The sequence below is a fragment of the Kocuria soli genome (assembly GCF_003797835.1).
GTDB lineage: Bacteria > Actinomycetota > Actinomycetes > Actinomycetales > Micrococcaceae > Kocuria > Kocuria soli.
This window is the reverse complement of the sequence record NZ_RKMF01000002.1, coordinates 1-57671: the sequence shown is the minus strand read 5'-3', so window position 1 is coordinate 57671 and position 57671 is coordinate 1. Positions and strand designations below refer to the sequence as shown.

Sequence of the window (57671 nt, the reverse complement as noted above, 5' to 3'; positions counted from 1 at the left end):
AACGCGGCCTCCATGGACGGCAGCACGTTCTGGACCTTGCCCAGGTAGACGTTGCCGATCAGGGAGTCCTGCTGCGTGTGGGACACGAAGTGCTCGGCCAGCACGCCGTCTTCGAGCACGCCGATCTGGATGCGGTCGTCCTTCTCCCGGACCACCATCTTCCGTTCCACGGACTCACGGCGAGCCAGGAACTCGGCTTCCGTGATGACCTGACGGCGCCGGCCGGACTGGCGGGACTCGCGACGTCGCTGCTTCTTGGCCTCCAGTCGGGTGGAGCCCTTCACGGACTGGACGGTCGTCGGCGCGGACCCGTCGACCACTCGGCCCGTACGGATCCGGGTCACGGTTCCGGGCGGGTCCTCGTCGTTGCCGCCTTCCAGTTCCATGTCCACGGTGCCACGACGACGACGTCGCCGACGCTTGCTGGTCACGCCCGCCCCGGGAGCGGGATCCTCGAACTCAGCTTCCTCGGCGGCGTCGGCCTCGTCCAGGGCCGCCTGGCGGGCCTCCTCACGAGCCGCCGCTGCTCGCTCGGCCGCTGCCTTGATCGCCTCCGTGTCCGGGGCGTGGAACATCAGCGACGTCGCGGATGCGGCGCTGAACACGGCGAAGGGGTCCTCCGCCGCGGAGGGTTCGACGTCGTCGGTGGGCTCGGTGGCGTCCTCGTCGGCCGCGCTGGATTCCTCTGTCGCGTCCTCGTCGGCCTTGTCAGCCTTCGCCACATTCTCGCCGTCGTCGTCGTTGGCGTCGTCCGGAGAGTCAGCTGACTCAGGCGAGTCCGCTGATTCAGGTGAGTCCCCGGAATCGGGCGAGTCTGCGGACCCCTCGGATTCAGAAGCGGTGGAGTCCTCAGAATCCTCGGGGGCCTCGGCCGCGTCCTCAGCTTCCTTCGCAGGCTGGTCGTCACCGTCAGCCGACTCGCGTTCGGGGGCGTCGACGGGTTCGTTCAGCGGCAACTCGGTCTGCGCTGCATCCTGCCCGTCCCGCGCCTCGGCGTTCCGCATGGCTTGGAAGGCCATCTCGGCGGGCGTTTCGGAAGGGGTCTCCGCGGCCACAGTGCTCGGGAGCTCTGCAGTGGGCTCGGCGGGCGCCATGTTCGCGGCGGCGTTGGGCGTGTCGGAGGTGTGCTCGTCGGCGGAGACTTCTGAGCCTTCGCTCGCCGGATTCACCTGGTCGTTGGTCATGTATTCGCCATATTCCTGCGGGTAGCACCGTCTACACCCGGTGGCCCGCCGGTCGGTGGCGCCGTGCGGGGCCCTTGCGGGTCGCGCGGCTGCCAAAAGTCGTCGTGTGCTCCGTGCGGGGCGCGGTGGTAACCGGCTCGCCGCACGGGCCGTCCGGTTGGCCGAGCCACCGGGCCACCTGGAAGCAGTGGCACTCGGGCGGTCTTGACCCCGACGGACGCGCTCGATCTTCCTGAGAGCTGCGGTCCACCGGGCGTGCGATCGGAACCGGTACGGATCACGCATCAGGTGCAGCCAATGCGCGACCGGATTCATTCTGGCACACGCAACCGCGGCAACGTGTTCAGCGCGTACCCAACGTCCGCGCCTATGATCACGATGTGATGACGAAAGCCACCGAAAACCACAACCAGGCCGCCCTGGACGAGTCGGATCCCATATCGCGCCTACCACGTGGGGACGCCAGCTGGGCCCTGCTCGCGGTGATCACCGCAGGACTGGCTCTCTACGCATCGATCTCCCTGGTGATCGAGAAGTGGGCGATCCTGCAGGACCCCCTGCACGTGACGGCGTGTGACATCAACGCGGCGTTCTCCTGCGGAACGGTGATCCGTTCCTCACAAGCTAACCTATTCGGCTTCCCGAACCCCTTCATCGGTCTGGTCGCCTACACCCTGGTGATCGTGATGGCCGTCGGCGTGTTGGCGGGAGCCCGCTACAAGGCCTGGATGTGGATGGGGCTGTTGGTTGGCCTGGTCCTGGGTGAAGTGTTCTTGCTGTGGCTCTGGACCCAGGCGACGTTCTCGATCAACGCCCTGTGCCTGTACTGCATGCTCGTGTGGTTCGTGCACCCGGTCCTCCTCATGGCCACTGTGGCTCGTTGTGTACGAACGCGGGCGCTCCCGGCTCCCGAAGCGCTGCGAGACACCACCAAGATCTGGGCGCCCGCCGGTGTGATCCTGATTTGGCTGGTGGTCTTCGGCACCGTGCTGGTCCGCTTCTCCGGGACCATGTTCGGCTGACCCACCTCCCCACCTACCGCCGAACCCTCGCGAAACTCGCCGATCAGGTGTTGATCTGGCAGTTTCGCGAGGGTTCGGCGCTATGAGGGGTGCTGCTCAGGCGAACCAGATAGCGATTTCGCGTTCCGCCGACTCGGGGGAATCGGAGCCGTGAACGATGTTCTTCTGCACCTTCTCGCCCCAGTCACGGCCCAGGTCGCCGCGGATGGTGCCGGCGGCGGCCTTGACCGGGTCGGAGACGCCGGCCATGGCTCGGAAGGACTCGATCACGGAGTCGCCCTCGAACACCGCAGCGACCACGGGCCCGGACATCATGAACTCGACCAGGGGTTCGAAGAACGGCTTGCCCTCGTGCTCGGCGTAGTGCGCGGTCAGGATCTCCCGAGTGGCATCCAACTTCTTGAGCTCGACCAGCTTGAAACCGCGGGCCTCGATGCGGGCCAGGACCTGGCCGGTGAGGTTGCGCTCGACGCCGTCGGGCTTGACCAGGACAAGGGTGCGTTCGGTCATGGGTGACTCTCCTTTGGGGATCACGCCCGGGTCCCTGCCCGGGCCATTGTTCGCGGTGAGCGCGGTAGCGCCCCTCGGGTCCAGGGGTCAGCCTAGTGGGGCGCACGCTCGTGACGGTTACTGGACCTGCACCCCGATTCGGGGACGACGACGAACACGCACCTGAGCGGAACAGGCCCGGAAATGGTCGGCGTGTGTCGGCCTCGAGCGCCGACCAGCCCGTCCTCGTCCGGCGCGCCTTACCGGCCTCATCCCTCCGAGCGCGGCATCAGGCGGTCGTGCAGAGGAGTTCGGAAGATTCCTTGTGGGTCCATGGCGTCCAGACCGGTCAATGCCTCCTGCCAGGCAGGGAACTGGCCCGGGATCCAGTCCTTCAGTTCCCGGTCGTCCGTCCAAGGGCCGGCAGCCGTGTGCGCGAAGCGCTTGGACCATTCCGGCCGCGCGACGCCGAGTTCGGAGGACAGGTTCCTGAACCACGCGTCAATTTCGGCATAGAACTCGCCGGTTCCCGGTGTACCCGGGAGGCTCAGGACGTCCAGCCACACGGCAGTATCCAGCTCTGGCCGCCCAGGAACTGGCGTGACCGAAGAGAGCGACGGCACGACGGCACCGTCGACAGTGACGTCTTCCGAACGGTCAACGCCTGTCACCCGGATCTCGCACACGTTGTTTGCCGGATACTGCCCTCGCGAGCGGTAGGTGCTGATGAGCTCCTGGTAGTGGGTGGTGAAGTCCGCGACCACGCGCTGGACCTGATCGCGGCGGGTGATCACGACGTGGCTTCCGGCGGACACCAACAACGTGGTGGGCCGTACGAAGTGGATGAAGTTCTTGGCTTCGCCCCACATGTCCAAGGCTCCGTTGGCAACCAAGCCCGCCCGGGTGGCGTACATCATGGCTGCAGTGGCCTTGGGAGTCAGGGAGTGCGCGCCTTGGGTGACCTGGGTGATCAGAGAGGCCACCTCGTCCGAGAGCCGGTCGGCGAACGGGTAGTTGAACGGCGCGTAGCGGGCGCTGGAAAGCAGGGGCTCGGTGGGCGTGACCTGCCAGGTCTGGACCCACGGGTATTGCGTCATCGCGTACCAGATGATCCCTACCCGGCCTCTGCGGTCCAGCAGCGCACTGAGCGATCTGGGCCCCGCCGATTCCGGTGCTGCGAACAGCTCGCTGGCGGGAATCAGTGTGGTGTTGCGGCAGCGCAGGTTGTAATTGGCCACGGTCTGCAGCACGACTTCCGTGACGAAAGCCCGCCCCACGTGGGCCAGCAACGGCGCGATCTCCGGCTGGTTCCGTTGGAAGGTCCGGAGCGTGTACTTCCCGGCACTTTCATCCCAGACCACTGCGGTCAGTTCGACGACGGCGTTCGAGAGGGTCCCGTAGGTCCCTCCGGCAGCAAGACCCTCCCCTGATGCGGCCACGTTGGTGCCGTGCCCGTTGACCGCCAGGACACCGGCCACCGTGACGTCCCCCGGGGCAGGCGCACCGATCAGGCTGCGCCCGTGGGTGGACAGGAAACTCAGAACCTGGGTCATTTCCGCGCCGGCCTGCAGGCGGACACGTTCGCCGTCGACCATGCTCATGGCGGCCATGCCGGTGGTGTCCACCACGACCACGGCTGCGTCGGCACAAGTCCCGGACTCCACGACCAGCGGCGACCAGGTGTGTCCGAAGCCTCGCGGGCGGACACGGTAGTCGGCGCCGGCCGCCCAGTTGACGATGGTCTCGGCCTGTTCCGGAGTGGTGATCTCGCAGGTCCACAGTTCGTCCGTGACGATCGTGCCGTCCCAGTTCTGGAAGACGTTGCGTTGGAGGGCGATGTCGGTGGGGAATCCGGGCGGAGTCTCGGCGGCTTCGGCACTGGTAGGTGTCACGACCCCGATCAAGGTCCACGTTCCGGCCACCGCCAAACCGCCTTTGACCAGTTTCCGCCTGGTCACGCCGGTGTCATGTGCGCATGGTTGATCCACGTTCAGCTCCCCTTTTTGGTGTCCACGTCTGGTGTCCGCGACGCCGCTGGTCGCCCTCGCCGGTCGTCGTCGCTGGTCCGCGCCCGTGGCGAGACTCCTCAGCGGATGCTCCCGACCCAGGTGCCCAATGCCTCCCCGGCCGCCACCAGGTTCTGCGCGAATTCCTCCACTCGCTCGGCGTGATCGGCGCGGTAGTTGATCACGTACTCAAAGCCGTCGTCGTACTTGATGTAGCCGATGCCCAGGCCGTGCGCGAGGCTCGGGGCGAAGGCGTACCGGTTGATCGGCTGCGACTCCCCCAAGGACGTGGTGGACAGGAAGTCGCTGCTCAGCGCCTGGAGCCCGAGATTGTCGAAGAACTCGAGGCCGGTGCCCGCCCGCTCGGCCATCATGCGCAGGCCGAAGAGGTGCCGGTCGATTCCCGCCCCGCGCTTGCACGCCTTGACCCAGTCCCGGTGTGCGTCCAGAACGGCGCCGAACTGCTCGAGCGTCGCGTCGCCCGCGATCAGTGCTCGGGCGAACTCCACGGCTTGCGGCGTCAGGGGGCGCAGGCACTCCGTCCGCCCGGCCTGGAACTCACGCATGTCCACGGATTCGTACACGCTCCGGACACTGCCGTACGTTGCCACTTGCGCGTAAGTCATGAGCAGCTGGGCCACGGCGTCGTCGCTGACCCGCAGGCCCAGTCCATCCATCGCGGCCCTGGGCGCAAACACCGACGTGACCCGATATTGGGCGCTGCGCCGTGCGTACTCTTCAAGGTGCCCCGCCACTCGACCCCTGAACTCGGGCGTTGTGGTCCAGGTCAGTTCCCGGGGCGCGGACTTGGCTTTTCCTGACTCCTGGGAGATCGACGACGACGGCTCCGGAAGCTGAAGTTCCTGCATCCTGGCCACCGCCGCGCGAACGGTCGCGCCATCTGCTGCGCTGTGTTCGAAGTGGATGGCCTGCCAGTCCGTGGTCAGTGAGAGCTCGTAGGTGATCGGTTTGTAGGTCCAGGCGTGTCCCGCCTCGAAGGCGAGATTCCGCAGGCGCTCGGTGTCCTCCTGCGGTGGGCGTTCGCCGTCGTCCTCCGAATGTGTGAGGAGGTGGACCACGAAGACCATCTCCGTGAGCTCTCCGTAGGTCTCCGCGTTGTGCGGCTCGGTCAGGAGCTCGGCCAGCAAGGGGGCAGCGGTCTCGCTGCCAAGGTAGGACAGGTCAGTGAAGTCGGTCGGCTCGTGTCCGGTTTCGCGCCGTGCCTGCCCGCCAGACGTCGCGATGACCTGCTCCAACAGGTTCTGGATGGCACCAACCGGCAGCGGCAGCCCGTCGCCGCCGGCAATTGGCATGCTGAAGAGCCGTCCTCCCACCAGCATGCCAATGGTGGCCCCCGACGCGGAGACAGCTGGACATCGGATCTCGTCACGGTTCGGCAGGGGGTGCCGGATTCCGCCCGCCAGGATCTGCCACTGGTCCATGTCCAGCGTGGTCCCACGGGGATCGACCTCAACGGGCGTCTCGCCACGGACTTCCTGCAGATGGATCGTGGCGGCGCGATGGATGAAGTCTGCGCACCGAAGCACGCCGGTGTTTCCGTCGAATCCGGAGAGTTGGAACGAGACGCTGGTTGTGAGCGGCAGTGGTTCCCGGGTGTCCAAGTAGGTGTCGAGCCAGGCTGCGGAGAGGTAGCTACGCCCGTGACCGCTCTCTGCGTCGGCGAAAGTCGTCAACTCTTCCTGCAAGCCTGGCGCCGCGTTCTCAGAGAAGTCCGTGACGGAGCCAACCGTCCTGTCCCTGTCCTCAGCGCCGGTCAAGGGCTCGGTGGCGTTCATGAACCGCTCCAGTGTGTCCCCGAGGGCGGGAACGGGCAGTGTCTTGGCCATGGAACACCCTTCGTCGCAGTACCCACCACACGTGACGACTGCCGTGCTCCCCTAGGCGAGATTCCGGGGAAAACACCCTGCGGCTCAACGATCATGCGGCTGGTTCCGGTTGAGCATACCCACAGGCGAGCATCGCAGGAGACCATCAAGAACACGGTCGAACGGAATGTCCCTGAGCTACCGCGATTTGCTCCTCCGGCATGAAGACTCTCGCGTGGCCACAGGACCTTGGCGGGCTTATCTTGTTGACATGGTGGCGTCTATCGATCCGGCGTACCCCTTTATCGGGCACTGGCTGGTCCAAAACAGCCCCGCAAACCGAATTCCCAGCCACGGCACGCACGCATTTGCCACGACCTACGCCATTGACTTTGTGCCGGTTACGGAGTCCGGGCGCAGTGCCCCGGTTACATTGAGTTCCGTGGTGCAGCCCGAACCCGCAAATAGGTTCCCAGGTTTCAGTTGCCCGGTCTTAGCCCCGGTCGCCGGTGTGGTCACTGCCATCCACGATGGTCAGCCCGATCATCCCGCATACCGTGGGCTGCCCTCGCTCCGCTACGCACTGACTCAGCACCGACGTGCGGCGGAGGGGTGGGCCGCTCTTGCAGGGAACCACGTGGTGATTAATACCGGCGGCATCATCGTCACCCTCTGCCACCTGCAGCATGGAAGCATCCAGGTCGTGGGAGGCCAGCAGGTCACCGTTGGAGACGTACTCGGTCCCTGCGGTAACTCCGGGAACAGCACTGAACCCCATGTATACGTTCCGGACAAGCTGAACCACACGTCACAGGTCACAACATCCTCGAGGGGTCCCCTGTCATGACAACTGATCACCACCAGGTCTACGCGATCGCCACGCGCAATCGGCTTCTGGCCGCCGAGATGTTTCCGCGCTGTCCGACGAGCAGTGGCAAACTCCCAGTCTCTGCGCCGGATGGACAGTCCGGGAGGTCTGTGCCCACCTCGTGCCACCGTCCACCGGACACTCGATCCTGCGGTTGGTCTGGGACGTGGCCCGTTTTCGTGGCGACCTGGCCCGCATGGTGGACGTGACCACCCGGAAGCAAGCGCGCCGACCGACAGCGGAGCTTGTAACGGACCTGCGGGACAACGCCGCTGTGGAGTTGAGGGCCCCAGTGGTGGGGCCGTACGGTCCGCTCACTGACACCGCGATCCATCTGCGCGACGCTGCCCGCCCACTGGGTCTTGATGTTTCCCCAGCCCCGGTGGACTGGCTACCGGTCCTCGGCTTCCTGGTCGCACGATCCGCGGAACGTGGCTTCGTCGGAACGGGGAGGACCGCTGGTCTTCGCCTCGTGTCGACCGACTCCGCCTGGTCATGGGGAACAGGAGAGCTCGTACGCGGTACCTCGGAAGCACTTGCCATGGGCATTGCCGGACGCTGTGTGGTGTACCCGGAATTGGAGGGAGACGGCGTCTCGCTCCTGCGAGGACGCGACCGGTGACATCGATCCCCGTGGGACGCCCCTCCAGTTCGTCCGTGCTTGCGCATCGTCGTGTTCTATGGTTCATTAGTTGAGTAACTAACCAATAAACTAGTGAATCGAGGTGGTCGTGACTCCCCCCGCGCCACGCTCCGATCGCCCGATCTTTCTGGATCTCGCGGATCAGATCGCCGACGACATCCTGTCGGGTGCGTACGCTCCGGGCACTCAGGTGCCCTCCACCACGGAATTGTCCGTGCACTACCGGATCAACCCGGCCACAGCCGGCAAGGCCTTGAATCGCCTGGTTGATCAAGGGGTGCTGGAAAAACGGCGAGGACTCGGCATGTTCGTCACCGCAGACGGAACGGAAATCCTGCGCACCCAGCGGCAGGGCGACCTGCTCGAGACCTACCTCGCACCCCTGATGGCCGAGGCTGCACGGCTCGGAATGACACCCGACGACGTCGTCGCCCTGATTCGCAGCCACGTCGAGTTCTCGGCATCCCGCTCATCCACCACTCACCCCACGGAGGCACCCCGATGACCGTGACCACCAGTCATGCACACCGGCACCAGCCGGAACCACAGGACACCGCCCGGACGGATCCGCACAGTGGCATCGTGCTGCGCGACGTCACGAAGTCTTATGGAAAGACCGAAGTCCTCAAAGGCATTGACCTGCACCTGGACCCCGGCAAGGTCTACGGCTTGTTGGGCGCCAATGGCGTAGGCAAGACCACCATGATGTCCCTGATCTGCAATCACATCTTCCGCACCTCAGGTTCCGTGACCATCGACGGCGAGGACCCCGCGGAAAACGCCAAGATCCTGGAACGCACGGTCTTCATTCACGAAGATCAGCGGTGGCATGACGATTATCTGGTCAAGCACATCCTCAGCGCATTGCCCTCTTTCTACCGTGGATGGCAACCGGAACTTGCGGAGCGCCTCCTTGAGCGCTTCTCCATTCCCCGCAAGACCCAACTGAAGAAACTCTCCCGCGGTCAGCGTTCGGCCTTCGCGGTCAGCATCTCCTTGGCCAGCCGTGCCGAATACACCTTCCTGGATGAGCCATATCTTGGCCTGGATCCGTCCTCCCGGAACATCTTCTACGAAGAACTCATGCGGGAGGTCTCCGAACATCCCCGAACCGTCTTGATGTCCACCCACCTGATCGACGAGGCAGCCAATCTCATGGAGGAGGTGATCCTCATGCGACAGGGCCGCATCGAACTCCATGCCGATTCCGATGCCGTCACCTCCAGCATGACCGCCGTGCGCGGCATTGAGGACGCCGTGGACGAGTTCACGGCGTCCTACGACATCGTGAACTCGCAATCCTTGGGGCGCATCCGGTCCGTCCTGGTCCGAGGCTCACTGAGTCCCCGGGAACGCGAGCGGGCGGACAGATTGCACCTGTCCGTGGAGACCCCCGGGCTCCAGGAGATCGTGGCCGCCCTGGGAATCCTGGACCACGATGCCCGTCAGGCCGACGTGCACGATACTCAGAATGAAGGAGCCATGTCATGACCTACCCCATGCGCAGTTTCCGTCTCTACATGGCCCAACGCACCTACTCGGTGTACGTGGCTCCCATGATTTTCGTTGCCGTGATTGCTTTGACCGTCATTGCGGGACTCATCGTGGGCATGGTGACCGGGCTGCCACTTCCCGGAGAGACTCGGACGATCTTCAGCGGATTGGGCATGCTCATCAGCGTGCTCATCGGGTTCTTCATCTCGTCCTCGGCCCTGGCAGTCAACCGCACTTTTGCCACATTCCTGGCATTTGGCGGGACACGCCGGGACTTCTGGACCGGCACGTCCTTGGGGTTTCTGGTCACTGCGATGATCACTGCGGTCGGCGCCACGATCCTGCTGACGGTGGAGCGCCTGACCGACGGATGGTTCATCGGACTACCCGTGTTCGACAGTCACCTGTTGGGAGACGGCAAGTACCTCATCACGTTCCTGGCCGTGCTGGCATACTCATTGGCCGCACTGTTCACGGGTGCAGCCTTCGGCACGATCTTCAGAGCCTTCGGAGCGACGGCAGTAACTTTCTCGATCATCGCTGCGGTGCTGGTCATCGCGGGTGTCACAGCTGGGCTCGTGTGGCAACGGGAATTCGTCCTGGAGGCCGCAGCAAACCTCGGACAATGGGTTCCCACGATCCTCGCCGCCACATTCGCCCTGGCCTGTCTCGTCATCAGCTACATCGCCAACAAGAAGGCGACCATCTGAACCAGTCGGGTGGCTGCACCGAGGTCACTGGCGACGCCAAACCTTGGCGTTGGCCTCTACGGCCAGTTCAGTGCAATTCTACGTACCACCCCCGACGCCGCCCGCACCGCCTGACTACGCCCCCATCGACGCCGTTGATACTCCCGCAGTGCCACGTCCAGCGGGAAATCGCTCAGACACTGCGCCAAAGTGGCTCCATCCACCAGAGCTTCACACGCTCCACGCCCCATGTTGGGTGACATGGCGTGGGCGGCGTCGCCCACGAGCACGAACCGCCTCCGCACGTACCGCGTGAGCGTCGGCGTTTCCATGATCGAATTGAGCAGCACACGCTCCGGATCTACACGCTCCAGGACTGCTTGAACGGGGGCCGGGAATTGTGCGAAGTGGTGTTGCGCCCACGCCAGCACCTCGGACTTTGTGGCTCGAAACTCAGGCATTGACGCAAACCAGTTCGTCACACCCCGAGTGTTCGCGGAGATGCCAAACAGGCTGCCCCGCCCCCAGAACTCCTGCAGCCATGGGTCACCGGGGGCAAATTCATCGATGTCGCCGTTGACCACTCCACGCAGCGCCATGGCCCCCGTTCGACGCCCCGGACATCCCCATGCAGCAGCCCGCGTCACGGAATGCACACCGTCGGCTCCAACCACCAGGTCCCCCGTCAGCGTGGTCGGATCCTCAACAGCGCCATCGAAGCTCTGCACCGCAGCCGGCTTGGCCCTGCCGAGTACAGCCAGCAGGTCCGGACGCTGAATCAACCAGGAGTCCGCCGGAGCGGTGCCTCCTCCGAGGCGACGCCCCGTGGACGTGGACACACGCACCCCGGTGGCTGGTCGAGCACACTCTCGAACCGGGTCAGCAAGGCCGAGGTCATGCAGCGACCGGAGCGCGTGGGGCCAGAGCCCGTACACGGTTCCGAGGTCATGACGTTCGGGGGCACGCTCGTGGATGCGCACCTCGAAACGATGCGGGTCGAGGCCCGCGGCCAGTGCGAGCCCGGCTACTCCGCCTCCGATGATGTCGATGGTGACCATCACCAAATACTACATTTGTAGTGATAGTAGATTCAAGGCATGCCCACACACCGTGACAACCTGATCGAGGCGGCCATTCGTGTCCTCGCCGAGGGCGGGTCACGTGCACTCACGCACCGCGCGGTGGACCAGACCGCTGGCGTCCCACCGGGGACGTGCTCCAATCACTTCCGTACCCGATCGGCTTTGACCACGGCCGTGGCCGATGAGTTGGAACGCCGCGACATTCGGATGTCCGATGATTTCGACCTGGCCTCCGTACGGACGGGCGATGCTGTTGCGCAGCTCGCCGATGCGTTCGTCATGGCTCAACTTGCACACCCGAATCCTCAGCGAGCACGACTTGCCTTGGCCACGGACTCCGGCGTGGATCTCAGCGCGCACCACGACCGACTTCGCGAAATCATGGTGACCGTCATTAGGTCGGCCGGTGTGGCCGCACCCGAGAGCGCCGCTCGTATGGTCGCCGACCACGTCGACGGGGTTCTGCTCCACGGTCTGACTCTGGGCACCCGCTCCATCCATCAGGGCGAGGTAGCCGAGGCGGTACGACGGCTCCTGGGCGCTGACCAGCATTAACCCCCGTGCGCCGCCCGCCAATCCAGCTCGGCCTGATACCGCTCCGCGTTCTCCCGGTCCAGCTGCGCTCCCTTGCGCACGGCGTACCACCAGAGCACGACGAACAGCGCACCCAGCACGAACATGGCGGGCAGGAAGAATCCGGTCAGCACCATCCATGCCTGCAGAGCCCACCCGGCGGCAACGCCCCAGGGCTTCCGCAGGACCGCGCAGCACAGGATGAACAGCACCGCGAACACGGCACCGCCGATCAGCACCCACAACCGATGCGGATGCTCCGGACCCCAGAGCCCGAACACCGTGAGCGCCCCGAAGAACACCACGAAGGCCTCCATGGTCAGCACGGTGGAGGCGAACATCATCTTGATCGACCGGGGCTTCTTGATCTGATTGGGCCGCCATTCCCGCTGGGCCTTGGTCATACGTGCCATCCGGTCAGCCTTTCAGGATGCGGCGAGCTTCACCGGCAACGGTCACGGATCCGGTGATCAGAACGGTGGATTCGCCCTTCTCCGCCTTCTCCGTACGGGCGGCCTCCAGAGCCTGAGACACGGCCTCCCCCACGGAATCGGTCGAGTGAACGGCACCTTCCGGGAACCCGAGGTCCACGGCGGCCTGGGCCAGGGCCTCCGGCTGCACGGCCCGCGGTGAATCGGAGGCGGTGAACCACCACTGGGCGTCCACGTGGGAGTACCCGTCCAACAGCGACTTCAGGATCCCGTCCACGTCCTTGTCTCCCAGCACACCCACCACGGCGTAGAGCCGTTCGGGATGGAAACTTTCCACCAGGGCAGCGGTGGAAGCCGCAATCCCGTGCGGGTTGTGCGCGGCGTCGATCACCACGGGCGGGGACGGTTGCATGAGCTCCAACCGGCCCGGCGAGCTCACGGCCCCCAGACCGTCGGCCACGATGTCCCGTGCCAGCGGCTTCTCTCCCCCACCGACGAAGGCTTCGACGGCGGCCACAGCCAGTGCCGCATTCGATGCCTGGTGGGCACCCAGGACCGGCAACAGCAGGTCCTCGTAGGTTCCGGCGAGACCGCGTACGGTGATCTGCTGCCCACCGACCCCGGGGAGGCGGTCTTCGACGCCGAACTCCACACCCTCGAACCGGAAGGGCACGCCCACGTCCTGAGCCTTCTCCAGGAGCACCTGTGCCGCATCGGGGTCCTGGGCTGCGGAGACCAGGAAGCCGTCCGGCTTGATGATGCCCGACTTCTCGTGGGCGATGTCCTCAACGTTGTCGCCCAGTAGGTCGGTGTGGTCCAGGTCGATGGGCGTCACCACGGACACGGCCGCGTCGGCCACGTTCGTCGCGTCCCAGACTCCGCCCAGTCCGACTTCCAGCACCATGACGTCCACCGGGGCGTCCGCGAACACCGCAAACGCCAACACGGTCATGAGCTCGAAGTACGTCAACGACGGGGCCCCCGCCTCGGCCAGACGGGCATCCACGACAGCGACGTACGGCGCGATCTCGTTGAACACCCGGACGAACGTCTCGTCGTCCACGGGTTCACCGTCCACGCAGATGCGCTCGGTGACCCGTTCCAGGTGCGGGGAGGTGTAACGCCCCACGCGCAGGTCCTGCGCGAGCAGCAGCGCTTCAATCATGCGCGCCGTCGAGGTCTTGCCGTTGGTGCCCGTGATGTGGATGACCGGAGCCGAACGGTGCGGGTCGCCCAGCACCTCCACGATCTGCTGCATGGCGTCCAGCCGCGGAGCCATCTTGTTCTCGGGCGCGCGATCCAGGAGGAGCTGGTACACGTCCTCCACGGTCTGCGCGTCGGGCAGGTCCCAGGCATCGGTCATCGCTGCACCTCCACGCTCACTGCGGGTTCGCCGTCGACGGCGGGCTCGAGGACCAGCTCCACGGTCAAGGTCTCGGAGGACACCAGATCCCGGTTGGCTTCGACGGCGGAGAGCACCTCGGCGGTGTCCGTCACCACGGTACGGATCCGGTCCGACACGTGGAGCCCCGCTTCCTTCCGCGCCTGCTGGATGGTGCGGATCAGGTCGCGGGCAATGCCTTCGGCTTCGAGTTCCGGAGTCAGCTCAGTGTCCAGCACCAGGAACCCACCGCCGGGCAGCACGGAGACCGCACCGGATGCCGCGTCGTCGGACACGACCGTTTCCAGTTCGTATTCGTCCTCGACCAGTTCCACACCGCCGGCGGTGACCACGCCGTCGTCGGAAATCTCCCAGTCCCCGGTCTTGGTGGCCTTGATGACCGCCTGGACCCCCTTGCCCAGGCGCGGGCCGGCGGCGCGGGCGTTGACCTTGAGCTGCTGGGAGATGCCGAAGTCCGCGGGGCTGGTGTCCGCGGCGTCCAGGAGGGTCACGGATTTGAGGTTCAGCTCGTCGGCGATGATCTGCTCGAACGTCCCCGCCAGGTCCTTGCCACCGGGCACGGCAACGGTCAGTCCGGCCAGGGGCTGGCGGACGCGCAGCTTGTGGGCCTTGCGCAGTGCCGAGCCGGCCGAGGCCACGGTGCGGGTGGTTTCCATGCGGTCCACCAGCGCCAGGTCCTGCTCCCCGTGCGGGAACAGGTCGGCATCCGGCCAGTCGGTCATGTGTACCGAACGCCCGCCCGTCAGCCCACGCCAGACCTCCTCGGAGATCAGCGGCAGCAGGGAGGCCGACAGGCGCGTGGTGGTTTCCAGGACGGTGTAGAGCACGTCGAAGGCCACGGGATCTTCGTCGAAGAACCGGTCACGCGAGCGGCGCACGTACCAGTTGGTCACCAGTTCCATGTGGTTGCGCAGCGCTTCGGCGGCACCCCAGATGTCGTACTCGTCGAACTTCTCCCCGACCTCGCGGACTGCTGCTCCGGTGCGGGTCAGGACGTAGCGGTCCATCACGTTCTCGGAGTCGTAGCGCTTGGAGGCCTGGTACCCCGAACCGTTGTTCGCGGCATTGGCGTAGAGGCTGAAGAAGTACCACGTGCTCCACAAGGGCAGGAGCATCTGGCGGGTTGCCTCGCGGATCCCCTCCTCCGTGACGATCAGGTTGCCGCCGCGCAGGATCGCGCTGGACATGAGGAACCACCGCATGGCGTCGGCGCCGTCGCGGTCCAGGACCTCGTTGACGTCCGGGTAGTTCCGCAGCGACTTGGACATCTTCTGCCCGTCGGAGCCCAGCACGATGCCGTGGGAGATCACGTTGCGGAAGGCCGGGCGGTCGAACAGCGCGGTGGCCAGGATGTGCAGGGTGTAGAACCACCCGCGGGTCTGGCCGATGTACTCCACGATGAAGTCACCCGGGTTGTGGGTGCTGAACCACTGTTCGTTCTCCATCGGGTAGTGGACCTGGGCGTAGGGCATGGAGCCCGAGTCGAACCACACGTCCAGGACCTCCGGAACACGCCGCATCACGGCACCGGCGGCAGCGGCCTCCGGGTCCGGGTGAGGCCGGGTGAGGTCGTCAATCCACGGGCGGTGCAGGTCCACCTCACCGTGGGCGTTGAGCGGCAGCCGCCCGAAGTCGCGCTCCATCTCCGCCAGGGAGCCGTAGACGTCCCGGCGGGGGAAGCGCGGGTCGTCGGACTCCCACACGGGGATGGGTGAACCCCAGTAGCGGTTACGGGAGATGGACCAGTCGCGCGCGTTCTCCAGCCACCGCCCGAACTGCCCGTGCTTGACGTTGCCGGGGATCCAGGTGATCTCCTCGTTGAGTTCGAGCATGCGGTCCTTGAACCGCGTGACCTCCACGAACCACGAATCCACCGCGCGGTAGATCAGGGGGTTCCGGCAGCGCCAGCAGTGCGGGTAGGAGTGCTGGTAGGAGTCCTGCTTGACCAGCAGGTTCCGTTCCCGCAGGTTGCGGATGATCGTGCGCGAAACGTCCGGGTCGAACACGTTCAGTCCCGCGATGGACGCCAGCGGAGCCTCCGCGGAGACGCCCGTGTCCGCGAGCCACGGCAGGAACTCGCCGGATTCGTTGAGCGAGAGCACCACGGGGATGCCGTACTCGCCCGTGGCCTTCTGGTCGTCCTCACCGTAGGCGGGCGCCTGGTGGACCAGGCCCGTGCCGTCCGTGACGGTCACGTAGTCCGCCACGATGATCTGCCACGAACTCGCGACGTCCTGCCCCGGCGCCAGTTCCACCAGGGTGGACGGCAGCTGGCCCACGTAGTCCCACAGGGGCTCGTACTTCAGGCCCTCGAGCTCAGCGCCCTTGACCCGCTTCACGACGGCGGCACCCGCCGCCTCCGAGTCCTCGTGGCCCAACGCCTTGGTGTGCGCCGGGAGCAGCGCCTCGGCCAGCAGGAACGTGCGCCCCTGGAAGTCACCGGCGCCCGGAACCAGCACGTAGTCGATCTCCGGTCCGACGGCGAGCGCCTGGTTGGTCGGCAGCGTCCAGGGCGTGGTGGTCCAGGCCAGGGCCTCGGCGCCGGAGAGCTCGGCAGCCAGTTCGGCGGTAGCGGCTGCAACGGCGTCGTCGTCGATCTTGCCCGCCGTGGCCAACTCGCCGGTCAAGCGGAAGGCGACGGTGACGGTCTGGTCCGTGCGGTCCTGGTAGACGTCGTCGTCCATGCGCAGCTCGTGGTTGGACAGAGGGGTCTCGTCCTTCCAGCAGTACGGCAGCACGCGGTAGCCCTTGTAGACCAGGCCCTTCTTGTCCAGTTCGGCGAAGGCGTGGATGACCGATTCCATGTACTCGACGTTGAGCGTTTTGTAGTCGTTCTCGAAATCCACCCAGCGGGCCTGGCGGGTGACGTAGTCCTGCCACTCGCCGGCGTACTTCATCACGGATTCGCGGCAGGCGTCGTTGAAGCGGTCGATGCCCATGGCCTCGATCTGCTTCTTGTCGTTCATGCCCAGCTGCTTCATGGCCTCCAGCTCGGCCGGCAGACCGTGGGTGTCCCAGCCGAAGCGCCGCTCCACACGGTGGCCCTTCTGGGTCTGGTACCGCGCCACCAGGTCCTTGACGTAGCCCGTCAGCAGGTGGCCGTAGTGGGGCAGGCCGTTGGCAAAGGGAGGGCCGTCGTAGAACACGAACTCGTTGGAGCCGTTCTCCCCGGCCGGGCGCTGGTCGATGCTGGCCTGGAAGGTGTTGTCGTTCTTCCAGTACTCCAGGACGCGCTCCTCGATCTCCGGGAAGCGCGGGGAGGTCGGCACCCCCTGGGCGTCGGGGTTGGTGCTCGCCTTGGGATACAGCGGCTGGTTCACGGGCTGGCCGTCCTTGCTCATGCTTCTGCTGGGGCTGCAAGGACGCCGTCCGCCCGGGTGGGCGGGTGGCGCGGTACCACCTCGCTTGCACTGGCCGTGGGATTTATGACGACGGTCGCCGTCGTCGCTCATCCCTAAGCCGATGCCGCTTGATTGCAGGCTGTCACGGGCCTGACCCGTTCGGTTCTACTGAGGGCCCGCTGGTGCGGACGTCCCTTTCTTCCGAAGGCTCCCCGGTGATGGCCGGATCAACGCCAAGTCGGGTCAAGTGTACGTGGTGAACGGGTGCGATTCACGCTGCGTGGCGATTGACCTGTGGGACCATGGTCGGCAGTCATCATCCGCACGTCCCGTATTTGGAGGCCGCAGCTTCATGGCCCAGCGCATCGTCCGCGTCACCTGTCCCGATCGCCCCGGCCTGGTGGGCACCATCACCACCGCGTTCGCGGACCGAGGTATGAACATCCTCCAGCTGGACCAGTTCACGGACGCGGACGCGCTCCCCCAAACGGGCGCCCCGGTTCACGGCACCTCCGGGGGTTCGTTCTTCTTCCGCGCGGTGGTGGATTCCCCCGCCGACCGGACTCCCGACGACGACGCCGCGGACGCCGAGTTCCACCGCCTCCGTGAGCGTCTGACGAATTCCGTGGATGACTCCATCGTGGAGGTCCAGCCGTATCCGTCCAAGCTGCGCGTGGTGGTCCTGGCGTCCAAGACCGATCACTGCGTGGTCGAGATGATTCGCCGCGCCCAGACCGATCAGCTCTCGGGTGAGGTGGTCAAGGTCGTGGCCAACCATGACGTCCACGGCCCTTTGTGCGACTTCTACGGCATCGAGCACGTGGTGGTGCCCAACGCCGATCTGACCAAGGAAGAGCATGAGGCCGCCGTGCTGGAGGCCATCGGCACGGACGTCGACGTCGTCGTCCTGGCGCGGTACATGCGGATCCTGAGCGATGACTTTCTGCAGAAGGCTCCGTGCCCGATCATCAACATCCACCACTCGTTCCTGCCGTCGTTCATCGGTGCCAATCCGTACCAGCGAGCGCATGACCGCGGCGTGAAGATGATCGGCGCCACCGCCCATTACGTCACGGCGGATCTGGACGAGGGGCCGATCATCGAACAGGACGTGGTCCGAGTGGATCACCGCCACACCAAGGACGAACTGGTCAAGTCCGGCGCCGACGTCGAACGCAACGTGCTCTACCGGGCGGTCAAGGCCCACTGCGAGGGACGGATCTTCCTGGACGGCGACCGCACGGTCGTCTTCGGCTGACCTGCGCCCTCTTTACCCACCGCTGAACCCTCGCGAAACTGCCGCATCAGGTGCTGATGCGGCAGCTTCGCGAGGGTTCAGCGGGATGAGGGGGTCTACTTTCGGATCATCTTGTGGACCGCAGCCTGGGCCACGGGCTTGACCGTGATGGTGTCCAGGTCGATGTGATGCGGCAGGTTCACGGCGAAGGCGCAAACCTCCGCGACGTCCTCTGAGGTCAGTGGCTTCTCCACGCCGGCGTACACCTTGTCCGCGGCCGCCTGATCGCCCAGCCGCATGAGCGAGAACTCCGGGGTGTGGACCAGTCCCGGGGCAACCTCGATCACGCGGATGTTGTTCTCGGCCTCCTCCAGCCGCAGTGCCTGCGTCAGGGCCCGCTGGCCGAACTTGGCGGCGTTGTAGCCGGAACCACCTTCGTAGGCGAACTCCGCAGCCACGGAGGTCAGGTTGAGGACCGTGCCTTCCCCGTTCTCGCGCAGAGCCGGCAGGAACGCCCGGATCAGGCGCATCGTGCCCATGACATTGACGTCATACATGAAGTTCCAGTCGTCGTCCTTGGCATCGCCGACCTTGTCGACGCCGCGGGCTCCGCCTGAAATGTTGATCAACGCGTCGATCGTGCCCTGTTCGTCCAGCACCCGATCACGCAATGCGTTCACCTGATCCTGGTCGGTGATGTCCGTGGCGGCTGGAATCACGCCGGTCTCTCCAGCGAGGTCCTCCAACCGCTCCGCTCGCCGCGCGACCGCGTAGACGGTCCACCCGTCCTGTCGCAGCTTCTTCGCCGTCGCTTCGCCGATTCCTGTGGACGCGCCCGTCACGACGGCGACCATCTGGCGTCCGGACTCCGTGGTCTTCTGCTGTGCGGCAGTGTTCTCAGTCATGCCCCCACGCTACCGAGCGCATCCCGCAGCATCCAGGGTGCGTGGCGGTCCGCGGCTACCCATGGCGGTAGGCGCACGATCTCAGAGGTGTTCTTCCAACCACTGCTTGAGCACCTCAGCATGGTTCTGCTGGGTGTCCTTTGCCCCGTAGAGCAGCGTCACCTTGGGGAGCTGCTTGATCTCCTGGACAAAGTCCGCCGCCGCCTGGCTGTCGTCCAGTTCCGCGCGGTATTTGTCGGCGAACTCTTCAAAGGAGCCCCCACCGTGAAACCACTTCCGCAGTTCGTTCGACGGCGCCACGTCCTTCGGGTGCCCGTCCAACGCGGCCTGCTCCTTGGTCACACCGCGAGGCCACAACCGATCGACAAGAAGGCGTTGGCCGTCGTCGTCGGAGGGTTCCTCACGGACTCGCTTGGTCACGATCTCAGTCATCTGCCCACCGTACGCACCCGCACCGGCCCACGTCTTGACTCAGGTCACCCCCCGACGCATGGTCACCGCACCCGGAGTAGCGGGCCAAACATGAAAGACTGGCCCGCATGGCTGAAAACACGCAGGGCACAGACACGCCCACCACCGTGACCGTCCCCGACAAGCCCGCATTGGAGGGCCTCGAAGAGAAGTACTCCCAGCAGTGGCGCGAACAGGGCACCTTCGCCTTCGACGCGAACACCACGCGCGAGCAGGTGTACTCGATCGACACTCCCCCGCCCACGGCCTCCGGCTCGCTGCACGTGGGGCACATGTTCTCCTACACCCAGACGGACGTCATCGCGCGCTATCAGCGCATGACCGGCAAGAACGTCTTCTACCCCCTTGGCTGGGACGACAACGGCCTGCCGACCGAACGGCGCGTCCAGAACTACTACGGTGTCCGCTGTGATCCCGCCCTGCACTACGTGGAGGGCTACCGCCCGCCGGAAAAGCCGGCCAAGAACCAGCGTGACTGGGACGTTGTCTCCCGCCGCAACTTCATCGAGCTGTGCGAGGAACTCGCGGTCGAGGACGAGAAGGTCTTCGAGCACCTGTTCGCCACGCTGGGCCTCTCCGTCGACTGGACCCGAACGTACCGCACCATCGACGACCACTCCCGAAAGGTCTCCCAGCTCGCCTTCCTCAAGGACCTGGAAGCCGGCAACGCGTACATGGCCGAGGCCCCCACCATGTGGGACGTAACCTTCCGCACCGCCGTCGCGCAGGCCGAGATCGAGGACAAGGAGCGGGAGGGCGCCTACCACCGCGTGTCCTTCCATGCTCCGGACGGACAGAAGGTCTTCATCGAGACCACCCGCCCCGAGCTGCTCCCCGCGTGCGTCGCGCTGGTGGCCCACCCCGATGACGAGCGCTACCAGCCGCTGTTCGGCACGACCGTGCGCTCCCCGCTCTTCGACGTCGAGGTCGAGGTCAAGGCGCACCCGCTGGCCCAGCCGGACAAGGGATCGGGCATCGCCATGATCTGTACGTTCGGCGACCTGACCGACGTCACCTGGTGGCGCGAGCTGGAGCTGCCCACCCGCGCGTTGATCGGCCGCGACGGCCGGTTCGCCTCGGAGACCCCGGAGTGGATTTCCGACGGCGCCCCCTCCGAGCGCTACACGAACGTGGCGGGCAAGACCGTGTTCTCCGCCCAGCAGGCCGTGGTCGAGATGCTGCGGGAATCCGGCGATCTGGAGGGCGAGCCCAAGAAGATCACCCACCCCGTGAACTTCTACGAGAAGGGCGACAAGCCCCTGGAGGTCGTGACCTCCCGCCAGTGGTACATCCGCAACGGTGGGCGCGACGCCGCGCGCCGTGAAGCACTGATCAACCGCGGCCGGGAGATGCAGTGGCACCCGGGGTTCATGCGGTCCCGCTACGAGAACTGGATCGAAGGCCTCAACGGCGACTGGCTCATCTCCCGTCAGCGCTACTTCGGCGTGCCGATCCCCGTGTGGTACCCGGTCAACAACGACGGCGACCCGGACTACGAGAACCCCGTCCTCCCGTCGGCCGAGCAGTTGCCGGTCGACCCCGCCGCCGAGCCCGCCCCGGGGTACACCGAGGACCAGCGCGATCAGCCCGGCGGGTTCACCGGAGACCCGGACGTTTTGGACACGTGGGCGACGTCGTCGTTGACCCCGCAGATCGCGACCGGTTGGGCCGTGGACGACGCCCTGCACCAGGTCACGTTCCCCATGGACCTGCGCCCGCAGGGGCACGACATCATCCGGACCTGGCTGTTCTCCACCGCCGTGCGGTCGAACTCCTTGGAGGACTCGGTGCCGTGGACCAACACGGCACTGTCGGGCTGGATCTTGGATCCGGACCGCAAGAAGATGTCCAAGTCCAAGGGCAACGTGGTGGTCCCCAACGAGGTCCTGGAGAAGTACGGCTCGGACGCCGTGCGCTACTGGGCCGCCTCGGCTCGCCTGGGAGCGGACACCGCCTATGACGAAGGTCAGATGAAGATCGGCCGTCGCCTGGCGATCAAGCTGCTCAACGCTGCAAAATTCGTGCTCGGTCAGGGGGTGACGGAGGCCTCGGTGATTGGCGGGGACGTTTCATCAACGGTGGATGCGTCCGTGCTGACCAACGACTTGGACCGCGCGCTTTTGCAACGATTGGCAGAGGTGGTTGCAGCCGCAGACTCGTTCATGCAGATGTACATGTACTCCGTGGCCCTGCAGAGGGTCGAAACCTTCTTCTGGACCTTCACGGACGACTACGTCGAACTGGTCAAGGACCGGGCCTACGGTGCTCGTGGAGATGCTGAGCAGGCCTCCGTCCACGCCGCACTGGCCACCACCCTGGACACCGTGCTGCGCCTGTTCGCACCGTTCATCCCGTTCGCGACGGAAGAGGTCTGGTCCTGGTGGCGTTCGGGTTCCGTGCACAATCAGACATGGCCAAGGTCGACCCAATGGCCGTGGCCAACCGTGGATTCTGAAGCTCTGGACACCGTGAGCCAGGCCCTGTCGGGGCTGCGGAAGTCCAAGTCGGAGGCCAAGGTCAAGCAGCGCACCGAGGTTCTGTCGGGCACCGTCACCGGCTCCGCCGCGCAGGTGGCCCAGTTGCAGGTGGGCCTGGAAGACCTCAAGGCGGCCGGCAACGCCCGCGAGATCACGTTGACCGAAGGCGTGATCGACGACGGCGGCCTCCTGGTCACCGACGTCGTTCTGGCTGACCCGGAGGAAACCCCGGCCGGCTGAGGCCCTCCCCCATACGCCGAGTTCGGGGTTGTTCCGCCTATTCGACCAAATAGGCGGAACAACCCCGAACTCGGCGTTTTTCATGCCGCATCTCGATCGTCGGGACTTAGGTCGAGCCTTGGGAATATACCCCTGGGGGTATTAAGTTGGGACGAGTGAGGCGCACCAGCGCCGTACCTACGACTCCCCGAGGAGGCCCCCATGCTCTTGGAGCGCATCTACGACGAGGACCTGGCTCAGGCCAGCTACTTCATTGGCTGCCAGCGCGAGAACACAGCCGTGGTGGTTGATCCCCGCCGCGACATCGAAGTGTTCCAGCGCCTGGCCGACGAGCACGGCATGAAGATCGTGGCAGTGACCGAAACCCACATCCATGCAGACTTCCTGTCCGGAACCCGCGAGCTCGCCGCCGCCACCGGCGCAACCATGTACGTCTCCGCCGAGGGTGGCGATGACTGGCAGTACCGATTCGACGCGGAACGACTCGAGGATGGATCCAAGATCCAGATCGGCAACATCACGATCGAGGCCGTACACACGCCCGGACACACTCCCGAGCACCTCTCCTTCCTGGTCACTGACGGCGCGTTCGCCGATACCCCCGGGTACATGTTGACCGGCGATTTCGTGTTCGTCGGAGACCTCGGCCGCCCCGATCTGTTGGACGAGGCCGCAGGGGGCGTCGACACCCGCTTCGAAGGGGCTCAGCGGATGTTCCGCAGCCTCAAGGAGAAGTTCCTGACCCTTCCGGACCACGTCCAGGTCTACCCGGCGCATGGCGCAGGGTCCGCATGTGGAAAGGCGCTGGGCGCCATCCCGTCCACCACCGTGGGCTACGAGCGCACTTACGCCTGGTGGAGCAAGTACATCGAGAACGACGACGAGGCGGGCTTCGTCGACGAACTCCTGTTCGGGCAGCCCGATGCACCCTTCTACTTCGGGCGCATGAAGAACCAGAACCGCCAGGGCGCGGCTGTCATCGGCGAGCGCGGCGACCTGCCTGAGTACTCCGCGAGCCAACTGTTACCGCAGATCGAATCCGGTGCGCTGTCCTTCGTTGACACCCGTTCCGTTGACGAAGTTCACCAAGGCACTGTGAAGCATGCGTTGCACATTCCCTCTGGCGGCAAGATCGCCAGCTTCGGGTCCTGGGCCGTGGATCCGGACCGTAATCCTGCCCCGCTGGTCCTACTGGCCCCTGACGCCGTAGCAGCACGTGAGATCTGGGACCACCTGGTGCGCGTGGGCATTGACGACGTCAAGGGCTACACCGCTTCCATGGAGGGTCTCCCGCAGGAGACTCCCGAGGTGATCGACCCCGCCGAGCTCGAGGGCTTTGACCGCGACCTCCTCCTGGATGTCCGCGCCGTGAGCGAGTTCCAGGGAGGCCACATCGCCGGCGCCGACCAGCTCCACGGCGGCCGTGTCCTGTGGAACCTGGAAAGGCTCCCCCAGGACGGCACCATCGTGACCTACTGCCAGAGCGGTCTGCGCAGCTCGATTGTGGCGAACATGCTCCGCAACAACGGCTTCCACGTCGCGGAGTTGGACGGCTCCATCAACAACTGGATGGCGCAAGGGCGGGACGTGGTCAGCGACTGATCCCCACATGCGGAGGGCTCCTCACCGGATACCGGTGAGGAGCCCTCCGTTCTTCATGGGTCTTCCTGGGCCAGCCTTTCCACCACGGCTGCGGTCCGGACATCGGCTTGTCACAAAGTCACGATGGCGCTGGCCGAGAACCCAGGGGGCAGGCCGGAACCAACCGACAGACCAGGGCAGCCACACCCGTTACAGCGGCAATTCCAGCCAGTACCAGCCCGGCCGGATCGGGCAGTTCCTGCACCAGAACCACAATGCCCACGACCAGGACGAACCATCCGAATCCCTTGCGCAGCACCTGGGCAGGCACCTTGGCGGCCACCCTGGAACCGACCAGTGAGCCGAGGACCGCCGTCGTCGTCACAGCGGCAACCAGCGACCACTGGACCTGTACCGATGAGAGATGCCCGGCGAGCCCCGCAAAGGAATTCATGGCGATCACCAGCAGGGAGGTTCCGACCGCCGCAGGCATGCTCAGCCCTGCCAACAGAGCCAGCGCGGGGACCACCAGGAACCCGCCACCGGCACCGATCAATCCCGTGACGAGGCCGACTCCCAGCCCGATGAGAACCAATTTCAGACGCGAGTACTCGGGCTGACAGTTCGGACCCTCGCACGGTCGGCGACCTCGGATCATGGCGGCCGACGTCACCACCATCATCACGGCAAAGGCGACCATCAGTGCGGTGGGACTGATGTGCTCGCCGAGCATGGCGCCCAGGAAGGCCGCAGCCATGCTGGTCACACCAAAGATCAGACCCGTACGCCATTCGACAAACCCCCGCCGGGCATGCGTCAGGGCGCTGATCGCACTGGTCACACCCACCACGAACAACGAGGTGGCGATGGCTTCCCGAGGGTCGAGACCCGCCACATACGTCAGCATGGGCACGGTCAGAATCGAACCACCGCCACCCAACGTGCCCAGTGAGAGCCCGATCAGGAGAGCCAGCACCAGCGTCAGTATCAGGAGCCAGCTCATGGTGCCCACCGTGCCGCTGCCTCAACACGCAAGGGACTCACCGACCGCTCGGCAATTGATCCAGGAAGTCCTGTGGCGTGCCTTCGTGGGCGCCGCGGTTCCACGGCATCTTGGCCAGCACACTGCCCATGGCGCATGTGTTGGAGGCCGCGGAGTACGCAAGCCCCGCGCCGACTCCCCCGCTGAGCAGGCGCAGCTTGGGAGAGAGCATCTGCCCACCCACGACACCGGCCAACACCAGCGAGCCGGCCGCCATGCGCACCTGACGCTCCAGGGCCCACGCCTGCTTGCCTTCCACAACGTCGCCGCCGGCGGCCGCATATGCTGCAGCGCCACCGTCCAGAACGTGGGCGCCCTCCAGACCTGCGGCACTCAGACGCTGCCGGGCTTGCTCGGCACGCACCCCGGAGTGACACACCAGGACCACGCGCTGCCGCAGCCGATCAGCAATCTCCGAGGCGTGCTCCGAAAGCAGGTGCAGTGGAACGTTGTAGCTGCCGCGGATGTGCAGGGACTCGAACTCCGCAGCAGAACGGACATCCACCACAGTGACGTTGCCGTCCTGCATCCAGGTCAACAGCGTGATCGGGGCCACCTCTGTGACATGAGCGGTCATTAGGCAGTACTCCTCAGGTAGGGAATGAGACATCACCAGTATGTCACATACCCCCTGGGGTATCCTGCCCGGTGTGGTTCAGCTGAAGTCGGGGCCCTTTTCCCGTCCACGCTTGAGTTCGTAGAAACCGGGGTAGGAAGCCAGCGTCAGTGCGGCGTCCCAGATCCGGCCGGCTTCCTCACCCTTGGGCGCAGGGGTGAACACGGGCCCGAAGAACCCCACCCCGTTGACGGCGATGCACGGCGTTCCGATGTCCTTGCCGGCCACCTTCTGCGCCGCTTCCGTGGAGGCGCGCAGGGCGTCGTCGTACTCGGTTGAATCCTTCGCTGCCGCCAGCTCGGCGGGCAGTCCGACCTCGGCCAAGGATTCCTCGATGATGGGCAGCAGGCTCTCGTCGCCACCCATGCCTCCGGGGTGACGACGGGTACCCATAGCGTCGTAGAGCTTCTTGCGGTACTCGTCCCCCTGCTTCTGCGCGGCGGCCTCGACCACGCGCACCAGCCACATGGACTCCCCGTGGCCCATGTGGTGGTTGTCCGGGTTGTTCTCGTTGAGGATCCCCAGCGAGATGATGCGCCAGTTCACGTCCACCTCACGGACCTGCTGGACCTCTCCCATCCACCGGGACGTCATCCACGCCCACGGGCAGAGGGGGTCGAACCAGAAATCAACGGTGTCGGTCATCGCAGTCTCCTTCACGCGGCCTCCGCCGCTTCGCTTGTCAGCGCGCACCCACAGCGGGCGCTTCGTCTGCCCCAACGCTACGACGACGCCGCCGTCGTCGCGCTCTGCAGCGCTCAGATCCGCGCTGTGATCTCCCGCAGCGAACGGAGATTCCGGGCCGTTCCGCGGCGACCGTCCGGGAGGGCCAGCCGCGTGATCGGCTCCGCGACGCGGGACTTGGACAACCCGTGCGGCGTCCACAGCCACATGACCTGACCGTCGAACTCGACACGGTCCGGGTCATCGGGCGTCATGAAAGCCCGCGCGCGTGAGGCGAGGTCCTCCGGGATCGCCGTCGGGAAGAAGATGCCGTGCACGAAACGGGGATCCTCGACCTCCGGCCACGGACAGCGCTGCACCGCCGCAGTGAACTCCCGGTTCGGAACCACCACGGTGGGAACTTCGAAACCGAACGCGGCACGCAGGGCACCGGCCAGCTCATCGGTCAAGGCTGCCGGTTCCCGGTTCAGCGGATCAGAAGCCACCAGGTTCCCCGACTGGATGTAGGTGACGCAGTCGGTCAGCCCCGCATCGGTCGCCAGCTCACGCAGCCGCGCCATGGGCACCTTGTGCCGCCCACCCACGTTGATGCCGCGCAGGAGAACGACGACGCGGCCCATCCGAAGTCCTCGGGTGACTCAGGCCGACTTGGATTCGTCGGCCGGTTCCTCGGTGATGACCCGCGGCGTGACACCGTCGGTCACGCACTCGGCATCCACCACGACTTCCACCGCGTCGTCGACCGTGGGGAGGTCGAACATCACGGGAAGCAGGACCTCCTCCATGATGGCTCGCAGACCGCGGGCGCCGGTGCCCCGTTCGATCGCCTTTTCGGCAATGGCCTGCAGCGCCTCGGGCGTGAAGGTCAGGGTGACGCCGTCCAGGTCGAACATCTTCTGGTATTGCTTGGTCAGCGCGTTCTTGGGCTCCACCAGAATGCGCTTGAGGTCCTCGTCAGAGAGTTCTTTCAAGGCGGTAATGATCGGCAGACGACCGATGAACTCCGGGATCAAGCCGAACTTGAGCAGATCTTCCGGCATGACCTTGCCCATAAGTTCGGAGACCGGCCCGTGGGTGATCTGCTCCATGGGCGCACCGAAACCGATGGATGTCTTACCCGCGCGCGACTCCACGATGTCCTCCAGACCGGCGAAGGCACCGGCCACGATGAACAACACGTTGGTGGTGTCGATCTGGATGAACTCCTGCTGCGGATGCTTGCGGCCACCCTGCGGCGGAACGGAGGCAACCGTCCCTTCCAGGATCTTGAGCAGCGCCTGCTGTACGCCCTCTCCGGAGACGTCACGGGTGATCGAAGGGTTCTCGGACTTGCGGGAAATCTTGTCGATCTCGTCGATGTAGATGATCCCGGACTCAGCTCGCTTGACGTCGAAATCAGCGGCCTGGATCAGCTTGAGCAGGATGTTCTCCACGTCCTCGCCCACGTAACCGGCCTCCGTGAGAGAGGTGGCATCGGCGACCGCGAACGGAACGTTCAAACGGCGGGCCAGGGACTGCGCCAGGTAGGTCTTGCCGGAACCCGTGGGGCCGACCAACAGGATGTTGGACTTGGCGATCTCCACGTCCTCTTCGCCGGCGGCCGTGGCCAGCTGCAACGGCTTGCCCGACTGGGAAGCCCGCACCCGCTTGTAGTGGTTGTAGACGGCCACGGACAGCGCGCGCTTGGCGGTTTCCTGCCCGACCACGTACTGCTGGAGGTGCTCGAAGATCTCCCGCGGAGTCGGCAGAGCCGTTTCGTCGGAGCCCTCGACCTCCGTCAGCTCCTCCTCGATGATCTCGTTGCAGAGTTCGATGCACTCATCGCAGATGTAGACGCCGGGCCCGGCAATGAGCTTGCGGACCTGCTTCTGACTCTTCCCGCAGAAAGAGCACTTAAGCAGATCAGCGCTTTCGCCGATGCGGGCCATGTGCACTCCTTGGAGCTCGTGGTCTGGTGCGGTAGGACATATTGGGCATGGGTCGTCATTGACTGCCCTGGGAAACCCACGATACGCGAGCACACCGACGGCGACCAACGCGACACCACGCACCCCGGCCGGACAGCGCACCGAGGGCACCTCCGTCGTCGTGGACGGGACAAGGTTTGACAGGCAAAAGGCCACCTCCGGACTCCGGAAATGGCCTTCTGCCTGTCAAACCTGGGTGGTGGCCCAGACGATCAGGGGGTGACCGTCTTGGGCTTGACGGCCTTGCGGGACTCGAGCACGTGGTCCACCAGGCCGTAGTCCTTGGCCTCGGTGGCCGTGAGGATCTTGTCGCGTTCGATGTCGCGGTTGATCTCCTCGGAGGTCTTGCCGGTGTGCAAGGCCATGGTGTCCTCGAGCCAGGTGCGCATGCGCACGATCTCGTTGGCCTGGATCTCGATGTCCGAGGCCTGTCCGCCACCCTGCCCCTGCATGGCGGGCTGGTGGATCAGCACGCGCGCGTTCGGCAGGGCCAACCGCTTGCCCGGCGTGCCTGCCGCCAGCAGCACCGACGCCGCGGAAGCAGCCTGGCCCAGGCACACGGTCTGGATCTCCGGGCGGATGAACTGCATCGTGTCGTAGATGGCAGTCATCGCGGTGAAGGAGCCACCGGGCGAGTTGATGTACATGGTGATGTCACGGTCCGAGTCCTGGGCCTCCAGGACCAGCAGCTGGGCCATGATGTCGTCCGCCGAGGCGTCGTCCACCTGCACGCCGAGGAACACGATGCGGTCCTCGAACAGCTTGGTGTAGGGGTTCTGGCGGCGGTAACCGTAGGGCGTGCGCTCTTCGAAGTCCGGGAGCACGTAGCGGCTGGTGGGCATGGAGCCCGCGGTCGAACCGGGCAGGTACGCGGGAGCACCCGACTGTCCGTAGCCCGTCTGTCCGTAGATGGAGTTCATGAAAGTCATCCTCTTGTTCGTTAGACCTGAAGCGTTACGGGGGCCCTGAGGCTCAGTCCTCTTGGTCCTTCATGGTCCCGCCGCCACCGGAGACACCGGAGGCGTTCTGGGCGATGTGGTCGAAGAAGCCGTACTCCAGGCCGCGTTCCGCGGTGAACCAGTTGTCGCGGTCGTTGTCCTCGAGGATCCTCTCGATCGACTGGCCGGTCTGTTCGGCCGTCAATTCCGCGAGGCGACGCTTCATGTCCATGATCAGCTCGGCCTGAACCCGAACGTCGGAGGCCGTACCGCCCATGCCGCCCGAGGGCTGGTGCATGAGGATGCGGGTGTTCGGGGTGGCGTAGCGCTTGCCGGGGGTTCCGGAGGAGAGCAGGAACTGCCCCATGGAAGCCGCCAGGCCGGTGGCCACGGTGACGACGTCGTTGGGGATCAGCTGCATGGTGTCGTAGATCGCCATGCCGGCGGTCACCGAACCGCCCGGGGAGTTGATGTAGAGGTAGATGTCCGCCTCCGGGTCCTCCGCCGAGAGCAGGAGCATCTGCGAGCAGATCAGGTTGGCGTTGCGGTCCTCCACCTGGGAACCCAACCAGATGATGCGTTCCTTGAGCAGGCGGTTGTAGACGTAGTCGTCCTGCCCGGCGACGGGCTGGCTGTCCATGCGCGGCTGAGACTGCTGCGCAGGGGTGATCGGGGAGGTCATGAGTGCATCCCTCTTTCGCGTGTCTTCAGTTCCCGGTTCTCACCGGGTCACCCGTACCTGACGCGTCTTGAGGCGCCACGTAGCGGGTCCGATCGGTCGCGTTCGAGCCTAATGGACCACGTGCCGCCGTGTTCGGTTGCCGGTGCATTGTTCGCTGGCGGCATGTCTGTCACCCGGGCAGGGCACCCGAAGTCCTCCGTACACGACGACGGCGCCCGCCCCGCATGCTTGATGCGGATCGGGCGCCGTCATGGTGTCTGTGGTGACACCGGGCAGTGAGCCTTCCGGCTCACGCGCGGGTCACTTCTCGGTTGCCTCGGTCTCCTCGACGGCCTCAGCCTCGGTGGCTTCTTCGGCACCGGCGGGGGTCACGAAGGAGGACAGGTCCACGGCGTTGCCGTCGGTGTCCACGACCTCGGCGTACTCCAGGACCTTGGCCAGGGCCTTACGACGGCGGACCTCACCGACCATCATGCCGGCTTGGCCGGAGCCGTCCAGCATCTGGGCGAACTGGTTCGGGTCCATGCCGTACTGCTGGGAGGTGGAGATGATGTAGTCGATCAGCTCGGACTGCTCGACGCCCAGCTCTTCCTTGTCCGCGACGGCGTCCAGGACGATCTCGTTGCGGAAGGCGTTCTTGGCGTTCTCCTCGACCTCGGCGCGGTGCTCCGGGGTGTCGTGGTCGGCATCGGCGTTCGGGTTGTTGAAGTGCTGGTCGATCTGCTCCTGCAGGACGACGTCGGGCACCTCCACGTCCACCAGGCCGACCAGCTGGTCCAGGACCTTGTCGCGGGCCTCGATGCCCTGCTCCACCACCACGGAGTCGGCGGCCTGCTTCTTGAGGTCGGCACGCAGCTCTTCGATGGTGTCGAACTCGGAGGCCAGCTGGGCGAACTCGTCGTCGGCCTCGGGCAGCTCGCGCTCCTTGACGGCGGTGACCTTGACCTTGACGGTGGCTTCCTCGCCGGAGTGCTCGCCGCCGGCCAGCTTGGTCACGAAGGTGGCGTCCTCGTCGGCGGACAGGCCGGTCACGGCCTCGTCCATGCCCTCGAGCATGGTGCCGGAGCCGACTTCGTAGGACAGGTCGTTGGCGGCGTCGACCTCTTCGTCGTCAATGAGCGCCTGGAGGTCGAGGGACACGAAGTCGCCCTCGGCTGCCGGGCGGTCCACGGACTTGAGGGTGCCGAAACGGCCCCGCAGTTCGTCGAGTGCCTCCGTCTCGTCAGCGTCCCCGCCGTTGCGGGCCTCGACCTCGACCTTGAGGCCCTTGTACTCGGGGAGCTCGATCTCCGGGCGCACGGTGACCTCGATGAAGGCCTTGGTGGCTGCCTCGCGGTCCTCGGCGGAGGGCTGCTGGGAGACCTCGAGCTTCGGCTGCGCGATCGGGGTCAGGTCGTGCTCGGCCAGGGCCTGCTGGAAGAAGGTGTCCATGGCCTCGTTCAGGGCGTTCTCGACCACGAAATCGTAGCCCACGCGCTGCTCGATCAGCTTGGCCGGGACCTTGCCGGCGCGGAAACCGGGGACCTGGATCTGGTTGGCCAGGGACTTGAAGGTCCGGTCGACAAACGGCTTGAGGTCCTCGAACGGAATCTCCAGATCGATCTTCGCCTGGGTGGGGCTGACGTTCTCGACGGTGCTCTGCACTGGCGCTGCGCTCCTGATAGGTGGGTGTTGTTGCAGTTCTCAGCCAGCAGCCCTGACAGGGACGACGCGGCGTCGTTCCGTGGGGACCGCGGGCACGGTATGCGACCGACCGGAAAGCTCCGGACGGTCGTACGTCGGGGTGACAGGACTCGAACCTGCGATCTCCTGCTCCCAAAGCAGGCGCGCTAGCCACTGCGCTACACCCCGCGGTGTTGGTCGTTCTCTGTGCGGGTCACCACCACCGGACGTGGTTGTGCACCGTCAGAGCACGCACGAGCGTCGAGTCTAACGCTTCCCTCCGCATCAGCGCACTTTAGAGGCGCGGGCCGGGCCCGGCATGGACAACGGCCTCGCGGATACCCCCGGCAATCCCCGGGACGAACGACGCGGCCGCGCCTTGCGGCACGTTTGGTCCCTGGGCGCTGCCTCAGGTACCGTTGCATCGCTCACTGGCTATCGCCTGGTTCTTGGCGACGGACGTCGCAAGAACCGGAATGGGTGGCCGTGCGCGGGGATGTAGCTCAATGGTAGAGCCCCAGTCTTCCAAACTGGCTACGCGGGTTCGATTCCCGTCATCCCCTCCGAACACGAGGAAGGCCCGGTCTGATGACCGGGCCTTTTCGGTTCTCCTGTCGCGCAGATACCGCGTCACGACGACGCCTGACACCCCGGACACCAGAACAGGCTCCGGCCGGCCAACTCCGATTCGCTGATCGGGGTCCCGCAGTGCAGGCAGGCGCGGCCCTTGCGCTTGTAGACGTAGTTCGCGTGCGCCGGCCAAGCGGCGGTTTCCGGCACTCCGGGGCGGTCCTCCGGATCGGTCGTGATGATCCGACCGAGTCGCACCCCGATCTCCATCAGGGACCGGTTCTCCTCCCAGAGCCCACGCAAGACGTTCTCCCCCGCAGCCTTTCCGGGGAGGAACGGATCGACCCCGCGCCGGAACAGGGACTCGGCCCGGAAGATGTTGCCCACCCCGGAGATGACCTGTTGCTCCATGAGCAGGGCGGCGATCGGACGAGCAGACCGGGAAGCCCGCGCCAGGAACAGGGCCGGGTCGGCGTCGGGGTCCAGCGGGTCGGGTCCCAGGCGCTTCTTGGCCAGTTCGGCCTCGGAGACGGTCTCCACCCGACAGTCCGAGGGTCCGCGGAGATCGGCCCAACCGTGGTTTCCCACCAGACGCGCGCGCACCGCACCGACGGGCGCATCCGGGACCACGCGGCCGTCGTCGTCGTAGGTCTGGCCCCGTGAACCCGACGTGCCGGTCTCCCGTTCACCGATCTTCCGTGGCGCTCCGATGCTGGACGCTGCTGCGAACGTACTGTCCCCGGCGAAACTCCAGGCCCCGTACAGACCCAGATGCGAACGCATGACCAGGCGGTCCGCCGGGTCCGCCGGGGACTCGAAAGTCAGGTGCAGCTGCTTGCCGTAGGCACGCGCGGACACCAGTCGCCGCCCGTTCAACAGTGCCGCGCCGCGGGCGAATCGACCCTGCGGGCTGGTGACGGCAAGTTCCTGATCCAGGAAGACGTCCCCGATCTGCCGGGCAAGTCTGTGGATCGAATGACCTTCGGGCAAACTCAGGCCTCGGCGGTACCGGCAGCGCGCCCTGCGTAGGGACGGCCGGTCAAGCCGGAGAGGTGACCGGCGACGTTACCGGTGGCCTCGAACTTGGTGATCTGCTGGATCCTTCGCACGTGACGGTCGTCCCCGGAGAACGGAGTCGACAGGAAGGCCTTGACGATCTCGAGCCCCTCTTCCGGAGTGTGCTGCCGGCCGCCGAGGGCCACCACCTGGGCGTCGTTGTGCTCGCGGGCCAGTTGGGCGGTCGAAAGATTCCATGCAAGCGCCGCACGGACGCCGCGCACCTTGTTCGCGGCCATCTGCTCACCGTTACCAGATCCACCGAGCACGATTCCCAGGGAGTCCAGCCCCTGGTCCCGATCAGCGATCACGGCCTGGGCGGCGTGAATGCAGAACGCCGGGTAGTCGTCCACGGCGTCGTAAGTCTCCGGGCCGTGGTCGATCATGTCGTATCCCAGGGCGGCCAACTGCTCCACCAGGTACTGGGAGAGTTCCATCCCCGCGTGGTCGGTGGCGATGTGAACGCGCATCCGCAGACTCCTTCGTCGCTACTTCTGTTGGTTGCCAGCCTAATCGAGGGCCTGATCACCACGGGGTGGTCGTGGCATCATGGGTCGATATCCCTGCTCGTCTTCCCCCCGTCAGGAAGTCTCCCCCCGGCTTCCGCGAAAGGACCGCACCACTGTGCCCGGAAAGAACCTCACCCGCGTCGAGGCGGCCGATCGAGCAGCCTTGGTTTCCGTCGATTCCTACGACGTCGTCCTGGACCTCACCACAGGGGATTCAACCTTTCAGACGACGACGACCGTGAAGTTCACGGCCCGGCCGGGCGAATCGACGTTCATCGACGCCTTCACCGCCGACGTCCGTTCGATCACGCTCAACGGACACGACCTGGACCCCACGGAAGTGGCCGACGGTCTGCGGATCCAGCTCCCCCACCTGGAACAGGACAATGTTCTGGTGGTGGACGCCGACATGTACTACACGAACACCGGTGAGGGCCTGCACCGCTTCGTGGACCCCGTGGACCAGGAGGTTTACCTCTACTCACAGTTCGAGGTGGCCGACACCCGTCGGATGTTCCCGGTCTTCGAACAGCCCGATCTCAAGTCCCGTTTCACGTTCACGGTGACCGCCCCCGAGCACTGGCAGGTGGTCTCCAACCAGCCCACGCCGGAACCCACCCGCGCGGGTGAGGGCAAGGCCACCTGGGCCTTTGGTCCGACGCCGCTGCTGCCCCCGTACATCACGGCCCTGGTGGCCGGGCCGTACGACGTCGTGCGCGACGAGTTGACCTCCTCGGACGGGAGGGTGATTCCGCTGGGGGTCTTCGCCCGGAAGTCGCTCATGGAGCACCTGGATGCCGAGGAGATCTTCGAGATCACCAAGCAAGGCTTCGAGTTCTACGAATCCCAGTTCGCCACGCCGTACCCGTTCGACAAGTACGACCAGCTGTTCGTCCCGCAGTTCAACGCGGGCGCGATGGAGAACGCGGGCTGCGTGACCTTCGTGGAGGCTTACGTCTTCCGGTCCCGGCCCACCCGGGCGCGTGTGGAGCGCCGCGTCATCACGGTTCTGCACGAGTTGGCGCACATGTGGTTCGGCAACCTGGTGACCATGCGGTGGTGGAACGACCTGTGGCTCAACGAGTCCTTCGCGGAGTACGCCTCGACGCTGGCAAGCGCTCAGGCCACCAAGTACGACAACGCCTGGACGACGTTTGCCGCCTCCGAGAAGTCATGGGGGTTCGAACAGGACCAGTTGCCCACCACGCACCCGATCAAAGCCGACATCACGGACCTGGAAGACGTGCTGGTCAATTTCGACGGTATCACCTACGCCAAGGGCGCGTCCGTGCTCAAGCAACTGGTCGCCTGGGTGGGCCAGGATCAGTTCATGGCGGGCCTGCGCACCTACTTCGACAAGCACGGGTGGGCGAACGCTGAACTCAAGGACCTCATGACCGAACTCGAGACAGCCTCCGGCCGGGACCTCGCGGACTGGACCGAGAGATGGTTGGAGACCGCCGGGGTCAACACGCTCAGCCCCCGTTGCGAGCGCGACGATGACAACCTCATCACCTCGTTCGCCATCGAGCAGACCGCAACCGAGGAGTACCCGATCCTTCGCCCGCACCGTCTTGCCATCGGTTTCTACGACATCGACGAGACCTCCGGTCACCTGGTCCGCAACCACCGCGTGGAGATCGACGTCGACGGTGCCCTCACCGAGGTCCCCGACCTGGTCGGGTTGGAGGCCCCGGATCTGGTCCTGGTCAACGACGACGACCTGGCCTACGCCAAGATCCGTTTGGACGAGTACTCCCAGGACACCGCAACCGAACACCTCAAGGACTTCGAGGAGTCCTTGCCGCGCGCCCTGGTCTGGCAAGCAGCCTGGGACGGTGTGCACGACGCCGTGTCGCCTGCCCGGGACTACGTCCGCACCGTGTTGAACAACATCGGGTTCGAGTCGGACTCGACCACGGTGCAGGTCCAGTTGAGCCAGCTCGACACCGTGCTGGACAACTACGTGGCGCCCGGAGACCGCGACACGATCGCCGTCGACGCTGCCGAGCGTCTGTGGACCCTGGCCACCTCCGCCGAGCCCGGTTCCGACAGCCAACTCCAGTTCGTCCGCGCCTTTGCGCGCCGGGCCCGAACCGCCGAGCAACTGGACCGGGTGGACGGTCTGGACTCCGGCGAGTTGCTCCTCGACGGGCTGGAGATCGACACCGATCTGCGCTGGGCGCTGCTCATCTCGCTGGCGGCCGGTGGGCGCGCCGACGTCGCCGCCGTGGACGCCGCCCTGGAACGGGACAACACCGAGCACGGTGCCATCGCCGCGGCACACGCACGGGCTGCCATTCCCACGCCCGAGGCCAAGGCCGCGGTGTGGAAGGCCGTGGTCGAGGAAGGCTCCATGCCGAACTCGCAGCAGCAGGCCGCGATCGCCGGTTTCCGCCAGGCCACGGATCCTGCGCTGTTGGCGCCCTACGTGGACAAGTTCTTCGAGGTCGTCACGGACATCTACCGGCAGCGTTCACACGAGATCGCCGAGCAGATCGCCGTCGGGCTGTTCCCGCGCACGCCCGTGCAGTCCACGGTCGACGCCGCTGACGCGTTCCTGGATCAGTTGCCCTCCGACCTCAACGGCCTCCGCCGCTTGATCCTGGAAGGACGGGACCGCGTGGCCCGGGCCGTCGCGGCCCAGGAAGTGGACTCCCGCGCCGCAGCAGCAAGGAGCAACGCGTGACGGACCCGCAGGGCACCCCCGAGAACCCCGAGGCGGCAGCACCGCCCGATGCCCGGATAATCCCGGTCGGTCGACCGCTGTCCGCCATGCGTCGACCCATGCGACAAGTGGGAGACAATCGGGCGGAGGCCACCTCGAACGGTGAATCGGCGTCGTTCTACGACCAGATCGGTGGTCACGCGACCTTCAAGAAGCTGGTGCACGAGTTCTACAGGGGTGTTGCGGCCGATCCAGAGTTCCGCGCGATGTACCCGGAACAGGACCTGGCACCCGCCGAACGCCGACTCCGGATGTTCCTGGAACAGTACTGGGGCGGGCCGACCACGTATTCCGAGGAACGTGGGCACCCGCGGCTGCGGATGCGCCACATTCCGTTCCGGATCGACTCCCGGGCGCGTGACATGTGGCTCAAGCACATGCGCGCAGCCGTGGACACCCTGGATCTGTCGCCTCTGCACGAGGGGATCCTGTGGGACTACCTGGAACGGGCCGCCCACTCACTCGTCAACGCCGCCGACTGAGCGGCACCGACCGCGCCGTCGAGACCTCCGAAAAGGCCCGCTGCTGTCCTCGAACAGGGCCTTTTCGGAGGTCTCGGCGGTCTCAGGTGCGGGTCAGCACGAAGCCGCCGGGGCAGGACAGCCGTGTCCAGGAGCCGTTGACCGCCACGGGAACCTGCGAGTCGTCGTCGGAGCGCAGGAAGCCCAGTGACCAGGCCGCGAAGGCGGCGCCGTCGGGAACGGTCGGCGTTTCGCCGGAATCGCCCATGTGCCCCCAGTCCGAGGTGCGGCTCCACACGGCCGAACGCACCCGTTGCACCATCTCCCGACCGGAGTCCGTGGGGACGGTGCGGGCCACCTCCTCCGTGCCCGCCTTGGCGGTCTCCACCAGACGCTGTGCGGGGATCTCCCCCACCGCCTCCCATCCGGACAGCGACGGCGAGATGCCGGCCCACGCGGCCTGTTCGTCGTACGGCGGCAGCCGGAGGGCTGAATCCCCCGCCCCCTGGGATCGCGGCATCCGGTCCAGGACGGGACCCAGACCCACGACGGCGTCCAAGGTGGAGGGCTCGGCCAGACCGGCCGTGCGCAGCCCCAGCACGATTGGCGTGGAATCCAGCAGACCGGCACGGGAGAGCACGCAGGTCCAGATCCCGAGCGCTCCGCCCACGCCCTGGAACCGTACGGCTCCGTCTGCGTCGACGGCGCGGGCGCGCGTCAGGTACGTCCGGACGTCCTCCAGGGACGAGGTGTCCACGAGTTCGTAGAGGCGAGCCATGTCAGTCTCCCGCCGGGCGTCGGCCGAAGGTGACAGGGTCACCGCTGTAGTGCTCCAGGAACGCGCGCTGCTGTTCGTTGAGCCGCTCCGGGCGTCCTGACTCACGTCCGATCTGGACGGTCGTGGACTGGCCGATCGCGTACACAGTTGGATCGTTCCCGGATTCTTCCTGCGGGCGATCGCACAGCCGGTAGTTCAGCACGTAGGACGTGGCACCGATGTGGGAGACCCAGACCTCCACCGTGACCGGGTCCAAGCGGTAGTGCAGTTGCGCCAGGTATTCGACCTCCTGCCGACCCACGACCTTGAGCCGCGTACCGGACAGGTCACCGAAGCTCACGCCGTCGGGCACGCCCCCGATGCCTTGGGCGCGGGTGGCGCTCAGACGCACCCGAGCGTCCTCCAGGTACTGGAGCTGGGTCACGTTGTTGACGTGGCCGTAGGAGTCGATGTCCGCGAACCGCATCTGAATGGGAACCGCCAGGGAAGTCATGCCCACCATGCAACCACACCACTCGACCCGGCTGCCCCGACATTCCCGGCCGCGGTGCGGGTGACCGGTGCGGATGGCGGCCCCGCGCCCCGTAAAGTAGGGGTCATGAACTCGCAGCCGAATCCGCAACTGGAAAGCGATCCCACCCAGGCACTTCTGGACATGTTGGATCTCAGCGACGGCGGCGGGGTCCGGACCCTGGAAGACATCTTCGTGGGCCAGACGATCTCCTCCCCCAGGGGCTCCGTGTACGGAGGTCAGGTCATGGCCCAGGCGGTCACGGCGGCCATGCGGACGGTCGAGGAGGACCGGCAGATCCATTCGATGCACGGCTACTTCCTGCGGGCCGGAGACATCCACGAACCCATCACCTTCGGCGTGGAGCGCATGCGCGACGGGCGTTCCTTCTCCACCCGGCGCGTCCACGCCTACCAGTTCGGCGCCCCGATCCTCTCCGGCATCTTCTCCTTCCAGACCGCTTCCGAGGGACTGGAGCACCAGGACACCTGCCCCAAGGGCATGCCGGACCCGGAGAGCCTGCCGACCGCGCAAGAGCTCCTGGGGCACATCGACCTTCCCCAGGCCAGGGCCATCGCCAAGGAGCGACCTTTCGACATCCGCTACATCACCCCGGCGATCTATCTGAAGCCGGACGACCGGGAGGAACCGTTCAACGCCGTGTGGGTGCGCACGCACCGTCAACTGCCCGATGACCCGCGCATCCACCAGGCGGCCCTGGCGTACGTGTCCGACTACGTCATGTTGGAACCGGCACTACGACGCCACGGGAAGAGCTGGATCGAGGAGGGCATGACCATCGCGTCCTTGGACCACGCCATGTGGTGGCACCGCCCGGCGCGCGCCGACGAGTGGCTGCTGTACGTCCAGGCCTCCCCGTCGGCTTCCGGGGCAAGAGCGTTGGGCGAAGGGCGGATGTTCGACCGCGACGGAAACCTGGTGGCCACCACCATGCAGGAGGGCATGGTCCGTCTCCCGGAGTTCCGCTCGGGAAGCTGACCGCACCCGCCCCGGGGTGTCCTTACTGCGCCCACCGTCGTTGGTGGCTGCGGCACACCAGGATGCCCGCCACGGCCACCGCCAGGGCAACGACGGCGGCCACGGAGTAACCGGCCATCGCGGCGATGAACAGTCCCGCCCACGCCCCCACCGTGCCGGCGAGCATGCTGATGGAGGTCAGCAAGGTGAAGTCCGCCCCGGCGTGGTGCGGCCGCGCCAGGTTGAGGTTCACGGCATAAATACCCGTTGTCGTCACGGTGTATCCGGCCAGGACCAGGCAGGTTCCGGCCACGGCCGACGTGGCCCCGACCCCGCTGTCGATGGGCAATGCGCCCGAGATCACGCCCAGCAGAGCCAGCCCACCCAGCAACTGCGTGGCGGCGCCCAGGACCATGGTCGGGGCGCGGCCCCAGCGGCGGCACAGGGAGCCGCCCAGCACCGCTGCCGCCAGAGCCGGAACGGAGGCAACCACGGAGGTCACCAGACCGATCCGAGCAAGGGACCATCCCAGGTCCACCAGCGCGGGAGTCACCAGGGACCAGACCGCGGCCGACCCGAAGGACACCAGCGGCACGGCCACCAGCGCCCAGATGCGGGCACCGGGCACGCCCAGAACGCCGAACATGCTGCGCAGACCGGGGCCGGGGGCCGCCGAGTCCTCCCGCGCGGGTTCCCGGTAGCGCAGGACGGGCAACATGGCGGCCGCCGTGCACAGCACCAGCAGGAGGACCGCAGCACGCCATCCCCAGAGGTCGTACACGAGGAGCGCGAGACCGCCACCGATCACGGTGCCGATGTAGCTCGCTCCCACTTGCACACCCGCGCCGCGATCGTGCTGGGTCACGGACAGACCTCGGACGGACAGCGCATCGGCGGCCACGTCCTGTGTCGCGGAGAAGAGCACGAAGGCGCCTGCCAGGACGATGATCGTCCAGAGCCCACGGACGGGATCCCCGACCAGGGCCAGGGCCAGGAGGCTGAGGATCATGAGGCTCTGCAGCAGGATGACCCACGCCCGGTGGTGTCCGGAGCGGGAACGTGGAGACCACCGGTCCAGCACTGGTGCCCACAGGAATTTCAGCGGCCAGGCCAGGCCCAGCAGTTGCAACGCCGAGAGCGTGGAGAGTTCCGCCCCGCCCGATCGCAGAATGCCCGTGAGCCCGGTCTGCAGGAAGGACGCGCCGATGAACTGAGTGGTGTAGAGCGCCCAGAGCAGCGTCCACAACTGCGTCGTCGTGCCCGTGGACCGGGAAGCGGAAACGTGAATGGCGCCGTTCCCCTGGTCACCGGACCGGGTCGCGCGGTCGAGCGGGGTGTCCGTGGTGCTCATGCCGCCCTCCAGTAGGCCGTCGCGCAGATGTGGTCGCGGGGCACTGAGTACCGCGTGTGCAGAGCGGTGTTCAGCTGCCGGGTGTCGGCGGCCTCCACTGCGATCCAGTACCGGTCTCCGGTCCCGGGCGGATTCTGTTCCCAGTGGTCGAGCAGCTGGGCGGCGATGCCGTCGTGCTCACCGGACCGGTGGACCCAGTGGACCGTGTGGAACTCGCCGGCCGAAACGGGCAGTTCCCGGTCCTCGGGGGTGCGGTGTTCGAGCCAGACCTCGACGGGAGTCTGCGGCACGGCCTCGAGGATCGCGTTGACCGCGGGAAGTGCCGCCGGGTCGCCGATCAGGACCGTTCGGCCCGTGAAGTCGGCATCCAGACCCGCGGGCGAGGTGCTCCCGGACCTGCGGCGTGACTTCTTCTGTTCCCACGGCGGCTTGCTTCCCAACAGGGAGGCCCTGATGCGTTCACCCGGCTGACACTGCCTGGCCCAGTCGGCCGCCGCGCCGTCGTGCAAGGCGAATTCGAGGCTGAACGTCCCGCTGCTCGGGTCCGGTTCCACCACGGTGAACGCGCGCTGGTGGGTCTGTCCGGCGTCGTCGAACCACAGGCGCAACCACATGGTGGGGTACGGGGCGCTGCGGGCCAGCAACCCGCCGTCGTCTACCTGCAGGCGCAGGTAGTTGGGACCCACCCGGTGGCGGGCGCGGACGGTGAGATGGGTCTCCTTCGATCCCAGCGCGCGTACGGCAAGTCTCTCCCACTCGGGTACCACGTGAGCTCCTCAGCTTTGGCTCGGTTTTTGGTCCGGCTTTAGTTCGGTTCTTGGCTCGATGTCGGCCATCCCGACGGCGCCGCGCGGAGGAGCGCCGCACCGTCAGGACCCACGTCTCGCCTGTGCAAGGCACCACGACGGAACCGACGGGGCAGGTCAAAGCGACCTTGCGAATCGGATCAAAAATTCCTGTCTGGGCTGGACGTGGTGGACATCATCTGTATTGTTAGGCCAACCTAACCCTTATTAGCGCAGATTGCCATGCGCTAATTTCGCGTGTCTCCCGGAGACGGAACGAACTGGAAGGTGCTCATCGCATGACCGCACACCCCGCAGACCCCCTGCTGAGCAGTACCACCGTGCCGGAGTTGATGGCTGCGGTGTCGGCCGCCACGGCCACCGGTGCTGCCCGGCTGGCGGAAGCCACGGACTCGCATTCGACGGCCACTTACGACGACCTGCGCCGGTCGATCGAATCCGTGAGTCTGGACCATCCGCTCGGGGACTTCGAGGCGGCCCTGGACGAGGTCGACAACCTGTGGCTGAGCCACGCCGTGTGGTTCCATCTGCCGCGCACCGCTGCCCACCTCAACTGCCCGGTGGCCGTGCCCGCCGTCGCCGCCGAGGCGCTTGCGGCAACGGTGAACACCTCCGTGGACACGTGGGACCAGTCCACGGCCGCGACCCTGATCGAACGGCAACTGCTGGCTTGGACCGGTCGACAGATCGGCTTCCCGGAGGGTGCGGACGGCATGTTCACCCCGGGTGGCACCACCTCCACGCTGCAAGCTCTGCTTCTGGCCCGGGACGAGGCATTGGAACGCAGCGCCGGCTCCCCCGGCGCCGAGCCCCGCCCGGTCCGCGCGGCACGGCTCCGGATCCTGGCCAGCGCCGAGAGCCACTTCTCCGTGGTCACCGCGGCCCGGATCCTGGGCCTGGACGACGACGCCGTGGTGATCGTCCCCGTCGACGAGGACGGACGGATGCGCCCGCGTGACCTGCGCGCCGCCCTGTGCGAGATAGAGCGCCAGGACCTGACGCCGATGGCCGTGGTGGCGACCGCGGGAACCACGGACCGCGGTGCCATCGACCCCTTGAGTTCCGTGGCCTTCGCCTGCCAGGAGCACGGGGTCTGGTTGCACGTGGACGCGGCGTACGGCGGCGGGCTGCTGACTTCTCACCGGCATCGCCACCGGTTGATCGGGATCGAGATGGCGGATTCGGTGACCGTGGACTTCCACAAGACCTGGTTCCAACCGGTCAGCTGCTCCGCGGTGATCGTGCGCGACCCGCGGACGTTGCGACACTGCACGCATCACGCGGCCTACCTGAATCCGGCTGACACCCCCGAGCCCAACCAGATCGATCGGTCCCTGCAGACCACGCGGCGTTTCGACGCCCTCAAGGTGTGGCTGACGCTGCGCTCGGTCGGCGCGGACCGGATCGGCGACATGCTCGACACGGTCGTGGACCTCGCGGCGGAGGTCGCCGACCTCATCGGGGAGGATCCCCGCTTCGAACTCATCTGCACGCCGTCCATCAGCACGGTGCTCTTCCGGTGGTCCCCGCCCGACGGGGGCGAGGCGGACCGGTGGACGAGGGCGATTCGTCGTCGGATCTGGGACTCCGGGCAGTCCACCGTGGCGGAGACCGAGATCGACGGGCGCCCGTGCCTCAAGTTCACGTTGCTCAACCCGGCAGCCACGGCCGAGGACCTGCGGGTCCTCCTGGACCAGATCCACGAGGCTGGCCTGACCGTCTCCGGTGCCGGCGCCCCGGCAGACGTGAACGGCGCCGCGGCCGACTCGTCCGTCATCACCTCCGCGGGGGTGATCGCGTGAAGTCGGCGAACGCACTGACCACGAACAAGCCCGGCGTCGACACCGACCGGGGCACCACCGAGGACCCGCTGGACCTGCTCTGCGTGGGGATCGGGCCCTTCGGACTGGGACTGGCCTGTCTGGCCGATCCCCTGGAAGACCTGCGCGTGGCCTTCCTGGACAAGGCCCCCGAGTTCAATTGGCACCCCGGGCTGCTCTTCGAGGACGCGACCCTGCAGGTCCCCTTCCTGGCGGACCTGGTCACCATGGCGGACCCCACCTCCCGCTTCAGCTACCTGTCCTGGCTCAAGCAGACGCAACGGCTCTACCCGTTCTACGTCCGGGAGTCGTTCTACCCGTTGCGGCGCGAGTACAACGACTACTGCCGGTGGGCGAGCTCCGAGGTCCGTGGGCTCCACTGGAACCAGGAGGTCGTGGACGTCACGCGGCCCGATCCTGAGGGCCCTTGGGCGGTCCGCACCGTGAGCACGGACCCGGCACAGACCGAGCAGGTCTGGTGGACCCGCCACCTGGTGGTGGGCACCGGCACCCGACCGACCCTCCCGGGCATGCTGCAGGATGCCGGGGCGGATGCCATCCACACCGCGGACTACCTGCACCGCCGGGAGGATCTGGTGTCCAGGGACCACGTGACGGTTCTGGGTTCGGGGCAGTCCGCGGCCGAAGTGGTCGTGGACCTCTTGGAGGCGACCGACGGGCCCGCCGTGGACTGGATCACCCGGTCCCCGCGGTTCTACCCCATGGAGTACTCCAAGCTCAGTCTGGAACTGACCTCGCCCGAGTACCTCGATCATTTCCGGGACCTACCGGAGGACCAGCGCGACCGCATCAACGCCGATCAGCCCCAGCTGCACCGGGGCATCTCCGACGACACGATCAACCGACTGCACGAGGCGCTCTACGTTCGCCGCAACACGGGCGGCCGAGCCCCCGTCCGCCTCCTGGCGGCCACGGCGTTGGAGTCCGTGGGGCGCCACGACGGGCGGCTTCTGCTGGGTTGGACCCTCGCGGAGAACCACCGCGAGCGCCAGACCCTCACGGACGCCGTCGTCGCCGGTTCCGGGTACGAACCGACACCGGTGCCGTGGCTCGACCGCATCCGCGGAGAACTGTTCACCGATGCCCAGGGCAGGCTGAGTCCGGACCGGCTGCACCGCGCCAACGCGGAGGGGACGGTTCACGTCCTGAACCACGGTGAACACACGCACGCGCTCGTCGCACCCGACCTGGGGATGGGGCCGCTGCGCAACGCCCACATCCTGGCGCACGTCACGGGTGCAGAGCCGTACCTGACCGAGTCCCGCACCACGTTCCAGAGTTTCGGGCGGCTCCCCCAGACCGCCGGTCTGAAGGTGTTGACCTGCCCGGAGTCCACCGTTCATGCGGTGACGATTTCGCAGCGTCAGTTCACGTTGCGCCCCGTGAACGTCGACGTCGACGCGCCGTTGCTGCACGAATGGCTCTCGGCGCCCCGGGCGCAGGCCTGGGGACTGGTCGGTGCCGACGAGCGGAGGGTGGCTGCCGAGTACGAACGGATGCAGCAGGAGCCGTCCGAGCGCGCCTGGCTCCTCGAGGAGTCCGGGCGACCGATCGGTCTGGTGGAAACCTACGATCCCGCGTGTTCTCCGCTGGCCGCGGCCTATCCCGTGCGCGACGGCGACGTCGGGCTCCACCTGTTCCTGGCCCCCGCGGAGGCTCCCGTGCCGGGGACCAGCAGGGCGGCCATGGCCGCGGCCCTCGACCTGCTCCTGGCGGACCCGGCGGTCCAGCGCGTGGTGGTCGAACCCGACGCGGCCAACCACGCGATCCGGCGCATCAACCGCTGGGCCGGTTTCCTGGAGCAGGGTGAGGTCGACCTGCCGGACAAGACCGCGTGCCTGTCCTTCCTGGACCGTGCGAACCACCGCGACCCCTCCCGTCTGTCCCTGGACACTGCGGGCAGCGAGGACCACATTGACGCCCCGAACACTCTGAACACCGTGGAGGCCACCGCATGACTCTGCCCCTGACCCCCGCCCCCGACCTGGACCCGCACACCGTGGATCACCTCCAACGAGCCATGCTGGCCAAGATGTTCGCGGAGTTCACCCACGAACGGATCCTGCGTCCCCGGCCCTTCCGGGACGGCTGGGTGATCGACGACGACGGCGGCCATCCCCGGTGGAGCTTCCGGGCCACGGTGCACCCGTTGGAGCACTGGCGCGTTGACCCCGCCTCCATCCGCCGGCTCATGGAGGACGGTGCTGAGCAGGATTCCGACCGGGCGCTGGATCCGCAACAGGCCGTTCTGGATCTGAGGGAGACGCTGGGTCTGACGGACCGGGTTCTGCCGCTCTACCTGGAGGACCTTTCCGCCACGTTGCTGACCGCCGTTCGTCGTCGTGCGCATGCTGCGCCGACCTCCGCGGACCTGGCCCGCAGTCCCCTCGAGGAGGTCGAACGGCACCTGGACGCCGGGCACCCCGGGTTCGTGGCCAGTTCGGGCCGCGTCGGCATGGGCGCCGTTCAGCAGGAGACCTGGGCACCGGAGGCGGAGCAGCCCACGAGCATCCTGTGGCTGGCCGCCCGCCGGAGTCTGTGCACGGTGGCGGTGAGCGCCGACATGGACGAGGAGACCCACCTGGGTCTGCACCTGCTGCCGGAGGAACGCAGCCGGTTCGAGGCCGCGGTGCGGACCGTGGGTGAAGACCCGGCGCAGTACACGCCGATCCCGGTGCACCCGTGGCAGTGGGAACACCGTTTGCTCCCGGGGATGCTGCCGGACGTGCTGCGCCACGACCTGATCCTGGTGGGACCCAGTGTGCACGGGTGGCGGGCTCAGCAATCGGTGCGAACCTTTCTGGACGTCACGGACACCAGCCGGGACTACGCCAAGACCGCGCTGGGAGTGCACAGCATGGGTTTCCTGCGCGGGTTGTCTCCGGCCTACATGCGCGCCATGCCCGCGATCAGTGACTGGCTGCGCCGGATCGTGGACCAGGATCCGTTCCTCACTGAATCCGGAATCACGGTCCTGCGGGAGCGCTCCTCCGTGGGCTACACCGGCGATGCCCACCACCGCAGCGGGGTCACCTCCGATCACACCAAGCAGCTCGCCGGCCTGTGGCGGGAATCCCCCGTCGGGATGCTGGCTCCCGACGAACACGCGGCCAGCCTGGCCGGGGTGCTGCACGTCGACCGTGAGGGTCATCCCCTGATCGGCGCGTGGATCGAACGTTCCGGGGCGTCTGCGCAGCAGTGGGTGGAGGCTCTGCTCCGCGTGTACCTGGCGCCGGTGGCGCACCTACTGCTCTCGCGCGGCACCGCGCTGATGCCCCACGGTGAGAACGTGATCCTGCGGTTGCGCGACGGCTTTCCGGTGGGGGCGTTCTGGAAGGACCTGGGTGAAGAGGTCGTGGTCCTGGACGATCAGGAACTGCCGCAAGGGCTGGAGCGCCTCCGGTCGGTCGTGGACCCGGAGGAACGCGAGCTGGCGATCCACACGGACGTGCTGGACGGGGTCCTGCGCCACCTCGCCGCCCTGTTGGACGCGCACGGCCTGCTGGCGGAGACCGAGTTCTGGTCCCTGGCCGCGCGGGTCCTGGACGAGCACCGCGAGCGCTTCCCGGAGTTATGGGAGGAGCTGGACCTGTTCCGGCCGGACTTCGCCCATTCCTGCCTGAATCGACTGCAGCTGCGGGATCCCCAGGCGATGGTCGACCTGGCTGACCCCGCCGGTTCGCTCATCCGGGCGGGCCGCCTGGACAACCCCCTGGCCACGTACCGGAACCGGAGCGGTGCCGATCCCCGTGATGCCGAAGACCTGGCGGTGGCGCGGTGATCCCGCCGGAGCTCGAAGGGCCGGGGTGGCGGGTCTTCCGCGACCCCGCCGGTGTGCCGCACGTACAGGCGGACACCGTCGAGTGCCTGGCCGAGGGTCACGGAGCCGTGACCGCGGTCGACCGGATCTGGGACCTCGAGGTCCTCCGACGCCGGGCGGAGGGGCGATCGGCATACCTTCTGGGCGCTGAGCATTCCGATGGAGATCATCTCTCCCTGTCTCTCGGCGTCGCGGAGACCGCACGACGGTGGTGGAACGCCGCCGCGCCCCAGGACCAGGAATTTTTGGCCGCCTATGCCCGGGGCGTCAACCGCTTTGCGGAGAACGCGTGGCGATCGTCTCAGCCCGTCACCGACCTGGGGGTGCAGGACAACGTGCCCGCGCCGTGGGAGCCCTGGACCCCGGTGGCCGCGCACCTGGAAATCCACGCGCTGGCGGGAAGCCTTCCCGAACAGCTGTGGCGGCGTCGGGTCCACGAGGTCCTCGGGGAGGACTGGAACCGCGTGCTCGACGCCGAGTCGCCGCGTTCGGCCGCCTCCAATGCGTGGTTGGTTCCGGAGCACCTGTCGGCCTCGGGTGCTCCGATGATCGCCGCCGACCCGCACCGGGTCATCGAGGAGTCCGGCCCGTACCAGCCCGTGTGCTTCTCCGCGCCGGGCTTGCGTATCCGGGGGCTGGCGCTGGTCGGGTTGCCCGGAGTCCCCCATTTCGGTCGCACTGAGGGAGCGGCGTGGGCCATCACGGCCTCGATGACGACGACGGAAACCGTGCGCACCGTCGTCGTCGAACGCCGCAGTGCGGAGTTGATCGAGGTGACCACGGGGACGCCGCTCACGCAGCGACGGGTGACCGTGGCCGGTGCCAACGGGTCTTCGGACGAGCGGTGGATCCGAACACTGGACGGTGCCGCGGTGCTTCCCGGTGACGGTTCGTTCGAGGAGCGTGTCCGTGACCTGCCCGAGGGTCAGCGGATGGAGCTCACCGTGGTGAAGCCGGCCCAGGACCGCGCGCCCGCGGGCGCGATGACCGCCACCCGCACCTTGCTGTCCGCCATGACCACAGACGACGTGGTCGAGGCCCTGGCCGGATGGGTGCTCCCGGTCAACGACGTGGTGGCGGCGGACTCGAACGGGTCGTGTGTGCACCTGGTCGCGGGGCAACACGCGGGCGCACCCGAACCGCCGACCGCCGTGGCGGAGCTGACGATCCGGGCGAATCAACGCCCCGCGGATCCCGCGCAGTCCGCCGCACGTCTGGGTTGCGCACCGCCGCACCGTGCCGACCGCGCCCGTGAGCTGTTGACCGCTGCCCTGGACCACCAGTCCGAGGACGGCCCGGGACGGATCGGCCACGACGACCTCTTGGCCGCCCAGCTGGACACCCTGCTCCCCCACTGGCCGCCCTTGCTGCGAGATCTGCTGGACGACGACGCGGCGGTTTCCGAGCCGCTGTCCGACCCCGCCCGCGCCCTGCGAGAGCGCCTGCTGGCTTGGGACGGTTCGATGGCGGCGGAGAGCCGGGACGCCGCCACATTCGCCGCATGGCGGGACGAGTTCGCGCGGGTCCTGGCGGACAGCGAACCTCTGCGTGCCTTAGGTGAATCCACAGGTCTGCCGGAGCTCTGGACCCCCTTCCTGGACCCGACCGCGCGGGTGGGCCTGGCGCTCGAGAGCATCGTTCGTCACGGCACCTCGGTGGGTCTGGATCCACGACGAGCGGCCGCGGAGGCCCTGGACTCGGTGGCCGCGCGCATCGTGGCTGCACGCGAGGCGCCGGAGGTGACCTGGGGGCGGGCGCACCGCTTCGCTCCCTGGCGGGCCCACTCGGCGCTGCCTCCCTTCCCGACCGTGGACCTCGGCGGGGACACCGACTGCCTGCTGGCCGCGGGGACGCTACCCGGGAAGGGCACCGGATGCGTCCGGGTACCGGCGGCTCGGGTGCTGTGGGACCTGGCGGACCCCGCCGCCTCGCTGTGGATCACCCCGGACCCCGTCGACCGGGGAAGTCTGGGAACCACGCCGCTGGACAGTTGGGCGCGGGGCGAGGTCGATCAGGCGCTCCCGTGGGTGCCCCCGGGTTCGGCCGGCCCCACGGACCGCCGGTTGCCCCTCGGCGACGCCGCCGCTCACCTCCCGCAGGGCAGCCTCCCTCCGGGAACCACCCTCCCCGTGGCGCTGCGTCCGCTGGATCCCGTGGCCGACCTGTCGACCGTCCACGAATGGGTCCGCCGGCCGCGCGCGCGGTTCTGGGGCATGACGGAGTTGTCCGCCGAGGAAGTGGGCGCGATTTACGCCCTCATCCGATTCTCGCCGACCCATGACGCGTGGATCATCGAAGCGGACGGACAGCCGATCGGGATTTTCCAGACCTACCAACCCCACGGTGATGCAGCCGGAGCCATGTTCCGGGTGGAACCAGGGGATCTGGGAATGCACCTGCTCCTGGCCGACACCGCGCAGCGGATCCACGGGCTGACCGGGGCGCTGAGCGTCATGCTGGCACGTCAGGTGCTCTCGGCCGGAACGCGGCGGGTGGTCGTGGAACCAGATGTCTCCAACCACCTGGCGTTACGGCGCATGCAGGCACTCGGTTTCGAACTGGGCCCGGAAATCCAACTGCCCGGCAAGACCGGGCGGCTGGCCTTCTACACCCCGGAACCGGACGCAGATTCCTGAGGTTCGGCATCACCGGTACCTCCGACGCCATCAGTGGCGCCTGAGGTACCGGAGGTACCGGTGATGCCGTCGCCGTTGCGGCCCGTGCCGCCGGATCCCCCACCCCTGAGGCCACGCATGAGCGCGTAGGCCAGGTAACACAGAGCCACGAACGGGACGGTGAAGTAGAGCGCGGAGCGCTGATTGGGGTCGAACACGATCAGCAGGCAGGAGGCCAGGCTCATGACCAGAGCTGCCAGCGGCACGAACGGGTACCCCGGAACCCGATAGGTCAGTTCCTGAACCGTGTGGCCCGCGGCGATCCACCGCCGTCGGAAATTCAGTTGGGACCAGGCAATGGCCACCCACACGAGCATCACGGCCAGCCCGGAAATGGACACCAGCACCAGATAGACGGTTTCGGCAGCCACCACGGAGCTCAGCAGCGCGAGCAGGCCGCCGATCATGCTGGCCGCGAGCGCCAGGGACGGCACGCCGAACCGGTTGACCTTGGTGAAGGCCCGCGGGATCGTGCCTTCATTGGCCAGCGACCACAGCATGCGGGTCGAGGCGTAAAGGCCTGAATTCGCAGCCGAGAGGATCGCGGCCAGGATCACGACGTTCATGATGTCCGCTGCGAACGGCACCCCCATGGCGCTGAAGACCGTCACGAACGGGCTCTCGTCCACCCCGGCCTCCTTCCACGGGATCAGGGCCGCCATGACCACGACCGAGCCGATGAAGAACACGCTCAACCGCCACAGTGTGGCGTGAATGGCCTTAGGCACCGTGCGCGACGGGTCCTTGGTCTCCCCCGCCGTGACCCCGATCAGCTCCGTACCGGAGAACGCGAACGTCACGGTGAGCATGGTGGCGAACACCGCGCCGATCCCGTTGGGGAACAGCCCGCCGTCCGTGAGATTGCCGAGGCCCGGGGCGCCGTCGTAACCGTCCATCCGGATGAGGCCCACGATGCCCAGGACGCCCAGGACGATGAACGCGATGATCGCGGCCACTTTGATGCTCGACAGGGCTGTCTCTGCCTCGGCGAAGGCACGGACGGACACCACGTTCAACACGAAGATCAGCACGATGAAGAACGCACTCCAGGCCCAGACGGGCGTGTCCGGGAACCAGCGCTGCATGATCAGTCCGGCTCCGGTGAACTCGGAGCCCAGTGCGATCGTCCAGGTCAGCCACTAGAGCACCGCCACGGTGAACCCGGTGGCCGGGCCGATGTAGCGGGTGGCGTAGACTTGGAACGCACCGGTCTCCGGCATGGCCACGCTCAGCTCTCCCAGACACATCATGACCAGGTACACCAGCACCGCCCCGACCGCGTAGGCCAGGACCGTGCCGAACGGACCCGCTTGACTGATGGTGTACCCGGAGCTCAGGAACAGACCGGTCCCGATCACCCCTCCGAAGCTGATCATCATCAGGTGCCGTGTGCTCATCTTGCGGCGCAGCGTGGTCTCCGGTTCCCGTACGGCCTGGGCTTCTGTCATGGGGAGACCCTAAGACGGGGGTGCCCGGGAGGCCGCGATAGCGTGGCGTTCATGACCCTTCGTGACCTGTTGGACAACCATGTGGTGGTGCTTGACGGCGCGCTGTCGACGCAACTCGAGGACCTTGGCGTGGACACCTCGAACGCCCTGTGGGGCGCGCTGGCCCTGGACACGGACACGGTCGCGATCACCCGCGTGCACACCGCGTACTTCGACGCCGGGGCGCACGTGGCCACGACCAACACCTACCAGGCCACCGTTCCAGGTTTCCTCGCCGCCGGGTACGACGACGCCGCGGCCACCCGGCTGATCGGCCGCGGCGGTGAACTGGCCCTGGCCGCCGCACAGCACCACCGCTCGTCCGGACACGGTGCCGAGGCCCTGGCTGCAGGCAGTATCGGCCCGTACGGCGCCTATCTGGCCGACGGCTCCGAGTACACGGGGAACTACGACCTGAGCGTCGAGCAGTACCGAGAGTTCCACCGGCCGCGGATCGTCGCGCTGCACGACGCCGGGGTGCGTACGTTCGCGGTGGAGACGCAGCCGCGGGTGGACGAGGTGCTGGCCGTTCTGGACGAACTCGCCGCGTTGCCCCAGGCGGAGGCATGGGTGTCGTTCCAGCTGCGCGACCCCGCCACGTTGGCCGACGGAACGCCGCTGACTGATGCCGTGACCCGGGTGGACGCCTGGGCAAGCGCCCACCCCGGGGTGGTGGCGGCGGTGGGCATCAACTGCGTGGCTCCCGAACTGGTGGCGCCCGCGCTACAGGCGATGCGCCCCCTGACCGATCTACCGCTGCTGTGCTACCCGAACTCCGGAGACACCTACGATCCCGTGTCCAAGACCTGGCAGACGGCCGAGAGCCACGACCGGTTCACAGCTCACGTGCCGGAATGGGTCGGCCTGGGTGCCCGGATGATCGGGGGCTGCTGCCGCACGACGCCGTCGGACATCGGCGAAATCACACGCCGTCTGGCCCCCACGACCCCCTGAAACCGCGCGAACCCTCGCGAAACTGCCGCATCAGACGTTGATGCGGCAGTTTCGCGAGGGTTCGGCGGGTGTGGGGAGCCTCAGTCGCGGGTCAGGCGGCGGTGGGTGACCCGCTTGGGACGGGCGGCCTCCGGGCCGAGACGCTCGACCTTGTTCTCCTCGTAGGACTCGAAGTTGCCTTCGAACCAGTACCAGTTGTCCGGGTTCTCCTCCGTGCCCTCCCAGGCAAGGATGTGGGTGGCCACTCTGTCCAGGAACCACCGGTCGTGAGAGATCACGACGGCGCAACCCGGGAAGTCCAGCAGTGCGTTCTCGAGGGAACCGAGGGTTTCGACGTCGAGGTCGTTCGTGGGCTCGTCCAGCAGCAGCAGGTTGCCGCCCTGCTTGAGGGTCAGCGCCAGGTTCAAGCGGTTGCGCTCACCACCGGAGAGCACGCCGGCCTTCTTCTGCTGGTCCGGGCCCTTGAACCCGAACGCGGAGACGTAGGCGCGCGACGGCATTTCGACCTGGCCGACGTTGATGTAGTCCAGACCGTCGGAGACGACCTCCCACAGCGACTTCTCCGAGTCGATGTTCTCGCGGTTCTGGTCCACGTAGGAGATCTTGACGGAGTCGCCGACCTTGAGGTCGCCGCCGTCCTTGTCCTCGATGCCCACGATGGTCTTGAACAGCGTGGACTTACCCACACCGTTCGGACCGATCACACCCACGATGCCGTTACGCGGCAGGGTGAAGGACAGCCCGTTGATCAGCGAGCGCTCGCCGAAGCCCTTCTGCAGGTCCTTGGCCTCGATGACCTGGTTGCCCAGGCGCGGTCCCGGGGGAATCTGGATCTCTTCGAAGTCCAGCTTCCGGGTCTTCTCCGCCTCGGCAGCCATTTCCTCGTAGCGGGCCAGACGGGCCTTGGACTTGGCCTGACGGCCCTTGGCGTTGGAACGGACCCAGTCGAGTTCGTCCTGGAGGCGCTTGGCCTGCTTGGCGTCCTTCTTGCCCTGGACCTCCATGCGCTTGGCCTTGGTGTCCAGATAGGTGGAGTAGTTGCCCTCGTACGGGTAGAGGCGGCCGCGGTCGACCTCACAGATCCACTCGGCCACGTGGTCCAGGAAGTACCGGTCGTGGGTCACGGCCAGGACGGCGCCCGGGTAGGAAGCCAGGTGCTGCTCGAGCCACAGCACGGACTCGGCGTCCAGGTGGTTGGTGGGCTCGTCCAACAGCAGCAGGTCCGGCTTCTCCAGCAGGAGCTTGCACAGGGCCACACGACGGCGCTCGCCACCGGAGAGGTTGGTCACGGGGGTGTCCCCCGGCGGGCAGCGAAGGGCGTCCATGGCCTGCTCGAGCTGAGAGTCCAGGTCCCACGCGTTGGCGGCGTCGATGTCCGTCTGCAAGGCGCCCATCTCTTCCATGAGGGCGTCGAAGTCTGCATCCGGCTGAGCCATCTCTTCCGAGATGGCGTTGAAGCGGTCCAGCTTGGCCTTGATCTCGCCAACGCCTTCCTGGACGTTGCCGAGCACGGTCTTTTCTTCGTTCAGCGGCGGTTCCTGCAGCAGGATGCCCACCGAGTACCCCGGGGACAGACGCGCCTCACCGTTGGAGGGCTCGTCCAGCCCGGCCATGATTTTCAGGATGGTGGACTTACCGGCACCGTTGGGACCGACCACGCCGATCTTGGCACCCGGATAGAACGACATCGTGACGTCGTCGAGAATGACCTTGTCGCCCACTTTTTTGCGGGCCTTGTTCATGGTGTAAATGAATTCCGCCATGACCACCAGGCTACCCGGGGCTCCCGGTGCCCGAGCAATCCTCGCCGCCCGGGCACCGGGGTTTCGTCTGACCGCGTACTGCCGCCTCAGACGCCGGTGGCCTCCAGGTCGGTCACGGAGACCTCGATCTCGGACTCCCGGTCCAGAGAATGCGAGTCCTCAGCGGCCCGGTGCGGCCCGCCCACCATCGGGCCCGTGCTCCCCCGTTGCCCGGTCATGGGATCCACGTCGGCGTCCTGGCTCCCGTCTCGAACCTCACCCGTGGCGGGGTCGTAGTCCGGGTCCTGGGCGGTGGCCCCGACCGAATCCAATGAGTGCTGTGGGGCCTCCCTCTCGGACGGGGCACCCCGGGCGCCGGCACGCGTGTACGTGGCGCTGCCCATGGCCAGATCGGGCCCCAGTGCGGAGGCTTCGATTTCCACGCTCCGGTTGCGGGCCCCCGATTCATTGCTCCACTCCCTGATCTTGAGGCGTCCTTGGATCAGAACCGGGTCACCGACGCGTAGTGAAGCCACCACGTTGTCAGCCATGTAGCGATAGCAGTTGACCGTGTACCAATTGGTCATCCCGGTGTCCACCCACTCGCCCTTCTCCGGGTCGAACCGCCGGGATCTGGAGGCCAAGCGGAAGTCGGTGACGTGAACGTTGTTGGGGGTTTGGCGCAGCTTCGGTTCCGTGGCCACGAAGCCACGCACCGTGATCGTGTCAGTCATGAGTGCTCCTGATCAGACGGGCCGTGCCCTCGCGGCAGGCCGGGTGCTCCCCTGATCCAGGGAGGCTCCCCGGAGGGTTGACTCCAGAGTGGCGTCCGGTCGCGGTGTGTGCGTGACCTGGATGGCGGGTTTGAGCACAGTTCCTGGTGTGCGACGGCGTCGTCGTGGCTGTGGAGGATCAAGCCCGTGGACTGGAACGCCGGAATCGGGAGACCCCACGGACCGGTCCCGGCACTGGGTTCGTTAGACTGTCCCGGTCAGCCTCGGTAGCTCAGTGGATAGAGCAGGAGCCTTCTAATCTCTTGGTCGGGGGTTCGACTCCCTCCCGGGGCGCCAGATGTCCTGAATCAGGTCATGATTGTCAGAAGGGTCGTGGAACTTTATGGTTCCGGGACCCTTCTGTCATATATGGGGTAGAGCTCACCAGCTGCGGGCTGGTCGAAGCCCCCATCCCATCTCAGTGACATGCGGGGTACTTAAACTCACCCGCCAGCCCTACTATCACTGGCTTGCGAACGAGCCCTGGATTGGTGATGTCGCTGAGCGATGGAACCGGAGAACGGCGCACCGACGCCAGACCGAGCGCTTGGTTCTGGTTCAGCCCTGCTTCGCCACTGAGGAGAGCGGCGGCCGTTCGGTGATGGCTCTTCTATCCGATGCGGCCCTGTTGCACCGGAGGGGGCCACCGCAACTGACGCGAGCTGAGGCCGCAGGCTCCGTCTAAGCGCCCCGCACGAATGGTGCGGGGCCCTTCTCATGTTGCTTGGCTCCGGTGTCACTACGATGAACTCATGTCACGCACCTCGCCGCTGTTGGAGGTCAAGGGCCTTTCCTGCGGGTACCTGGGTGAACCTGTGTGCGGCACAGTCACCTTTACACTCCACCCCGGGGAGGTACTGGGCGTCGTCGGATTGAACGGGACGGGCAAGTCGACAGTGCTGCGCACAATTGCCGGCCGGCAGGACCCGCTGGATGGCACCGTCCGATTCAAGGGCGCAGAACGCGTGGAGGCCTCGGCCGCCTGGAGACGCGCCGTCGCTGCCGTTTTCGACGACGACACCTGGTTCCCGGGTCTGACAGCCAAGGAGCACCTGGAGCTCGTGGCTGCCGGGCATTCCATGCCCAGCCCGGTCGAGGTGGTGGAACGCGAACTCGATTTCTTCGGGCTGACGCACAGGGCGCATGCCTATCCGGAAGCGTTGTCCTCCGGACAGCGCCGGCGTCTCCTGTTGGCCGCCGCCTTCCTGAGACCGTCTGAACTGGTGATGCTGGACGAACCGGAACAGCGCCTGGACCCGGTGATGACCGTGGATCTCGGTCAACGGCTGTCACAACACGTGCAATCCGGGGCTGCGGCGGTCGTCGTCACCCATGACCCCGACCTACTCATCCAGGTGACCGACCGGTGCCTGGTGATCGACGACGACGTCCGCACCGCGCCCGCCGCGGAGGCTGCTGCACTCATCCGGGGGCAGGGTCGGTGAAAGACGCTCCGGACTCGACAGAAGGCACCACCGACTTCGACCCTTGGGCTCGAGCACGGGCGCTGGCGGGGGCTCGGGTCTCCGTTCCGTGGGGTGAGCGTTTCATCACCGTGTACACGCAGGTCTTTTCGGCCATCGTGGCTGTCGCGGCTGTGGGCAGCGTTCTGCATTTCTCGGGCTCCGCATATCCCCAGTGGCGAATGCTTGCCACCCCGTTTGCCGTTGACACCGGTATGTCCCCTTGGCCGACCTTCGTTCTGCTGGTCGTGACTATCGGGTCGGTTGCGGTGTGGGTGCTGCGAGGTGTGGGGCCCGTGTCTGCTGCGCAGGCCGATCTTGTCTGGGGTTTCCAACTTCCGGTCGACCGCCGGCCGTTCCTCGAGCGGTCGCTACGACGTGCTGTCTTCCGGGCGTCGCTCGTGTCATTTCTCGCCGCCTGCACATGCGGAGCGGCGGGGTGGGCCGTGTCCGGAAATCCGGCCGCCGCGCTGGTCCCCGCTTCGCTTGTTGCACCACTGGGGCCCCTTACGGTCGGACTCTCCGTGATGTCGCAGACCCGTGACCGTTCTTCCCAAAGGTGGGCCGGCGCGCTGCACAAGGTACCGGCGTTCGTGGCCTTCCTGGTGTTCGCAACTGCCGTCATACGTCTGATGCAGCAGGTTCTGTGGCACGGGGATGCGACCGCGGGCGGCACACTGGAGAAGTCCGTGTCAGGAACTCACTTCTTGAACCCCGATCTATGGATGGGTGCGACGGCGGTGCTCACGCTGGCGGCTTCCTGGTGGCTGCTCCGCACGGCGAGCGCCCACCTATCGGCGCTGTCATGGCAGTCCCTGTCCGAGGGCGCGGGCAAAGCCACCATGTCCGGGGTGGCCGTGCGCAGCCTGGACGTCCAGGATCTCTACCGGTCCATGACACCGCACGCCCGGTCGGACGCTCGGCCCTCTCGGCTGCTCCCCCGCCGCCCCGTTGCACCGTGGGCAGCCCTGGCGCGGGCCGAAGCCGTGGGGTGGCTGCGGTTGCCGGGCATACCGCTTCTCTGGTCTGCCACCTGCTCGCTCGCCGTCGTCCTGGTCGCCACTCCCGGACTCAGCACAGGGCTGAGCGTGGCCCTGACGCTGCTCGTCCTGGGCCTGATCGCCGGGGACCTGGTGGCTGCCTGCACCCGGGTGTCCGCGCTCAACCCTGATGCCGAGGCCGTGCTCCCGGTCGGCCGGATGCAGGCAGATGTTGCTCGGACCCTGGTGCCCTGCCTGCTGATGGCAGCCTGGGGCGCGGCCGCTGTCGGGGCCTGCGGGCTGATGACGGGCGCGCCTGCCGTCGCCGTCATGGGGTTGTTCGCAGGCTGGGGTGTGGGGGCATCGGCGGTGGCCGGCGCACGACGCCCACCGATCGACTGGGGCGGCGCGATGGTGATGACGGACACCGGGCCGGTTCCCGTGGGGGTCATGGGTCAGATCGCGGCGGCCCACACGGCCGGCGCCATCAGTTTCCTGCCCGCGCTAGTTGTACCTGGCCATGACGTTGGTAGCAGCGGGTCGGGTTGAACGAGGGAGAACCTCCGAGTGGGATGTGGCTTGTCTAAGGCCCACTCCACCCCGGAGGTTCTCATGTCCCACGGTAGTGCCCGCCTG

The 57671-nt window shown here is 66.7% G+C and carries 46 protein-coding genes, 3 tRNA genes and 2 pseudogenes (1 of these 51 running past the window's edge); 23 read left to right on the top strand and 28 right to left on the bottom strand.

The window, feature by feature from the left end:
- Nucleotides 1-1184 carry the beginning of an Rne/Rng family ribonuclease gene (locus EDL96_RS01800; RefSeq protein WP_123823874.1) on the bottom strand. The gene continues 2158 nt to the left of window position 1, outside the view, so the window shows 1184 of its 3342 coding nt (coding positions 1-1184); its start codon is at nucleotides 1182-1184; its stop codon lies off the left edge, out of view.
- 383 nt (nucleotides 1185-1567) lie between these two features.
- On the opposite strand from EDL96_RS01800, the gene EDL96_RS01795 reads away from it, so the two are divergent.
- Complete coding sequence (locus tag EDL96_RS01795) at nucleotides 1568-2206, top strand: vitamin K epoxide reductase family protein (protein WP_123823871.1); 639 nt, start codon at nucleotides 1568-1570, stop codon at nucleotides 2204-2206.
- 96 nt (nucleotides 2207-2302) lie between these two features.
- On the opposite strand, the gene ndk is transcribed toward EDL96_RS01795, so the two are convergent.
- The 3 genes from ndk to EDL96_RS01780 all read right to left on the bottom strand — a co-directional run bounded on the left by ndk (nucleotide 2303) and on the right by EDL96_RS01780 (nucleotide 6548).
- Nucleotides 2303-2716: a nucleoside-diphosphate kinase gene (gene ndk / locus EDL96_RS01790; protein WP_123823868.1), complete on the bottom strand. Its 414-nt coding sequence runs from the start codon at nucleotides 2714-2716 to the stop codon at nucleotides 2303-2305.
- A 248-nt stretch (nucleotides 2717-2964) separates the two neighbouring features.
- Nucleotides 2965-4653 (bottom strand): cholesterol oxidase substrate-binding domain-containing protein, encoded by a 1689-nt coding sequence (locus tag EDL96_RS01785; RefSeq protein WP_123823864.1) that lies wholly within the window; start codon nucleotides 4651-4653, stop codon nucleotides 2965-2967.
- A gap of 128 nt (nucleotides 4654-4781) precedes the next feature.
- Entirely contained in the window at nucleotides 4782-6548 is a 1767-nt protein-coding gene (locus EDL96_RS01780) for a choline/carnitine O-acyltransferase (protein WP_123823862.1), read from the bottom strand.
- 166 nt (nucleotides 6549-6714) lie between these two features.
- Here EDL96_RS01780 and EDL96_RS01775 point away from each other — a divergent pair, with 166 nt between their 5' ends.
- The 5 genes and pseudogenes from EDL96_RS01775 to EDL96_RS01755 all read left to right on the top strand — a co-directional run bounded on the left by EDL96_RS01775 (nucleotide 6715) and on the right by EDL96_RS01755 (nucleotide 10242).
- Complete coding sequence (locus tag EDL96_RS01775) at nucleotides 6715-7374, top strand: M23 family metallopeptidase (protein ID WP_325049525.1); 660 nt, start codon at nucleotides 6715-6717, stop codon at nucleotides 7372-7374.
- Between the two features lie 46 nt (nucleotides 7375-7420).
- Nucleotides 7421-8017, top strand: a pseudogene (locus EDL96_RS01770) (maleylpyruvate isomerase family mycothiol-dependent enzyme); the annotation flags it as partial.
- 109 nt (nucleotides 8018-8126) lie between these two features.
- Nucleotides 8127-8543, top strand: a complete 417-nt coding sequence (locus tag EDL96_RS01765) for a GntR family transcriptional regulator (RefSeq protein ID WP_123823853.1) — start codon at nucleotides 8127-8129, stop codon at nucleotides 8541-8543.
- A complete protein-coding gene (locus EDL96_RS01760) occupies nucleotides 8540-9529 on the top strand; it encodes an ABC transporter ATP-binding protein (RefSeq protein ID WP_123823849.1) in 990 nt (329 codons plus the stop codon). The genes EDL96_RS01765 and EDL96_RS01760 overlap by 4 nt, the downstream gene beginning before the upstream one ends.
- Nucleotides 9526-10242: a hypothetical protein gene (locus tag EDL96_RS01755; protein WP_123823846.1), complete on the top strand. Its 717-nt coding sequence runs from the start codon at nucleotides 9526-9528 to the stop codon at nucleotides 10240-10242. Before EDL96_RS01760 ends, EDL96_RS01755 begins: the two co-directional genes overlap by 4 nt.
- Nucleotides 10243-10298: 56 nt before the next feature.
- On the opposite strand, the gene EDL96_RS13535 is transcribed toward EDL96_RS01755, so the two are convergent.
- The gene (locus EDL96_RS13535) at nucleotides 10299-10868 is read right to left on the bottom strand and encodes an FAD-dependent monooxygenase (RefSeq protein WP_233568632.1); all 570 of its coding nucleotides are present in this window, start codon (nucleotides 10866-10868) and stop codon (nucleotides 10299-10301) included.
- A gap of 3 nt (nucleotides 10869-10871) precedes the next feature.
- Between EDL96_RS13535 and EDL96_RS13530 the strand changes: the two genes are divergently transcribed.
- Together EDL96_RS13530 and EDL96_RS01745 are read left to right on the top strand one after the other, a co-directional pair.
- The gene (locus EDL96_RS13530; RefSeq protein WP_233568639.1) at nucleotides 10872-11300 is read left to right on the top strand and encodes a hypothetical protein; all 429 of its coding nucleotides are present in this window, start codon (nucleotides 10872-10874) and stop codon (nucleotides 11298-11300) included.
- An 18-nt stretch (nucleotides 11301-11318) separates the two neighbouring features.
- On the top strand, nucleotides 11319-11858 hold the full coding sequence (locus tag EDL96_RS01745; protein ID WP_123823841.1) for a TetR/AcrR family transcriptional regulator: 540 nt from the start codon (nucleotides 11319-11321) through the stop codon (nucleotides 11856-11858).
- Here EDL96_RS01745 and EDL96_RS01740 read toward each other — a convergent pair.
- Genes EDL96_RS01740 through ileS form a run of 3 tightly spaced genes read right to left on the bottom strand, consistent with a single transcriptional unit; the run spans nucleotide 11855 to nucleotide 17050 of the window.
- Nucleotides 11855-12289, bottom strand: coding sequence for a DUF4233 domain-containing protein (locus EDL96_RS01740; protein WP_123823838.1), 435 nt, complete (start codon nucleotides 12287-12289; stop codon nucleotides 11855-11857). The two genes, EDL96_RS01745 and EDL96_RS01740, sit on opposite strands and share 4 nt — an antisense overlap.
- 4 nt (nucleotides 12290-12293) lie before the next feature.
- Entirely contained in the window at nucleotides 12294-13670 is a 1377-nt protein-coding gene (locus EDL96_RS01735; protein ID WP_123823835.1) for a bifunctional folylpolyglutamate synthase/dihydrofolate synthase, read from the bottom strand.
- Entirely contained in the window at nucleotides 13667-17050 is a 3384-nt protein-coding gene (gene ileS, locus EDL96_RS01730; RefSeq protein ID WP_123823832.1) for an isoleucine--tRNA ligase, read from the bottom strand. Before ileS ends, EDL96_RS01735 begins: the two co-directional genes overlap by 4 nt.
- A 352-nt stretch (nucleotides 17051-17402) precedes the next feature.
- Between ileS and purU the strand changes: the two genes are divergently transcribed.
- On the top strand, nucleotides 17403-18308 hold the full coding sequence (gene purU / locus EDL96_RS01725; RefSeq protein ID WP_123823828.1) for a formyltetrahydrofolate deformylase: 906 nt from the start codon (nucleotides 17403-17405) through the stop codon (nucleotides 18306-18308).
- 95 nt (nucleotides 18309-18403) lie between these two features.
- On the opposite strand, the gene EDL96_RS01720 is transcribed toward purU, so the two are convergent.
- Complete coding sequence (locus EDL96_RS01720; RefSeq protein WP_123823825.1) at nucleotides 18404-19192, bottom strand: SDR family oxidoreductase; 789 nt, start codon at nucleotides 19190-19192, stop codon at nucleotides 18404-18406.
- Between the two features lie 81 nt (nucleotides 19193-19273).
- The gene (locus EDL96_RS01715) at nucleotides 19274-19624 is read right to left on the bottom strand and encodes a DUF488 domain-containing protein (RefSeq protein ID WP_123823820.1); all 351 of its coding nucleotides are present in this window, start codon (nucleotides 19622-19624) and stop codon (nucleotides 19274-19276) included.
- A gap of 107 nt (nucleotides 19625-19731) precedes the next feature.
- Between EDL96_RS01715 and valS the strand changes: the two genes are divergently transcribed.
- Nucleotides 19732-22380: a valine--tRNA ligase gene (valS, locus tag EDL96_RS01710; protein WP_123823817.1), complete on the top strand. Its 2649-nt coding sequence runs from the start codon at nucleotides 19732-19734 to the stop codon at nucleotides 22378-22380.
- 201 nt (nucleotides 22381-22581) lie between these two features.
- Entirely contained in the window at nucleotides 22582-23982 is a 1401-nt protein-coding gene (locus EDL96_RS01705) for an MBL fold metallo-hydrolase (RefSeq protein WP_123823814.1), read from the top strand.
- A gap of 118 nt (nucleotides 23983-24100) precedes the next feature.
- On the opposite strand, the gene EDL96_RS01700 is transcribed toward EDL96_RS01705, so the two are convergent.
- The 9 genes from EDL96_RS01700 to EDL96_RS01660 form a co-directional block, all read right to left on the bottom strand.
- The gene (locus EDL96_RS01700; protein ID WP_123823811.1) at nucleotides 24101-24964 is read right to left on the bottom strand and encodes a sulfite exporter TauE/SafE family protein; all 864 of its coding nucleotides are present in this window, start codon (nucleotides 24962-24964) and stop codon (nucleotides 24101-24103) included.
- A gap of 37 nt (nucleotides 24965-25001) precedes the next feature.
- Complete coding sequence (locus EDL96_RS01695) at nucleotides 25002-25580, bottom strand: rhodanese-like domain-containing protein (RefSeq protein WP_123823809.1); 579 nt, start codon at nucleotides 25578-25580, stop codon at nucleotides 25002-25004.
- 78 nt (nucleotides 25581-25658) lie between these two features.
- Nucleotides 25659-26264: a mycothiol-dependent nitroreductase Rv2466c family protein gene (locus EDL96_RS01690; protein ID WP_123823806.1), complete on the bottom strand. Its 606-nt coding sequence runs from the start codon at nucleotides 26262-26264 to the stop codon at nucleotides 25659-25661.
- A gap of 113 nt (nucleotides 26265-26377) precedes the next feature.
- A complete protein-coding gene (locus EDL96_RS01685) occupies nucleotides 26378-26923 on the bottom strand; it encodes a DUF1697 domain-containing protein (RefSeq protein WP_123823803.1) in 546 nt (181 codons plus the stop codon).
- An 18-nt stretch (nucleotides 26924-26941) separates the two neighbouring features.
- Complete coding sequence (clpX, locus tag EDL96_RS01680; RefSeq protein ID WP_123823800.1) at nucleotides 26942-28231, bottom strand: ATP-dependent Clp protease ATP-binding subunit ClpX; 1290 nt, start codon at nucleotides 28229-28231, stop codon at nucleotides 26942-26944.
- A 251-nt stretch (nucleotides 28232-28482) separates the two neighbouring features.
- Nucleotides 28483-29190: an ATP-dependent Clp protease proteolytic subunit gene (locus tag EDL96_RS01675; RefSeq protein WP_407656889.1), complete on the bottom strand. Its 708-nt coding sequence runs from the start codon at nucleotides 29188-29190 to the stop codon at nucleotides 28483-28485.
- A gap of 52 nt (nucleotides 29191-29242) precedes the next feature.
- Nucleotides 29243-29890, bottom strand: a complete 648-nt coding sequence (locus EDL96_RS01670; protein WP_407656888.1) for a ClpP family protease — start codon at nucleotides 29888-29890, stop codon at nucleotides 29243-29245.
- Nucleotides 29891-30190: 300 nt separating this feature from the next.
- The gene (gene tig, locus EDL96_RS01665; protein WP_123823797.1) at nucleotides 30191-31534 is read right to left on the bottom strand and encodes a trigger factor; all 1344 of its coding nucleotides are present in this window, start codon (nucleotides 31532-31534) and stop codon (nucleotides 30191-30193) included.
- Nucleotides 31535-31668: 134 nt separating this feature from the next.
- Nucleotides 31669-31741, bottom strand: a tRNA-Pro gene (locus EDL96_RS01660).
- Nucleotides 31742-32044: 303 nt separating this feature from the next.
- Between EDL96_RS01660 and EDL96_RS01655 the strand changes: the two genes are divergently transcribed.
- Nucleotides 32045-32115: transfer RNA gene (locus EDL96_RS01655), tRNA-Gly, on the top strand.
- A gap of 67 nt (nucleotides 32116-32182) precedes the next feature.
- Here the strand turns inward: EDL96_RS01655 and EDL96_RS01650 are convergent.
- Nucleotides 32183-33112, bottom strand: a complete 930-nt coding sequence (locus tag EDL96_RS01650) for an Fpg/Nei family DNA glycosylase (protein ID WP_123823793.1) — start codon at nucleotides 33110-33112, stop codon at nucleotides 32183-32185.
- Nucleotides 33113-33114: 2 nt separating this feature from the next.
- Nucleotides 33115-33648, bottom strand: coding sequence for a ribose-5-phosphate isomerase (locus EDL96_RS01645; RefSeq protein ID WP_123823789.1), 534 nt, complete (start codon nucleotides 33646-33648; stop codon nucleotides 33115-33117).
- A gap of 154 nt (nucleotides 33649-33802) precedes the next feature.
- Between EDL96_RS01645 and pepN the strand changes: the two genes are divergently transcribed.
- Nucleotides 33803-36376 (top strand): aminopeptidase N, encoded by a 2574-nt coding sequence (pepN, locus tag EDL96_RS01640; protein WP_123823786.1) that lies wholly within the window; start codon nucleotides 33803-33805, stop codon nucleotides 36374-36376.
- Nucleotides 36377-36474: 98 nt separating this feature from the next.
- Nucleotides 36475-36897, top strand: a complete 423-nt coding sequence (locus EDL96_RS01635; protein ID WP_123824261.1) for a globin — start codon at nucleotides 36475-36477, stop codon at nucleotides 36895-36897.
- 82 nt (nucleotides 36898-36979) lie between these two features.
- Here EDL96_RS01635 and EDL96_RS01630 read toward each other — a convergent pair whose 3' ends face one another.
- Both EDL96_RS01630 and EDL96_RS01625 read right to left on the bottom strand, forming a co-directional pair.
- Entirely contained in the window at nucleotides 36980-37654 is a 675-nt protein-coding gene (locus tag EDL96_RS01630; RefSeq protein WP_123823783.1) for a hypothetical protein, read from the bottom strand.
- 1 nt (nucleotide 37655) lies between these two features.
- Nucleotides 37656-38147, bottom strand: a complete 492-nt coding sequence (locus tag EDL96_RS01625; RefSeq protein ID WP_123823780.1) for an acyl-CoA thioesterase — start codon at nucleotides 38145-38147, stop codon at nucleotides 37656-37658.
- Between the two features lie 105 nt (nucleotides 38148-38252).
- Here EDL96_RS01625 and EDL96_RS01620 point away from each other — a divergent pair, with 105 nt between their 5' ends.
- Nucleotides 38253-39164, top strand: coding sequence for an acyl-CoA thioesterase (locus tag EDL96_RS01620; protein WP_199732510.1), 912 nt, complete (start codon nucleotides 38253-38255; stop codon nucleotides 39162-39164).
- A gap of 22 nt (nucleotides 39165-39186) precedes the next feature.
- On the opposite strand, the gene EDL96_RS01615 is transcribed toward EDL96_RS01620, so the two are convergent.
- Together EDL96_RS01615 and EDL96_RS01610 are read right to left on the bottom strand one after the other, a co-directional pair.
- Nucleotides 39187-40494 (bottom strand): MFS transporter, encoded by a 1308-nt coding sequence (locus EDL96_RS01615; protein ID WP_123823777.1) that lies wholly within the window; start codon nucleotides 40492-40494, stop codon nucleotides 39187-39189.
- On the bottom strand, nucleotides 40491-41261 hold the full coding sequence (locus tag EDL96_RS01610) for a siderophore-interacting protein (protein ID WP_123823774.1): 771 nt from the start codon (nucleotides 41259-41261) through the stop codon (nucleotides 40491-40493). Before EDL96_RS01610 ends, EDL96_RS01615 begins: the two co-directional genes overlap by 4 nt.
- Before the next feature lie 317 nt (nucleotides 41262-41578).
- On the opposite strand from EDL96_RS01610, the gene EDL96_RS01605 reads away from it, so the two are divergent.
- From EDL96_RS01605 to EDL96_RS01590, 4 genes are read left to right on the top strand one after another with little or no spacing between them, the layout of a single operon-like run.
- Nucleotides 41579-43102, top strand: coding sequence for a pyridoxal phosphate-dependent decarboxylase family protein (locus EDL96_RS01605; RefSeq protein ID WP_123823771.1), 1524 nt, complete (start codon nucleotides 41579-41581; stop codon nucleotides 43100-43102).
- Nucleotides 43099-45099: a GNAT family N-acetyltransferase gene (locus EDL96_RS01600; protein WP_123823768.1), complete on the top strand. Its 2001-nt coding sequence runs from the start codon at nucleotides 43099-43101 to the stop codon at nucleotides 45097-45099. The genes EDL96_RS01605 and EDL96_RS01600 overlap by 4 nt, the downstream gene beginning before the upstream one ends.
- Complete coding sequence (locus EDL96_RS01595; RefSeq protein WP_123823765.1) at nucleotides 45096-46922, top strand: IucA/IucC family protein; 1827 nt, start codon at nucleotides 45096-45098, stop codon at nucleotides 46920-46922. Before EDL96_RS01600 ends, EDL96_RS01595 begins: the two co-directional genes overlap by 4 nt.
- A complete protein-coding gene (locus EDL96_RS01590) occupies nucleotides 46919-49597 on the top strand; it encodes a GNAT family N-acetyltransferase (RefSeq protein WP_233568604.1) in 2679 nt (892 codons plus the stop codon). The genes EDL96_RS01595 and EDL96_RS01590 overlap by 4 nt, the downstream gene beginning before the upstream one ends.
- Here EDL96_RS01590 and EDL96_RS01585 read toward each other — a convergent pair.
- A pseudogene (locus EDL96_RS01585) lies at nucleotides 49567-51012 on the bottom strand (amino acid permease). The gene EDL96_RS01590 and the pseudogene EDL96_RS01585 overlap by 31 nt on opposite strands.
- A gap of 123 nt (nucleotides 51013-51135) precedes the next feature.
- Between EDL96_RS01585 and mmuM the strand changes: the two are divergent.
- Entirely contained in the window at nucleotides 51136-52077 is a 942-nt protein-coding gene (gene mmuM, locus EDL96_RS01580) for a homocysteine S-methyltransferase (protein WP_123823763.1), read from the top strand.
- An 80-nt stretch (nucleotides 52078-52157) separates the two neighbouring features.
- On the opposite strand, the gene ettA is transcribed toward mmuM, so the two are convergent.
- Together ettA and EDL96_RS01570 are read right to left on the bottom strand one after the other, a co-directional pair.
- A complete protein-coding gene (gene ettA, locus EDL96_RS01575) occupies nucleotides 52158-53840 on the bottom strand; it encodes an energy-dependent translational throttle protein EttA (protein WP_123823760.1) in 1683 nt (560 codons plus the stop codon).
- Nucleotides 53841-53926: 86 nt separating this feature from the next.
- Nucleotides 53927-54553, bottom strand: a complete 627-nt coding sequence (locus tag EDL96_RS01570; RefSeq protein ID WP_123823757.1) for a single-stranded DNA-binding protein — start codon at nucleotides 54551-54553, stop codon at nucleotides 53927-53929.
- A 260-nt stretch (nucleotides 54554-54813) separates the two neighbouring features.
- Between EDL96_RS01570 and EDL96_RS01565 the strand changes: the two genes are divergently transcribed.
- From EDL96_RS01565 to EDL96_RS01555, 3 genes are all read left to right on the top strand, one after another.
- A tRNA-Arg gene (locus tag EDL96_RS01565) sits at nucleotides 54814-54889 on the top strand.
- 455 nt (nucleotides 54890-55344) lie between these two features.
- A complete protein-coding gene (locus EDL96_RS01560) occupies nucleotides 55345-56037 on the top strand; it encodes an ABC transporter ATP-binding protein (RefSeq protein ID WP_123823754.1) in 693 nt (230 codons plus the stop codon).
- A gap of 200 nt (nucleotides 56038-56237) precedes the next feature.
- Entirely contained in the window at nucleotides 56238-57584 is a 1347-nt protein-coding gene (locus tag EDL96_RS01555) for a DUF6297 family protein (protein WP_325049527.1), read from the top strand.
- Nucleotides 57585-57671: the final 87 nt, after the last annotated feature.

Coding starts and splice junctions, on each gene's coding strand:
- EDL96_RS01795 (WP_123823871.1), top strand. CDS start 1,568: ATGACGAAAGCCACCGAAAACCACAACCAGGCCGCCCTGGACGAGTCG.
- ndk (WP_123823868.1), bottom strand. CDS start 2,716: ATGACCGAACGCACCCTTGTCCTGGTCAAGCCCGACGGCGTCGAGCGC.
- EDL96_RS01780 (WP_123823862.1), bottom strand. CDS start 6,548: ATGGCCAAGACACTGCCCGTTCCCGCCCTCGGGGACACACTGGAGCGG.
- EDL96_RS01775 (WP_325049525.1), top strand. CDS start 6,715: ATGTCCCTGAGCTACCGCGATTTGCTCCTCCGGCATGAAGACTCTCGC.
- EDL96_RS01760 (WP_123823849.1), top strand. CDS start 8,540: ATGACCGTGACCACCAGTCATGCACACCGGCACCAGCCGGAACCACAG.
- EDL96_RS01755 (WP_123823846.1), top strand. CDS start 9,526: ATGACCTACCCCATGCGCAGTTTCCGTCTCTACATGGCCCAACGCACC.
- EDL96_RS13530 (WP_233568639.1), top strand. CDS start 10,872: ATGCACACCGTCGGCTCCAACCACCAGGTCCCCCGTCAGCGTGGTCGG.
- EDL96_RS01745 (WP_123823841.1), top strand. CDS start 11,319: ATGCCCACACACCGTGACAACCTGATCGAGGCGGCCATTCGTGTCCTC.
- EDL96_RS01740 (WP_123823838.1), bottom strand. CDS start 12,289: ATGGCACGTATGACCAAGGCCCAGCGGGAATGGCGGCCCAATCAGATC.
- EDL96_RS01735 (WP_123823835.1), bottom strand. CDS start 13,670: ATGACCGATGCCTGGGACCTGCCCGACGCGCAGACCGTGGAGGACGTG.
- ileS (WP_123823832.1), bottom strand. CDS start 17,050: ATGAGCAAGGACGGCCAGCCCGTGAACCAGCCGCTGTATCCCAAGGCG.
- purU (WP_123823828.1), top strand. CDS start 17,403: ATGGCCCAGCGCATCGTCCGCGTCACCTGTCCCGATCGCCCCGGCCTG.
- EDL96_RS01720 (WP_123823825.1), bottom strand. CDS start 19,192: ATGACTGAGAACACTGCCGCACAGCAGAAGACCACGGAGTCCGGACGC.
- EDL96_RS01715 (WP_123823820.1), bottom strand. CDS start 19,624: ATGACTGAGATCGTGACCAAGCGAGTCCGTGAGGAACCCTCCGACGAC.
- valS (WP_123823817.1), top strand. CDS start 19,732: ATGGCTGAAAACACGCAGGGCACAGACACGCCCACCACCGTGACCGTC.
- EDL96_RS01705 (WP_123823814.1), top strand. CDS start 22,582: ATGCTCTTGGAGCGCATCTACGACGAGGACCTGGCTCAGGCCAGCTAC.
- EDL96_RS01700 (WP_123823811.1), bottom strand. CDS start 24,964: ATGAGCTGGCTCCTGATACTGACGCTGGTGCTGGCTCTCCTGATCGGG.
- EDL96_RS01695 (WP_123823809.1), bottom strand. CDS start 25,580: ATGACCGCTCATGTCACAGAGGTGGCCCCGATCACGCTGTTGACCTGG.
- EDL96_RS01690 (WP_123823806.1), bottom strand. CDS start 26,264: ATGACCGACACCGTTGATTTCTGGTTCGACCCCCTCTGCCCGTGGGCG.
- EDL96_RS01685 (WP_123823803.1), bottom strand. CDS start 26,923: ATGGGCCGCGTCGTCGTTCTCCTGCGCGGCATCAACGTGGGTGGGCGG.
- clpX (WP_123823800.1), bottom strand. CDS start 28,231: ATGGCCCGCATCGGCGAAAGCGCTGATCTGCTTAAGTGCTCTTTCTGC.
- EDL96_RS01675 (WP_407656889.1), bottom strand. CDS start 29,190: ATGAACTCCATCTACGGACAGACGGGCTACGGACAGTCGGGTGCTCCC.
- EDL96_RS01670 (WP_407656888.1), bottom strand. CDS start 29,890: ATGACCTCCCCGATCACCCCTGCGCAGCAGTCTCAGCCGCGCATGGAC.
- EDL96_RS01645 (WP_123823789.1), bottom strand. CDS start 33,648: ATGCGCGTTCACATCGCCACCGACCACGCGGGGATGGAACTCTCCCAG.
- EDL96_RS01635 (WP_123824261.1), top strand. CDS start 36,475: ATGCGACAAGTGGGAGACAATCGGGCGGAGGCCACCTCGAACGGTGAA.
- EDL96_RS01630 (WP_123823783.1), bottom strand. CDS start 37,654: ATGGCTCGCCTCTACGAACTCGTGGACACCTCGTCCCTGGAGGACGTC.
- EDL96_RS01625 (WP_123823780.1), bottom strand. CDS start 38,147: ATGACTTCCCTGGCGGTTCCCATTCAGATGCGGTTCGCGGACATCGAC.
- EDL96_RS01620 (WP_199732510.1), top strand. CDS start 38,253: ATGAACTCGCAGCCGAATCCGCAACTGGAAAGCGATCCCACCCAGGCA.
- EDL96_RS01615 (WP_123823777.1), bottom strand. CDS start 40,494: ATGAGCACCACGGACACCCCGCTCGACCGCGCGACCCGGTCCGGTGAC.
- EDL96_RS01605 (WP_123823771.1), top strand. CDS start 41,579: ATGACCGCACACCCCGCAGACCCCCTGCTGAGCAGTACCACCGTGCCG.
- EDL96_RS01595 (WP_123823765.1), top strand. CDS start 45,096: ATGACTCTGCCCCTGACCCCCGCCCCCGACCTGGACCCGCACACCGTG.
- mmuM (WP_123823763.1), top strand. CDS start 51,136: ATGACCCTTCGTGACCTGTTGGACAACCATGTGGTGGTGCTTGACGGC.
- ettA (WP_123823760.1), bottom strand. CDS start 53,840: ATGGCGGAATTCATTTACACCATGAACAAGGCCCGCAAAAAAGTGGGC.
- EDL96_RS01570 (WP_123823757.1), bottom strand. CDS start 54,553: ATGACTGACACGATCACGGTGCGTGGCTTCGTGGCCACGGAACCGAAG.
- EDL96_RS01560 (WP_123823754.1), top strand. CDS start 55,345: ATGTCACGCACCTCGCCGCTGTTGGAGGTCAAGGGCCTTTCCTGCGGG.
- EDL96_RS01555 (WP_325049527.1), top strand. CDS start 56,238: ATGCTTGCCACCCCGTTTGCCGTTGACACCGGTATGTCCCCTTGGCCG.